We start from the raw sequence: 54,407 nt of genomic DNA, 5'->3' as shown, positions 1-54,407 counted from the left end.
TCCGCTTTCCTGCTGGCGGCGGAACCAATGAGGCTAACCTGCGTTAAGGTCATCTGACGCTGAATTGTCGAACCGAACGGTGGCTGCTGCCAGTCACAGAAGGGCGCCCGCTATGTCGATCGTCGCCCGGCATGATCTTCATTTCCTCGTGCACAGGTTAAGCCGGGGTTTTCCGCTCAGCGACATGGAAGCCAGCGCGATCAGTCACCTGCCGATCATGTTGAAGCACGTGGAGGCCGGTGCCGATATCCTGCGTGAAGGGGATCCTGCGTCCGAGGCCTGCATCGTGCTGGAAGGCCTGGTTTGCCGCTACGAAATCGTAGCGGAAGGCGGAAGACAGATCCAAGCCTACCATATCCCCGGCGACATCCCGGATCTTGCCGGGCTGCATCTCCAGACGCTCGAGCATAATATCTGCGCACTGCGGCCAAGCATTGTGGCGATGGTTTCGCATCGCGCCCTGCATATCCTGATTGCCGAGCATCCGCAGATCGGCGCGCGCCTTTGGCGCGAGACCGCCATCGACGCTGCCGTCGCCCATGCATGGGTCAGCAACATCGGCCGACGCACGGCGCGTGCCCGGATGGCTCACTTTCTGTGCGAGATGCTGGCACGCTACCAAGCGCTGGACCTGGCGAGCGATACGATTCCCTGCATCATCACCCAGCTCGAACTGGGCGACTCACAGGGCATGTCGGTCGTCCATGTGAACCGGGTGCTGAAGAGCCTCAAGAGGGCCGGGCTGATCGAGATGAGGGGCAAGAATATCAGGATCCGGGACCAGGTCGCCCTGCAGTTCGCCGGCGACTTCGATCCCAGCTATCTCCACCTCAGCGAGGCGGTGCACTGAACCGCCGGCTACGCGATGTCGGCTTCGCCCCCGGCCGACCCGCAGCGTCAGGCCCTGACGAGCGCCGCCGACAGCTCGGGCTTGACGTTCAGCGTCTGGAAGACGACGCAATAGCGCTCGGTCAGCTTCAGCAGCGTGTCGAGCTTGTCCTGCGGGGCGTCGGTCTCGACGTCGAAAAACAGGCGGATCGCCTTGAAGCCGACGGGCGCGTCCTTCGCCACGCCGAGCGTGCCGCGGAAATCGAGATCGCCCTCGGCGCGGACCGTGCCCTTCTTCAGCTCGATCTCGAGCGCGGTCGCGACCGCCTTCAGCGTGACGCCGGCGCAGGCGACCAGCGCCTCGAGCAGCATGTCGCCGGAGCAGAGCTCGGCGCCGGAGCCGCCCGTCGCCGGGTGCAGGCCGGCGAGCGCGAGCGCCCGGCCGGTCTCGACCTTGCAGGCGATGTGCTGGTCGTCGAGCTCGCCCCTGGCCCTGAGCGTGACCACCGCCGCATCCGGCGCCTCACGGTACCTGTCCTTGAGCGGGGCCTGCAGAGCGCGCAGCGCGGTGACGTCCATGATCCGGCATCCTTGTGAAGCGACCTGCCGGCTTGTAGCCGCTTCAGGCCGCCGCCTCCACCGCCGGCGCGACATGCCGGCCTTCCCTTTCGAGCGCCCGCCGCAATTCGCGGCGCAGGGCGAGGAAGCCGACGGAGCCCTGCTCGCGCGGGCGGGCCAGCAGATTGGCGAGGCTGAAGGCGACCGGCCCCGGCTGCTGCGGCAGGACGAGGATGCGGTCGGCGAGGCGCAGGGCCGCGTCGATCGAGCCCGTGGCGAAGACGACGGCCGGGCGGCCCCGCCCGCAGAGCTCCGGCAGGAAGGCGTCGAGCTCCGCCCGCGCGGCCTCGCACAGCGCCGCGAAGGGCTCGTCGATCAGGAGCAGGCGCGGCCTCGCCAGCAGGAGGCGCGCGATGGCGAGCCGCAGCAGACCTTCCGGCGAGAGCGCCCCCGGCCGCTGCCGCGCCTGCGTGGCGAGGCCGACGCGGACCAGCACATTGGCGATCAGGCCCTCGCGCTCGAACGGCGAGGCGTTCGGCAGGGCGAAGGCGAGGTTCCCGGCAAGATCGAGCCAGGGGAAGACGCGCGGCCGGGCGCAGAGCAGGCCGAGCTCGGCCGTCGGCACCGTCCCGTCACCGCCCGCCGAGGCGGCCAAGGCATGCAGCGCCGCCGCCCGCGCCTCGGGAGCGCCGAGCAGGGCGACGACCTCGCCGGGCGCCGGGCGCAGCGGAACCGTCTCGAGAGAACAGGGGAGATCGCGACAAGCGGGCGACATGCTGGCTCCTTCCATGGCGAGGCGGAGGGAGCGCCGACGGCCGCGGGCCGTCCCGTCGTTCCCGCGCTTTAGCTGCATTTGTTTCGCGCCCGCAAGCTGAGGCTCAAATCGGCGCGTGTCCTTTGATACGGTACAGCCGTCCGCTTTGTCAAACGCGACCCATCGGTATCCTCCGACCTCGGCGCGTGGAACGGGCAATCGCCGTTTCCGCAGGCCGCGGCAATCATGCTAGGGATCGCCGCCTCCGCCGAAAGCCCGAAGAGCCCCGTTCAGTGCCGCCCGTTCCCGACAAGCCAGCCTCGCGCCTCGCCGATTTGATCGACAATCCCGCGGCCGCGGTCGGCAGGCTGGCCCGGCAGTTCGAGCAGGAGGACCGGGACGGCCTGCGCGGAGCCCTGGTCGACGCCCTGCGCGACACACTCGCGGAGGGGCGCCAGTCGGCCCGCGAGCTGCTGGCGCGCACGCGCAACGGCCTCTCCTGCGCCAAGCGGCTCTCGGACGTGATGGACGCCGTGGTCGCCGGGCTGCACGTCGCCGCGACGCGGCATTTCTACCCGGTCGAGAACCCCTCGGCCGGCGAGCGCATCGCCGTCGTCGCGGTCGGCGGCTATGGCCGCGGCACGCTGGCGCCGGGCTCCGATGTCGACCTGCTGTTCCTGTTCCCCGACAAGCAGACGGCCTGGGGCGAGAGCGTGGTCGAGGCGATGCTCTATCCGCTCTGGGACCTGAAGCTGAAGGTCGGCCATTCCGTGCGCTCGGTCGACGACTGCATCCGCGAGGGCCGGGCCGACATGACGATCCGCACGGCGCTGCTGGAGGCGCGGCTGATCTGCGGCGATGCCGGCCTGTTCGCCGAACTGCAGCGGCGCTACGGCGCCGAGATCGCCGAGGGCACGGCCGCCGCCTTCACCGAGGCCAAGCTCGCCGAGCGCGAGGGCCGCGTCGCCCGCGCCGGCTCGTCGCGCTATCTGGTCGAGCCCAACGTCAAGGACGGCAAGGGCGGCCTGCGCGACCTCAACACGCTGTTCTGGATCGCGAAATACTCCTACCGCGTCGACGATCCGGCCGAGCTGGTCGAGGCCGGGCTGTTCGACGCGCGCGAGTTCGCGATGTTCCAGCGCTCGGAGGAGTTTCTCTGGCGGGTGCGCTGCTGGATGCATTTCATTACCGGCCGGGCCGAGGAGCGGCTCTCCTTCGACCTGCAGCGCCAGGTCGCGGCCGCGATCGGCTATGCCGGGCGCAGCGGCCAGGCGCCGGTCGAGCGCTTCATGAAGGCCTATTTCCTCGTCGCCAAGGATGTCGGCGACCTGACCGCGATCGTCTGCGCCGCGCTGGAGGCGCGCCAGCAGAAGCCGCGCGCCAGCCTGACCAGCCTGATCGGCTCCTTCACCAAGCGCCGGCGCGTGCGCGCGCTCGGCCATCCCGACTTCACCCTGCGGGGCCAGCGCCTCGCCGTCACCGACGACGAGGCGTTCAGGCGCGACCCGGTCAACCTGCTGCGGCTCTACGAGATCGCCAGCCGCGACGACCTCGCCATCCATCCGGACACCAGCCGGCTGGTGACGCAGTCGCTCAGGCTGGTCACCCCGCATCTGCGCGCCGACCGCGAGGCCAACCGCATCTTCCTGGAGATCCTGACGGCGCGGCGCTCGCCGGAGGCGGTGCTGCGGCGGATGAACGAATCCGGGCTGCTCGGCCGCTTCATCCCGGATTTCGGCCGCGTCGTCGCGATGATGCAGTTCAACATGTATCACCACTACACCGTCGACGAGCACCTGATCCGTTCGATCGGCATCCTCGCCGAGATCGATGCCGGCGCGCTCGAGGCCGAGCACCCGCTGGCGAACTCGATCTTCGCGACGATCACCAACCGGCGCGCCCTCTATGTCGCGCTGTTCCTGCACGACATCGCCAAGGGCCGGCCGGAGGACCATTCGGTCGCCGGTGCCCGCATCGCCCGCAAGCTCTGCCCCAGGCTCGGCCTCAGCGAGGCGCAGACCGAGACGGTGGTCTGGCTGATCGAGAACCATCTGGTGATGTCGACCGTCGCCCAGAGCCGCGATCTCGGCGACCCCAAGACGATCGAGAGCTTCGCGGCGATCGTGCAGACGCTGGAGCGCCTCAAGCTGCTGCTGGTGCTGACGGTGGCCGACATCAAGGCGGTCGGTCCCGGCGTCTGGAACGGCTGGAAGGGCCAGCTGCTGCGCACGCTCTATTACGAGACCGAGGTGGTGCTCGCCGGCGGCCATTCCGGGATCGAGCGCAAAGCCAGGGTCGAGCGCAAGCAGGAGGCGCTGGCGGCGCGCCTCGCCGACTGGACGGAGGAGGAGCGCGCCGCCTATCTCGCCCGGCACTATCCGGCCTACTGGCTCAAGGTCGAGCCCGAGCGGCAGGAGCGGCATGCCCGTTTCCTGCGCGAGGCCGAGATCGCCGGCCGCACCACGGCGACGCGGGTCGAGACCGACCAGTTCCGCGGCGTGACCGAGCTCACCGTGCTGGCGCCCGACCATCCGCGCCTGCTCGCCATCGTCACCGGCGCCTGCGCGGCGGCCGGCGGCAACATCGTCGACGCCCAGATCTTCACCACCACCGACGGGCTGGTGCTCGACACGATCTTCGTCTCGCGCGCCTTCGAGCGCGACGACGACGAGCTGCGCCGGGCCGAACGGATCGCGGCGGCGATCGAGCGGGCGCTCAAGGGCGAGATCAAGATCGCCGACCTCGTCGCCCAACGCCGCGCCCCGCCGCCGCGCGGCCAGACCTTCCAGGTCGCGCCCGAGGTCATCATCGACAACGTGCTGTCGTCGCGGCACACGGTGCTGGAGGTCTCGGGCCTCGACCGGCCCGGCCTGCTCTACGACCTCACCACCGCGATCGGCAAGCTCAACCTCAACATCGCCTCGGCCCATATCGCGACCTTCGGCGAGAAGGCGGTCGACGTCTTCTACGTCACCGACCTGACCGGGGCGAAGATCACCTCGACCGGCCGGCAGCTGATGGTCCGCCAGGCGCTGCTCGCCGTGTTCAGCCTGGAGCTCGACAAGCCGCCTTCGAGCAAGGGCAAGGCCATGGCCCGTGCTTGATTTCGACCCGCCGAAGCCCGATATCGGCGGCGAAGCCGGTGTGCCGGAAGGTCACGCCGCCATGCCGCATGATGAGCAACGATTGGGATGATGGAATGACGCAGAACCCTGCGAAGGACGATCCGAAGCCGGAGACCGAGAGCCAGGACGCGGCCGGCGCGAACGCGAACGAGACCGCCTCGCCCGATCCGCTCGCCCTGCTCGAGGCCGAGCGCGACGACCTCAAGGACAAGCTGCTGCGCACCCTGGCCGAGATGGAGAATCTGCGCCGCCGCACCGAACGCGAGATCGCGGATGCGAAAGCCTATGCCGTGACCAGCTTCGCCCGCGACCTGCTCGGCTCGGCGGACAATCTGCGCCGCGCGCTGGAGAGCGTGCCGGAGGCGGCCCGCGCCGCTGCCGACAACGCGCTGCAGGCCGTAGTCGAGGGCGTCGAGCTGACCGAGCGCGAGCTGCTGAAGACGCTGGAACGCCATGGCGTCCGCAAGATCGACCCGCAGGGCGAGAAATTCGACCCGAACCTGCACCAGGCGATGTTCGAGGCGCCCGACGCGGCGATCGCCAAGGGCCTGGTCTCGAAGGTGGTGCAAACCGGCTACAAGATCGGCGAGCGCGTGCTGCGCCCGGCGCTGGTCGGCGTCTCGGCCGGCGCGCCCAGGCCGGCTGCCGACGGCTCCGATGCCCCGGCTGCCGATGCCGGCGACAAGCCGGCGACCTGACAGGTGCTCGAAGCCGCGGGCGTCGTCGTCTTCGCCCTGACCGGGGCGCTGGTCGCCGCCCGCAAGCGCATGGACCCGTTCGGCTTCATCCTGCTCGCCACCGTCACCGGCGTCGGCGGCGGCACCCTGCGCGATCTCCTGCTCGACCGGCGCGTCTTCTGGATCGAGGCGCCGGCCGACGTGATGCTGTGCGCGACCGTCGCCCTCGCCGCCTGGGCGGTCGCCTATGCCCGGCCCGGCATGCTCGACGGCTGGGGCGCCGCGCGCCTGCTGATCTGGGCCGATGCCGCCGGGCTCGCGCTCTTCGCCGTGGTCGGGGCGCAGAAGGGGCTGGCGGCCGGCGTTCCCGCGCTGTCGGCGATCGCCTTCGGCGCGGTGACCGCGACCTTCGGCGGCATCATCCGCGACATCCTCGCCGGCGACCGGCCGATGCTGCTGTGGAGCCGGGACTTCTACGTCACCGCGGCGGCGGCCGGCGCCGCCGCGACGGTCGGTCTGGCGCAGACCGGGCTCGATCCGCGGCTCGTCATGCTGGGCGGCCTCGCCGCCGGCTTCGGCCTGCGCGCCGGCTCGCTCCTGCTCGGCTGGTCGTTCCCGAAACTGCCGGGGGACGAGCGGGGGAATTCACCCTGACGGCTTCGTCACCCTGCGCAGCGTCAAATTGATCCGCCCCGGCTGCGGCAGCAGGCTCGACGAGCCCGCGAGGATGCGGTCGATGCCGTGATAGGCGAGCCGCGCCGGCCCGCCGAAGGCGAGCGCATCGCCCGAGGCCAGCTTCAGCGAGAGCGTCTTGCCGCCACGACTGGTGCCGCCGATGCGGAAGATCGCGGTGTCGCCGAGCGAGAGCGACAGCACCGGCGCGTCGAATTCCGCCTCGTCGCGGTCCTGATGCAGGCCCATCCTAGCCGTCGGCTCGTAGAAATTGACCAGGCAGGCCTCGGGCGGGTGCGAGTAGCCCGCGAGTTCCCGCCAGGCGCGCAGCAGCCGCTCGGGGATCGGCGGCCAGGGTGCGCCGGTCTGCGGATGCAGCGGCTGGTAGCGATAGCCGCGCTCGTCGGAGATCCAGCCGAGCACGCCGCAATTGGTCATTCTGACGGAGAAAGGCTTTCCGGTCTTCGGCATGCGCGGCGTGTAGAAGGGCGCCTGCCGCGCCGCCTCGCGCAGATCGGCGATCAGCGCCGCCTGCTCGGCCGCGTCGAGATAGTCCGGCCAATGCGTCACGCCGGGCGCGACGGCGAGCGCAGCCACCGCAGCACTCAGACTGTGTCGAGGCCGAGCACGTCGGCCATCGAATAGAGCCCGGGCTTGCGGCCGCGGCCCCACAGCGCCGCCCTGACCGCGCCCTGCGCGAACAGGCTGCGATCCTCGGCGACATGGGCGAGCTCGAGCCGCTCGCCCGCGCCGGCAAAGATCACCTTGTGATCGCCGACGACGGTGCCGCCGCGGAGCGCGGCGAAGCCGACCGTGCCGGGCTGCCGCGCCCCGACCTGACCGTCGCGCACCGCGACCCGGCACTCCGCGAGATCGACGCCGCGCCCCTGCGCCGCCGCCTCGCCGAGCAGGACGGCGGTGCCCGAAGGCGCGTCGACCTTCATGCGGTGATGCATCTCGAGGATCTCGATGTCCCAGTCGGTGCCGAGCGTCGCGGCGACCTTGCGCACCAGCGCCGCGAGCAGATTGACGCCGAGGCTCATATTGCCGGAGCGGATGATGGCGGCATGGCGCGAAGCCGCTTCCAGCTTCGCCAGATGCTGCGGCTCCATGCCGGTGGTGCCGGCGACATGGACGATGCGGGCCTGGGCGGCGAGGCCGGCGAAGGCGACGGTCGCGTCGGGCGTGGTGAAGTCGAGCACGCCCTCGGCCTCGACGAAGGCGGCGACCGCGTCGTCGCCGACCAGGACGCCGCTGGCGGGCAGGCCGGCCAGCACCGCCGCATCCTGGCCGAGCGCGGGCGAGCCCGGCCGCTCGATCGCGGCGGAGAGGACGCAGCCCGGCGCGTCATGGATCGCCCTGACCAGCGAGCGGCCCATCCGGCCGGCGGCGCCGACGACGACGAGACGCATGTCGCTCATGGGAAAACGCTCCGAAGCAGCCAGGACAGGCGCCGAACTCCGGCGCTCACATGCCTATAGGCCGCTTCATCGTTCGTCGAAACGAAAAACGGCCGGGCAGAGCCCGGCCGCGCAGATTTCGGGCGTGGTCGCCGGCCTACTCGGCCGGCTGGATCGCCGCGACCTTCCATTCGCCGCCGCGCGGGCGCACGAAGGTCCAGTGCTCGGTCACCTCGCGCGGGATCGTGGCGTGCCCCTCGACGACGCGCCCGCCATTGCGCTCGACCATGGCGGTGAGCAGGCTGAAGCGCATCGCGACCGTGGCATACTCGTAGCCGTCCTCGCGCCAGGATTCGGCGAGGTCACCCTGCAGCAGCTTGACGTCGGCAGCTTTCTCGATGAGGCCCTTGCGGGCGTTCTCGGCGAACTCGTCCTCGAGCGCACCAGAGATCTCCGGCGTCGTGATCTGGCGCAGGCGCGCGACGTTCTCGTTGGAGATCGCGGTCTGCACTTCGGCGAGCAGGCGCTCGAAGGCGCCGTAATCGGCTCCTTGCAGCTCGAACTCGACCGGCTTCGCGGCCGCGGCGGCACCACCGCCAAGACCGGCCATCGCCGGGGCCGCCTGCGGCTGATAGGCCTGACGGCCGAGCGGCGCGCCGACGCCAGCCAGCTGAGGCTCGCTGCGGCGACGGAACAGGCGCAGCGCCAGCCAGATCAGGCCGCCGATCAGCGCGACCTGGAAGAGCAGGCCGAGCAGGCCGGCGAGGCCGCCGAATCCGGCGCCCGAGAGCAGGCCGAACAGGCCGGCACCGAGCAGACCGCCGGCGACGCCCATCATCAGGCTGCGGGCCATGGACGGGCGCGCCGCCTGCGCGGCGGCCGCGCCGGCACCGGCGGCCGGAGCCGCAGCCGACGGGCCGGGTGCCTGCGTCTGGTTGCGCTGGAACGAGGAGCCGGGCGCGGTCGGCGTCGGCGCGACTTGCGACTGGCTGCGCGAGCCGCGGCTGCCGAAGCTGCGGCCGCCCGGGGCGGCCTCGGCGATGATCGGGACCAGCAGCAGAGCGCCGGCGATGAGGGCGATTGCACGTCCGCGACGGGCGAGCGAAATCAGAGACATGGTTCCTCCCGGAGCCCGGATGGCTCACTGGACCCGAAATATGGTCGGGTCGTACAACTTTCGCAAGGAGAGCCCGGCCCGGTCCGCAGGACAGATCCGTCCCCCCGACGTTTGGCCGCCAGCTTTCCTGTGCTATCGTGACAGTCTCGTTACGCCCACGAGGCGACGGGAGCGAGCCATGATCCGACGCCCTCGGAGGCTATCCTGCTCCGGCGCGGCGGCGCTGCTGATCCCGGCGCTGGCCGCGACGCCCCTGACGCTGCCGCATGATCCCGCTCTGGCGCAGGACCGAGCGGTCGCGCTCGACAGGCCTCGCCAGGCGCAGGCACCGGAACCCTATTGCTATTGCTGGAACGACGGCAAGAAGATCGCGGAAGGCAGCATGGCCTGCATCCGCACCACGATGGGCCGCCGCCTCGCCGTCTGCGGCCGCGTCATCAACATGATGTCCTGGGATGTGAGCGAGACGCCCTGCCCGGAGAGCTGAGCGGCCTCGGCTCCAAAGGAAAAGCGCCGCCGGGCCTCTCCGGCGACGCTCTCCAAATGGCTTAAAGGGTCTTTCGACTCGAGACTGACTTCCCCGTCAGAACGCTCCGATCACGATCGCCAGAAGCAGCACGAATGCCGCTCCCATGGCCAACCGGTCGAGACTTAGCGCGAGGTTCATGAGAACCCTCCTTTGTCATTGACCTGACACGAAAGCTAGCAGAATGCGCGGACACTGCAAGTGGCTATGGCGCCGCATGCCGAGCCGGAGCAGAGAAGCATTCTTAATTGGCGGTTAAAGCATTGACCTGCTTTGTGGATAGTTCCGAACAAGACCTTTTCGAGAGGAGCTTTTAGTACAGAAAAGAGAGAGACAAAACTGTCTTGCCACAATCGAACCCGAGTTGTTGCAATGCAATATTGTCCCATGCGGGACCAGCGCCCAGATCTCGCCGAAATCTCGTCACCCCGGCATCAGGATCAGGCGCTCGAGCGCACGGGCCGCGGCGATGACGCGGGCGTCGTCACCGAAGCGTCCGACGAGCTGGAACGAGACCGGCAGACCGCGCGGGCCGCGCATCAGCGGCACGGTCAGGCAGGGCGTGCCGAGCAAGGTCCAGAGCCGGTTGAACTTGGAGTCGCCGGTCGAGGCGAGGGTTTCCGGCGCCTCGCCCGGCGCGGCATAGGTCAGCACGAGGTCGACCTCCGCGAACCAGCGCTCGGCCGCCTGCCGCCCACGCCGGGCGGTGGCCCGCGCCAGGTCGTAGTCACGCGGCGTGGTCGCGCGAGCCTCGTCGAGATAGGCGCGCAGCTTCGGCGGCAGCTCGTCGCGATGACGGGCGTATTCCCAGGCGAGCGCCTGCGTCGCCTCCCAGTTCTGCAGCGGGCCGTGGGCATGGAAGGTGGCGGCGAGCTCGGGCGGCGTCGTCAGATCCAGCACGGCGGCGCCGCCCTTGCGGGCGAGCGCGGCAATGCGCTGCAGCGCCTCCTCGCAGGCAGGCTCGGGGCGGTCGGTGAAGTCCTGGCGGCAGAGGCCGAGCTTCAGCCCGGCCAGCGCGGCCTGGGGCGCGTCGAGATCGGGACGGCCAGTCAGAGCGGCGAGGGCGAAGCCGAGATCGCCGGCGCCGGCCGCCATCAGGCCGAGTGTATCGAGCGACCAGGAGAAGGGCTTCACACCGACCGTCGGCAGCAGCCCATAGGACGGCTTGATCGCGGCGATGCCGCAATAGGCGGCGGGGCGGATCACCGAGCCGCCGGTCTGCGTCCCGATCGCGAGCGGAACGAGGCTGGCGGCGACGGCCGCGGCCGAGCCCGCCGAGGAGCCGCCCGGGCTGGCGGAGGGATCGTGCGGGTTGCGCGTGGGCGCCGGGTCGAGGAAGGCGAATGCCGTGGTCTGCGTCTTGCCCGCGACGGTCGCGCCGGCCGCCTTCAGCGCCATCACGATCGGCGCATCGGCGCGGGGCTGATAGCCGTCATAGATCGGCGAGCCCATGCCGGTCGGCAGGTCGGCGGTGTCGATGATGTCCTTGACCCCGACCGCGACGCCGGCGAGCGGCCCCGTGCCGGGCGCAAGGGTCTCGGGACGGGCCGCAAAGGCCCGCAGATCGCCGTCGCGCTCCGCGATTCGCCGCTCGCTGTCGGCGAGGGCCGCATGGGCCGAGATCTCGCCATTGGCGACGCGGCGGGCGATGTCGCGAACCGAAAGCATGAGCCTGTCCCTTGAATCCGTGGCCGGTCGGCCGAGGCGGCCATGCTGGCACGAGCCCGGCCCCGGAAGGAAGCCACGGGCCTGCCGCAGCAGACGGGGTATGCGTCCGGCGCGGCGCCGCGGACGCGCCGACGGGTGCCGGGCTCAATAGGTGGCGCGGCCGCCCGAGAGGTCGAAGATGCCGCCGGTCGAGAAGGAGCATGCGTCGGAGGACAGCCAGAGCACGAGCCGCGCGACCTCGGCCACCTCGACGAAGCGCCCCATTGGGATGCGCGAGAGGATGTCGGCCCGGCGCTCGGCCGAGATCTCCCTTGCCATGGCGGTCTCGGCCGCGGCCGGCGTCACCGCCGTGACGATGATGCCCTCCCGCGCCGTCTCCTTGGCGACGCTCTTGGTCAGGGCGATCAGCCCCGCCTTCGAGGCGGAATAGGCGGCGGCGAGCGCCATGCCCTCCTTGCCCTGGATCGAGGCGATGTTGACGACGTGCCCGCGCAACGGGTGACCGTCGGGCGAGCGGCGCGGCTCCTGGCGCAGCATCCGGCCGATGACGGCCCGCGTCACCAGATAGGCGCCGAACAGGTTGACCTGCAGGACGCGCTGGAAATTGTCCGGCGTCGTCTCCCAGATCGGCTTCACCTCGCCGAGCACGCCGGCATTGTTGATCAGGATGTCGATGCGGCCATGGGCAGAGACTACGGCCGTGGCGGCCGCCTCGACGGCGTTGACGTCGCGGATGTCGAGCTGGCGCTGGCCCGCCCGCCGGCCGAGCTCGGCGACGGCCTGGGCGAGGCCGCCGGCGTCCTGGTCCCAGAGCTCGACGCTCGCACCGGCCTCGATCAGCACGCGGGCGATGCCGCGGCCCAGGCCTCCGGCTCCGCCCGTGACGATGGCATGGCGGCCGGAGAGGTCGTGACGCGTATTCATCAGCCGGCGCTCCAGGCGGTCTTGGTCCGGGTGATCTGGTGACGATAGAGGCCGAGGGAGAACGGGCCCTCGCCGCCGAGCGCCAGAAGCGCGTCGGGAGCGAGCGCCTCGCGCGCCAGCGCGACGAAATCGGCCTCGTCGCCCCAGCCCTCGACCAGCAGCACCCAGCGCGGCACGGCATTGGCGACGCCGCGCGCCGTCTGCTCGGCCGTGGCGACGCCGCTCGCCTGCGCGTCCGCCGCCAGCAGGTGGACGCCGGCGACGCCGGGCGTCGCGAGCAGGTCGGGGATCAGACCACGCAGCAACGCCGCCTTGTGGGCCGGGGCCCTGTTCTCCTGCACATCGTAGCGCAATGTCGCGATCAGCCCGCCCTGGGCCGGCCCGCTGCTATGGGCGACGCGGCAGATCGCACGCGCGACCGAGCGGAAGTGCCTCACCGCCGAGAGCGTCCACGGCGTCGGCGCGTTGACGCGGGCGGCGTAGTCCTGCCCCTTCAGGACCTCGACGCTCTGCGCCTCGTAGAGGTTGAAGAATTCGAGATCGGCATCGATCGCGACATAGCGGCGCCCGCGCAGGAAGCCGGGGATGCCGACCCGTTCGGGCATGTGCTCCTCGCCGTGCCAGGCATAGAACTCCGCCCTGCCCTCCGGCGCGATGTCGTGCCAGATCGCGACCGCCCCCTCACCTGCCAGGCTCATCGTTCCTCCACCGGCTCGCCGAGCGGGGCGCGTTGACTCGGCCCCGCCCGATCTCTATACGGAAATCAAATCCAAATTGGAAATGATTTCCAATTCTGAGCACAACAGGGCGGGAACAGGTGACGATCGCGGCGGTCGAGCGGGCATTGAAGCTGGTGGAGGCGCTGGCGGGCGAGGCCGACGGCGCCGACCTCACCACGCTCGCCGAGCGGCTCGGCCTGCCGGTCAGCGCGACGCACAGGCTGCTGGCGACCCTCTCCGAGCGCGGCTTCGTCGCGCAGGATCCTCAATCGGGCGCCTATGGGCTGACGCTGAAGCTGTCGCAGCTCGCCTTCCGCAATCTCGACCTGCGCGGCCTGCCCGATGCCGGCCAGATCGTGCTCGACCAGCTCGCCCGCGCCACCTGCGAATATTGCCGGCTCGCCGTCGTTGACGGCGAGAGCCTGACCTGGATCGCCCGCGCCCAGGGCGCCACCGCCGGCCTGCGCTACGAGCCGCCGATGGGAACCGGCATCGTCCTGCACGCGACCGCGACCGGCAAGGCCTGGCTTGCCTCGCTGCCCGAGGCGGAGGCGCTGCGCATCGTCTGTGCGCGCGGCTTCGATGCGGACGGGCGCACCGGCCCGAACGCTCTCGCCGACGTCGACGCGCTGCGCCGGCATCTCGCCGAGACGCGACGCCGCGGCTACGCGCTGGCGATCGAGGAAGGCGAGATCGGCACCATCGCCATGGCGACGACCTTCCGGGCCGGCCCGGATCCCGGCGCGCCGGTCGCCGGCACGCTCAGCGTCGCCGGACCATTGCCCCGCATGCAGGAGGCGCGCCGCGGCGAGATCGCGGCGGCGCTCGCCACGGCCGCGCGGGAGATGTCGGCGATCTGGCCGCTCAGGCGGCGGCAGGCAGCGGCCGTTCCAGCCGTCGGGACGACGGCCGCCCGGCAAACCGCGCCGGCAGAGACAGCGACATGAGCAGCGACGCCGCCACCAGCACGACCGCGACGGGCGCGCGCCAGGCCGCCGGCTGGGCCTCGGCCATCGCCTGGCCGCTGGCGAGCTTCGCCGTGCTGCTGCTCGCCTGGCAGATCCTGGTGCCGATGGCCGGCATCCCGGAATACATCCTGCCGGTGCCGAGCGCCTTCTTCGAGCGGCTCTGGCTCGATCGCGCCGACATCCTCCGGCACACGCTGGTGACCGCGAACGAGATCGTGCTCGGCTTCCTGATGGCGGCGGTGATCTCGATCCCGCTCGGCTACCTCATCGTCTCGGTGAAGCTGCTGGAGAAGGCGATCTATCCGGTGATCGTCTTCTTCCAGCTGGTGCCGAAGATCGCGATCGCGCCGCTCTTCGTCGTCTGGTTCGGCTTCGGCCTGTTCCCGAAGGTGCTGCTGACCTTCCTGCTCTGCTTCTTCCCGACGCTGGTGGCGAGCATGACCGGCTTCCGGGCCCTGGACGAGCGCGTGCTCTATCTGACCCGCTCGATGGGCGCCTCCGCCTGGCAGACCTTCCGCTATGTCCGGGTGCCGGCGGCGCTGACCTACATCTTCTCGGGCCTCAAGGTCTCGGCCGTGTTCGCGGCGACGGGCGCGATCGTGGGCGAATTCGTCGGCGCCAATGCCGGCCTCGGCTACCTGCTGCTGCGCGGCACCAGCTTCCTCGACATGCCGCTGATCTTCGCCTGCCTGGTGGCGCTCTCCGCCGTCGGCATCCTGTTCAGCTACCTCGTCGACTGGCTCGAGGCGCTGCTGATGCCCTGGCAGCGCAAGACCTAGGACATCCGATCGCCATCGAGCCGGAGCCAACCGGCGACACAGGGAGGAGACAATGACGACACGCAGAACCTTGCTCGCCGGCGCGGCTGTGCTCGCGCTCAGCAGCGGGCTGGCCTTCGCCCAGACCGGCAAGCCGATGAAGATCACGCTGAACTTCCTCGCCGCCGCGCCCAATGCCGGCTTCATGATGGCCAAGCAGATGGGCCTCTACGAGAAGGCCGGCATCAACCTCACCATCGAGGAGGGCAAGGGCTCGGGCACCACGGCGCAGATGGTCGCGACGGGGCAGACCGATGTCGGCTTCGCCGACGCGCCCGCCGCGATGCAGCTGCGCACCAAGGGTGCGCCGGTGAAGATCGTCGCGCCCATCCTGCAGACCAACGGCTTCGCCATCATCTCCCTGGAGGGGAGCGGCATCGCCTCGCCCAAGGACCTCGTCGGCAAGAAGGTCGCGGTTCAGCCCGGCACGGCGCAGACGACGCTGCTCGACGCGATCCTGGCCTCGAACCAGATCGACAAGGGCAAGGTCGACATCATCAACATCGACCCCGGCGCCTTCGTCGGGGCGCTGCTGGAGAAGAAGGTCGACGCCATCCTCGGCGGCGCCGACTTCCACTCGGTGCAGATCCGCGAGCGCGGCTTCAAGGTGCGCGACCTGCTCTACCGTGATGTCGGCGTGCCGACGGTCGGGCTCTCGATCATCGCCCGCGACGACAGGATCAAGGCCGATGCCGAGCTCTACAGGACATTCGTCGAGGCGAGCCTGCAGGGCTGGGACGCCGCCCGCAAGAACCCGGAGGCAGCGGCCGACGCCGTGGTCGCGCAGTTCCCCTCGGTGAAGAAGGCGCAGGTGCTGGCGCAGTTCGACGTCGTCAACAAGCTGCTCTGCGCGCCCGGCGCGGCCTCGCTCGGCAAGGTGCCGGATAAGAACTGGACGGTGAGCTTCGACCTGCTGACGCAGTATCTCGGCCTGCCAAAGGACAAGCCGATCACCGACTACTACACGACCGAGCTGCTGCCGGCCTCTGCACCGGCCTGCTCGTGAGCGCGACAGCCGCCATTGCCGCCGCCTCGATCGAGGGACGCGGCATCGTCAAGACCTTCGGCGGCTTCACCGCCGTCGACGGGCTGACGCTCGACATCCGGAGCGGCGAGTTCGTCAGCCTGATCGGGCCGTCCGGCTGCGGCAAGAGCACCTTCATGCTGATGGCGGCCGGGCTGATCCCGACCAGCGGTGGCGAGCTCCTCGTCAACGGCAAACCACTGACCGAGCCGCTCACCGATATCGGCATCGTCTTCCAGGACCATCTGCTGCTGGAGTTCCGGACGGCACTCGAAAACGTCATGCTGCAGGCCGAGATTCGCGGCCTGCCGCTGGCCCCGGCGAAAGAGCGGGCGCTCGAACTCTTCGCCAAGCTCGGCATCAGCCATGCGGTCGACCGCTATCCAAAGCAGTTGTCCGGCGGCATGCGCCAGCGCGTCTCGATCGCGCGGGCGCTGATCCACAACCCGTCGGTGCTGATGATGGACGAGCCCTTCGGCGCGCTCGACGCGATCACGCGCACGCAGATCCGGCACGACCTCGAAATGCTCTGGCTGGAGCAGGCCAAGACCGTCGTCTTCATCACCCATTCGATCGAGGAGGCGATCGGCCTCTCCGACCGGGTGCTGGTGATGTCGCCGACGCCGGGCAGGGTCGTCGACGAGATCAGGATCGAGCTGCCGCGGCCGCGCCCGGCCCATCTCGGCGACTATCCGAGCTTCAACGCCTATGCCGACCGTATCCACGATGCGTTCAGGCGGTTCGGGGTGATCAAGTATTGAGGCGTCATTCTCGGGCGAAGCGCAGCGCAGACCCGAGAATCTCCTGACGAGAAGGCACTTTTCGGCGCCCTCTCCGGCCCGAGATGCCCGGGGCAAGCCCGAGCATGACGTTGTGTCAGGGCCGCTTCGGGATCTCCAGCCCGCGCTGCACGGCCGGCCGGGCCAGGCCGCGCTCCAGCCATTTCGGGACGAGCTTGAGCTTGTCGTACTCGACCAACTCGCCGGCGCCGTAGAAGCCGACGAGATTGCGGACCCAGCCGAGCGTTGCGATGTCGGCGATGGTGTAATCGTCGCCCATCAGCCAGCCCCGGCCGGAAAGCCGCGTCTCCAGGACGCCGAGCAGGCGCTTGCTCTCGTTGGCGTAGCGGTCGCGCGGGCGCTTGTCCTCGTATTCGCGGCCGGCGAATTTATGGAAGAAGCCGAGCTGGCCGAAGATCGGGCCGATCGCCGCCATCTGGAAGAAGACCCATTGCAGGGTCTCGTAGCGGCGGGCCGGATCGACGGGGAGGAACTTGCCGGACTTCTCGGCGAGATAGACCAGAATGGCGCCCGATTCGAACAGACCGAACGGCTTTCCGCCGGGCCCGTCGGGGTCGATGATCGCCGGGATCTTGCCGTTCGGGTTGAGCGAGAGGAATTCCGGCGTCCAGGTCTCGTTCTTGCCGATGTCGATGGTGTGCGGCTCGTAGGGAATGCCGGTCTCCTCCAGCATGATCGAGACCTTCACGCCGTTGGGCGTCGGCAGGGAGTAGAGCTGCAGCCGGTCGGGATGCTCGGCGGGCCAGCGCTGCGTGATCGGAAAGGCGGAAAGATCGGGCATTTTGCGGATATCCTCGGATGGCGGGACGCCGGCGGCGGAGGCCATGACGTTGCGGCGCAGATTGCTGCGCCCGCGGCAAGGGCGCAACCGCCCGGATCTTGCAGCGCCGCCGAACCGCGAACGCATCCGCGAAATGTCGAGGTTAAGATCCGCAGGCGCCGGACCGGGCAGCGTTAACTGCCGCTTAACGCCATCGGCAAACTTCGAGCGGTCGTGGCTTCCCGGACGCAGCCGGTCAACAAACCGTTCATCCAACGCCTCGCATCTGATCGGACATGCGTCGCGTTCATCTCACCATCCTCGCGCTCGGCGCGCTCGGTGTCGGCCTCGCCGGCTGCGGCAAGTTCCAGAAGCCGCAGCGTGCCGCCTGGCGCGACCAGGCCGAAGCCGCCTGCCTGGCCTCGCGCCAGGTGCAGCTCTCCTCCTATGTCAGCCTGCGCGAGAAGCCGATCGACGGGCCCGGCACCTGCGGCATGGAGAAGCCGCTGCGCGTCGCCGCCTTCGGCGGCGGCTCGATCGGGCTGACCAGCAACGCCACCCTCGCCTGCCCCGTGGTCGCGACCACGGACAAATGGCTCGCCGACGTGGTGCAACCGGCGGCGATGAACGTGCTCGGCGCGCAGGTGATCGAGATGCGCGCCGGCTCCTATTCCTGCCGCGCCATGAACAACGGCACGGGCACGAGCCGCACCTCCGAGCATGCCTATGGCAACGCCGTCGACGTGTTCTCCTTCCGCCTGAACGACAACCGGGTCGTCACCGTCAAGGACGGCTGGCGCGGTTCGCCCGAGGAGCAGGCCTTCCTGCGCGAGATCTTCGTCGGCGCCTGCGAGCATTTCTCGACCGTGCTCGGCCCCGGCGCCGACGCCTTCCACTACGACCATTTCCACATCGACCTGGCACGCCATTCCAAGGGCCGGCGCATCTGCAAGCCGGTGATCAAGTACGAGCCGAACTACAACCTGCCGCCGCCGGACCCGGCGAGGCCGGACCGCATGGCGCTGCAACAGCAGGAGCCGGCGACGCGCCAGGGGCTGCCGCCGCCGATGGTGGCGAGCGGATCGGGCGGATTGCTGCGCCAGCCGAGCGCGGGGCTGCGTCCTCCCGGCGCGGTGGACGGCGGCTATTCGGTCGCCCACCGGCAGGGCCAGGGCGGGCTGGAGGCACAGCGGCGCTATATCGAGGAGAGCCCGCAGCAGGCGAGCCCGCGCTATCAGCCGCAGCCGCCGCCGAGCGAGATGCGCGGCCCGCTGCAGCTGCCCGGCTCGGTGCCTCCGACCGAGGAGCTGATCGTCGGCGACGACGAAGGCAACGGCATCCTCGACGGCGCGCAGCCAGGCGAGAGCGAGCCGCCGATCAACCCGCGCAACGACCCGTTCGCGTACCGGCCGCAGGGGCAGCAGACGGGATCGATCCGGCGGTAATGAACGTCATTCTCGGGCGGAGCGCAGCGCAGACCCGAGAATCTCCGGACGGAGAAGGCACCGCCCGGAGCCTCCCCCGGCCTGAGATGCTCGGGTCAAGCCCGAGCATGACGAACACTCCTAGCGCGACACCAGCACCTGCCGGCACTCGGCCGGCAGCGCGTCGAGCGACATGGGCGGCTTGGGCTTCGGCTTGGGGCCGGGCTTCGGCTTGGGCGGATGGAAGATCGCCTGATATTGCCGCTCGACCCAGCCGCTCAGCTCCTCGCCGCAGCCGTCGCCGAAATTGGGCGGCTCCTGGCCGTCGCAGCCCGCGGCGCCCGGCGGGCAGCTCATCCTGACGTGGAAATGATAGTTGTGGCCCCAGATCGGCCTGACCTTGTTCAGCCAGGACCGGTCGGAGCCGGCCTCGCGGCAGAGCGCGACCTTGAGCGCCGGATTGACGAAGATGCGCTCGACCCTGGGCTCGCTGGCGGCCGCCTTGATCAGGCGGGTATGCGCCGGCGTCCAGGCCTTGGGATCGACATCGCGCCAGTCGGCGCGGGCCATGTTGGTCGCGGCCATGTTCTCGCGATCGTCGCTGTCGAGGCGCTTCCGCGGCATCGGCGTCAGCCAGATGTCGGCGTCGAGCCCGATCTGGTGCGAGGCATGGCCGGTCAGCATCGGCCCGCCGCGCGGCTGCGAGATGTCGCCGACGAGCAGGCCGGCCCAGCCGGTGACCTTCGGCACCTCGCGGGCGAAGCGCTCGAGGAAGGCGATCAGCTCGGGATGGCCCCAATTGCGGTTGCGGGCGCGCCGCATCACCTGCCAGGTCTCGCCCTCGACCGGCAACGCCGTCGCCCCGGCGAGGCAGCCGCGGGCATAGGAGCCGATGGCACGCGCCTGCAAGGCGGCGGGCGCGGTCTTCTGGCCGAACAGGGCGCGCGCGGCGTCGGGATAGGCCGCGATGTTGGCGGCGCGCGTCCTGGCCTCGGCCTCGGCGGTGGACTGGGCCCGGGCCGCTCCGGCCGCGACCAGCACCGGCAGGAGAATCAGACGGGCGAAGCGGGACAGGGGCAGCATCGGCGCAGAATCGCAGTCAGCCCACTGGCCGGTCAAGCCCGCGCGACGCGGCGACGCTCTGGACAAGGGCCGCGCGAATCGGCAGCGTCGCGCCGGCCGTACAGGCGGGCGCGAAGCTCCGCACGGCCACGGCCGGAGGAGACATCATGACGACCCGAATCACGCTCGACCGCCGCGCTCTGCTCGGCGGCCTCGGCGCCACGCTGGCCTGGCCGGTCGCAGGCAGCGCCCAGGGCAGCTGGCCGCAGGGGCGCACGCTGAAGCTGGTGGTGCCCTTCCCGCCGGCGGGCGCGACCGACGTGCTCGCCCGGCTCGTCGCCGACCGGCTCGGCCAGAGCTGGGGCACCCATTTCGTCGTGGAGAACCGGGCCGGCGCCGGCGGGAATCTCGGGACCGACGCCGTCGCCAAGGCGGAGCCGAACGGCGACACGCTGCTGATCGTCTCGGTCGGCCTCGCGACCAACCAGTATCTCTATGCCAAGCTGAACTATGATCCGCTGAAGGACCTGGCGCCGATCACCATGGTCGCGATGGTGCCGAACCTGCTGGTGATCGGCAAGCATCTGCCCGTCCAGAACGTCGCCGAGCTCGTCGCCTATGCCAAGGCCAACCCCGGCAAGCTGACCTACGGCTCCTCCGGGGTGGGAACCTCCGTGCACCTCTCCGGCGAGCTCTTCCAGAAACTGTCCGGCACGAAGATGGTGCATGTGCCCTATCGCGGCACGGCCCAGGCGACGCAGGACCTGATCGGCGGCCGCATCGACCTGATCTTCGACAACATCACCCAGGCGCTGCCGCATGTGCGGGCCGGCACGATCCGCGGGCTCGGCATCACCACCGCCAAGCGGTCGCCGACCGCACAGGAATTCGCCCCGATCGCCGAGACCGTTCCGGGCTTCGACGTCTCGTCCTGGTTCGCCCTGTTCGCGCCGGCGAAGACGCCGCAGGCCATCATCGACAAGGTCCAGGCCGACACCAAGGCGGCGATCGCCGATCCGGCCGTGCGCGCCAAGATGGACCTGCTCGCCGCCGAGCCGGTCGGCAACAGCCCGGCCGAGCTCGCGGCCTTCCTGCGGGCGGAGATGAAGCGCTGGGGCGACCTGATCCGCGAGGCCGGCATCCAGGCGGAGTGAGCCCGGCGGGCGGCGCTGCGGGAACTTCCCCGAGCGGCTCGACGTTCTCCGGACGCTGCCCGCCGATCCGCGGCGGAGCGAACGAAGAAGGGCTGCCTGATGTCCACCCTCCTGATTATCATCCTGCTGCTGATCCTGCTGGGCGGCGGCGGGTATTACGGTCATCGCAGCTATGGCGGCGCCGGCCTCGGCGGCGTGGTCGGCCTCGTGCTGGTGATCGTGATCGTGCTGTGGCTGCTCGGGGCTCTCGGCGGCCCGGCCGTGAGGGTCTGACCGCATCGCCGGCGCGCGCCGCTCCGGCGGCGCGCGTTCAGAGTGCCGATCGCCAGACCAGCGTCGCGGCGGCGAGATCCTCGAGCGCGGTGCCGACGGATTTGAACACCGTCACGTCGTCGCGTTCGGCCTCGGTGTCGTATTCGCCGCGGCAAAGCCCGGCCAGCGTGCCGGCGACCTGCCCGGCGGTATAGGCGCCGTTCCTGATAGCCACGGCGACGTCGCCGCCCTCGTGCAGCGCCGCCTCGGTGTCGACGAAGACATGGGCGCGCTGCAGCGCCTCGTCGTCGGCCTCCCGCATCGACAGGTTGAAGGCCCCGACCAGATCGAGATGGGCCGTGCGCTTGAGCCAGCGGCCATGGATCAGCGGCTCGCGCGAGAGCGTGGCGCAGGAGATCAGATCCGCCTGCCGCGCCTCCGCCTCGAGATTCTCGGCGACGCGCGCCGCGATGCCGTCGCGCGCCAGCCCGGCGACGACCTCGGCGGCCGCCTCCGGACGGCGTGCCCAGATCGCGATGTCCTCGAAGGCACGCACGCTGCGATGCGCCTTGACCAGGAAGGGCGCCAGCGCGCCGGCCCCCACCATGAGCATGCGCTCGCTGTCCGGGCGCTCCAGCATGCGCGAGGCGAGCGCCGAAGCCGCGGCGGTGCGCCAGAGCGTCAGCCGGGCGCCGTCGAGCGCCGCGAGCGGCGTGCCGGTGGCGCCGTCCATCAGCAGATAGGTGCCCATCACGCTCGGCAGGCTGCGAGCGGCGTTCCCCGGGAAGACGGTGACCACCTTCGTGCCGAGGAAGGCCGGTTCGGCATCCGCGGTGGTCCAGGCCGGCATCAGCAGGAGGGTCGCCGCCGCATCCGGCCGCTCGACCTCGTGGTGATGGCGCACGGGGGTGACGATCGTGCCGCGGAAGGCCGCGGCCAGCGCGTCGATCAGGGCGGGGAAGTCGAGCAGGCCGTCGATCTCGGCGGCCGGGAAAAAGCGCATGGCAGGGCTTCAGACGCGGTTGGTGAGCGCAGGCAGCGCCGAATCCGGCACGGCGGCGCGCAGGGACTGCGCCTCGCTGCGCAGCTTCTCCGCCTCGCGGCGATTGAGCCTCGCGGCCTTGCGGTGCTTGCCCTGGGCCAGCCAGGAGGCGAAGCCGCCGATCAGGATGCCGACGGCGAGGGCGGCGAGGACGACGGCGAAGAGCGGCAGGTCGAAGGCGAGCGCCGGCGCGTCGCGGCTGATCGGATCGAGCGAGACCCGGACCGCCCCGCGATTCGCCACGGCGAACAGCACCACGAGCAGCGCGACCGGAACGAGCACCAGCGCCTTGAAGAAAGCCTTCATCCCGCTCCTCCGGCCCGATCAGGCCTTGCCGTTCAGCCGCATGCGCAGCTCCTTGCCGGTCTTGAAGACCGGCACGAACTTCTGGTCGACCTTGACGGAATCGCCCGTGCGCGGATTGCGGCCGACCCGGGCGGCGCGCTCCTTGGTCGAAAACGCGCCGAAGCCGCGCAGCTCGACCCGATCGCCGCGCGCCAACGCCTTGACGATCTCGTCGAGGATCGAGCCGACGATATTCTCGATATCGCGCTGATAGAGGTGGGTGTTGCGCTCGGCGATGCGCTGGACGAGTTCTGATTTTATCATGGGGAGAATATAACCGCTTGTAACTTCGTCACTTTTCGACGGCAGGCTGCCAGAGCGCCAAGGGCGCGTCAAGCCGCAGTCCGACCGGCGTCTCGGCTGCGCGCGCGATCAGGACGGCGAGGGTCTCCAAACCGGCCGCGCGCGCCAGCGCCTCGCCCGCGCTCCACAGGCCGTAGGACGAGGATTCGCTGCGCCGCCGCCAGTCGCGCACGGGCAGCGACTTGCCGACCCCCTTCTCGCGCTCGAGCCAGGCGATCGCTTCCGGCTCGCCGCCGATCTCGTCGACCAGCTTGAGGGTGATGGCCTGCCGGCCGGAATGGACACGGCCGTCGGAGACGGCGGCGAGCTCGGTGTCGACGAGCTTGCGCCGGTCGCGGACCAGCCGCTTGAACCAGTCGTAATTGTCGTCGACGACGCGCTTCAGCGCCGCGATCGCCTCCGGCGAAGGCGGCTCGAAGCCGTTCGGCGCGGCCTTGAGCGGGCTCGACTTCACCTCCTCGACCTTGACGCCGATCGTATCCATCAGGCGCGCCAGGTTCGGGAACTGGAAGAGCACGCCGATGGAGCCGACGAGCGAGGTCTGGCGCGCGACGATGCGGTCGCTGCCGAGGGCGACGATGTAGCCGCCCGAGGCCGCGAGCCCGTCGACCACGGCGACGACCGGCTTCTTCGCCGCGAGCCGGCGCAGGGCCTCGTGCACGGCTTCGGACCCGGTGGTGGTGCCGCCGGGGCTGTCGATCCTGAGCAGCACGGCGCTGGCGCGGCTGCCCTCGAGCGACTTGATCAGATCGAGCGTGCGGCGATCCCCCGAGATGAAGCCGGAAATGGTGACGCGGGCGATATGCGCCTGCGCGGTGCTGCCCGGCAGGCGCCCGCTCCAGGCGAGCGCGCCGGCGACCACCAGCGCGACCACGCCGGCCAGAGCAAGCAGCCGCCAGAGCGAGAGCTTGCGGCGCAGGCTGCGACGATCAGCCAGCAGATCGGCATCGGACGACATGTCGGCTGCTCCGGTTGGAGCGGATCCGAGCGAGCGGGCACAACCCGGTCGGCGGTCCGTCTCGCAATTTCTGATAGGGCCAGTGGTGTAGCTCCGCCATGCTGGAGGGGCAAGGCGGCAGTTGTCGCAACCGGAGGTCCGGTCAGGCCGCGGCTCGCGCTCGCTGCCGGTCGAGCGCGAGCAGGGCGAGCCCGCTGGCGACCGAACGGAAGGCGTCGCCGATATGGATGCGCTGCGGGCTGAAGCGCCGGTCGAACAGGGCGCGCACCGCCGGCACATAGGAGGTGCCGCCGGTCATGAACACCGCCTCGATCCGGTCCGCCGCGACCCCGGCGCCGGCCAGCGCCTCGTCGAGAGCGCCCTCGATCGCCGCCACGTCCCCGGCGATCCAGCGCTCGAACAGGGCCCGCGTCACGGTGCGGTCGATGCGCACGCCCATCTGGTCGAAGGTCAGCTGCGCCTCCGCCTGCGACGAGAGCGCGATCTTGGTCGCCGAGACGGCGCGGTAGAGCTCGTAGCCGAGATCGTACTCGATCACCGTCATCAGATCCTCGAGCCGCCCCGGCTCGACAGCGTCGCGGATCAGGGCCTTGAGCTCGGCCATGGTCTCGCGGCTCTTCATCAGCGAGAGCCGGTGCCATTGCGCGAAGGCGGCGTGATAATGCGCCGGGATCGGCAGCCGCTTGCCGAAGGAGAGATAGTCCGAGCCCTTGCCGAGCAGCGGCGAGACGGCGTGCTCGATGATGCGGTAGTCGAACGTGTCGCCGGCGACGCCGACGCCGGCATGGGAAAGCGGCACGGCCTGCAATGTTCCGTTCGCACCGGGTTCGAAGCGCATCACCGAGAAGTCGCTGGTGCCGCCGCCGAAATCGGCGACCAGCATGGTCTGCGGCGTCGTCAGATCGCGTGCGTACCAATAGGCCGCCCCGAGCGGCTCATAGGCGAAGTCGACCTCGGTCATGCCAGCCTGGCCATAGGCCGCCGAGAGGCGCGAGAGCGCCAGCGCCTCGTCCGGCCGATCGCCGGCGAAGACGACCGGTCGGCCGGAGAGCACGCTGCGCTCGCCGAGGCCGGCGAGACCGGCGGACAAATCGGTCAGGAAGACGGCGATCAGGTCCTCCAGCCGGAAGAGCTTGCCGAACAGGCGGGTCTCCTGGAAGGCGCGGCTGGAGAGATGGGTCTTCAGCGACTGCAGGAAGCGGTGCTCGGCCGTCATGCCGAGCGCCATGTCGAGCGCGTCCGGGCCGCTGACATGGGTGACGCGGGCGTTCGGCGGCCGGCCCTCGCGCCAGAACATCAGGGCCGAGCGATAGGCGTCGACCGCGCCCTGCCGGGTCTGGAAGCTGCGGGTCGTCACCGAGCCGTCCGGACGAGCGAGCGCGACCACGCTGTTGGTGGTGCCGAAATCGATGCCGATCGCCGCGTCCTGCATGTCCGTCTCCTGATGCGGTGAACCGCCACCGTCATTCCGGGGCTTCGCGCAGCGAAGAGCCCGGAACCCATGAACGCCGCGCCTGATCGAACGGGCTTCGGCCACAGCGAACCCGGCAAACGCCGCGTTCATGGGTTCCGGGCTCGCGGCTTCGCCGCGCCCCGGGAAGACGCGAGTGGCGAAACAAAAGCCCGCGCGGATCTCTCCGCGCGGGCCGATGGCTGCTCAGGCCGCCTTGCGCGGCCCGAGATCACTTCTTGTCGGTGCTGGCCTTCTTGAGGGCTGCGCCGAGGATGTCGCCGAGCGAGGCGCCGGAGTCGGCGGAGCCGTACTGCGCCATCGCCTCGCGCTCCTCGGCCACTTCCAGGGCCTTGATCGAGACCTGGATCTTGCGGGCCTTCTTGTCGAACAGCACGACGCGGGCATCGACCTTCTCGCCCGGAGCGAAGCGCTCGGGGCGCTGCTCGGCACGATCACGCGCGATCTCGGCGCGCTTGATGAAGGTCGTCATGTCGGTGCCGGCGATCTTGACGTCGAGACCGCCATCCTTGACGTCGATGATCTCGCAGGTCACGACCTGGCCCTTCTTGAACTCGCCGGCATCCACGAAGGGATCGCCGCCGAGCTGCTTCAGGCCGAGCGAGATGCGCTCCTTCTCGACGTCGACGTCGAGGACGACCGCCTGGAGCATGTCGCCCTTCTTGTACTCCTCGATCACCTGCTCGCCCGGACGGTTCCAGTCCAGGTCCGAGAGGTGGATCATGCCGTCGATGTCGCCCTCGAGGCCGAGGAACAGACCGAACTCGGTCTTGTTCTTGACCTCGCCCTCGACCACCGAACCGGCCGGATGCTGCTCGGCGAAGACCTCCCACGGATTGCGGAGGGTCTGCTTCAGACCGAGCGAGATGCGGCGCTTGACCTGATCGACCTCGAGGATCGCGACGTCGACTTCCTGCGAGGTCGAGACGATCTTGCCGGGGTGGACGTTCTTCTTGGTCCAGGACATCTCGGAGACGTGGATCAGGCCTTCGATGCCCGGCTCCACCTCGACGAACGCGCCGTAGTCCGTGATGTTGGTGACGCGGCCCTTCAGGCGGGTGCCGACCGGGTAGCGGGCGGCGATGCCATCCCACGGATCGGCGAGCAGCTGCTTGATGCCGAGCGAGATGCGGTGCGTCTCCTGGTTGATCTTGATGATCTTGACCTTGACCGTCTGGCCGATGGTGACGACCTCGGACGGGTGGTTGACGCGGCGCCAGGCCATGTCGGTGACGTGCAGCAGGCCGTCGATGCCGCCGAGGTCGACGAAGGCGCCGTACTCGGTGATGTTCTTGACGACGCCGTCGATGACCTGGCCCTCTTCGAGCGAAGCGACGAGCTCGGAGCGCGCCTCGGCGCGGGTCTCTTCGAGCACGGTGCGGCGCGAGACGACGATGTTGCCGCGGCGGCGATCCATCTTGAGGATCTCGAAGGGCTGCGGCTGGCCCATCAGCGGGCCGACGTCGCGGATCGGGCGGATGTCGACCTGCGAGCGCGGCAGGAAGGCGACGGCGCCGTCGAGATCGACGGTGTAGCCACCCTTGACCGTGTTGAAGATCATGCCCATGACCTTCTCGCGGGCCTCGAAGGCCTTCTCGAGCTTGACCCAGCTCTCTTCGCGGCGGGCCTTGTCGCGCGAGATCACGGCTTCGCCGAGCGCGTTCTCGATCCGGTCGAGATAGACCTCGACCTCGTCGCCGACCTTGAGCTCCTCATCCCGGCCCGGGCCGGTGAATTCCTTGAGGGCGACGCGACCTTCGGTCTTCAGACCGACGTCGATGATCGCCATGTCCTTCTCGATGGCGACGACCTTGCCCTTGATGACGGTCCCTTCGAGGGCCTCGTTCCGGGTGAAGGATTCCTCGAGCAGGGCGGCGAAATCCTCGCGACCCGCGCTATAGCTTTCGACAGCTGACATATGTGCTCCTGAACGCCGGCCGCGTATCCCGCGGATGTCCGGCATGGCGCCGATTGGGTTGGTGCTGCACGCCGGATCGATCCTCAGCGGTGCTCCGCTTCACGGAGCTTGCCGTCCCATGGACGGCGGCGCCTGGCCGCAGGGGCCGATCCGCATCCGACGTGCCGCTTCCAAACACGAAACGGGAGCCGGCCGGCTGGCCGCCCCCCGGCTGTGATCGATCACGGCCCTTCGGACGGGCCCGATGTAGTCGATCCGGCCGCGCGGGGCAAGCGCCCGCCCGCTTGCCGCACGGTCGGCACCGTGACAGAATCGATCGATGAGGCCGAAACCGGCCACCCGCACCGGCTCGCCCCATCCGTCTGCGAATAGCGTTCTGACATGGCCATCAACCGGTGCCGGCCCGGCATCCCCGCACGGCCGGGGAAGGAGCCTCACGAATGCAGAAATCCCTGTCCAACCTCGCGATCCTCACGGCGGCGCTGTTCTCGACCGTCGCCGCCCAGGCGCAGACCGCGCCGAAAGAGCGCCTGCAGCGCGGCGAATACCTGGCCGCCATCATGGATTGCGGCGGCTGCCACACGCCCGGCCTGCTGCTCGGCAAGCCCGACAGGGCGCGCAGGCTCGCCGGCTCCGAGGTCGGCTTCCACATCCCCGGGCTCGGCATCTTCTACCCGCCGAACCTGACGCCCGACGCGGAAACGGGTCTCGGACGCTGGAGCGAGCAGGACATCGTCAAGGCGGTCCGCACCGGCGTCCGGCCGGACGGGCGCCAGCTCGCGCCGGCCATGCCCTATCAGAGCTACAGCACATTGACCGATGCCGACGCGCTCGCGCTGGCGAGCTATCTCAAGAGCCTGGCTCCGGTGCGCAATCAGGTGCCGATGCTGGCTGGCCCCACGGAGAAGGCGGCAGCCCCCTACCTCACCCTCGCCGTGCCCTGACCCTCGCCGCAGGCCGGGCGCGTATGCGCCCGGCCGGCTTGCGGGCGCCGCGCCGGCTGCCGATCTCTTGCGGCGAAGCCCGGCTGCGAGCCGGCGCGATGCAAGGGAAGCCCCCGCATGTTCCCGCTCTCCATTCTCGACCTCGCCTTCATCGCCGAAGGCGCGACCGCCGCCGACGCGCTCCACAACAGCCGCGATCTCGCCCGCCACGCCGAGAGGCTGGGCTACACCCGCTTCTGGCTGGCGGAGCACCACAACATGACCGGCATCGCCAGCGCCGCGACGGCCGTCGCGATCGGCTATGTCGCCGAGGGGACCAGGACGATCCGCGTCGGCGCCGGCGGCATCATGCTGCCGAACCATTCGCCGCTGGTGATCGCCGAACAGTTCGGCACGCTCGAGACGCTCTATCCCGGCCGCATCGACCTCGGACTCGGCCGCGCGCCCGGAACCGACCAGCGCACCTGGCGGGCGCTGCGGCGCGAGGCCGACTCGGCCGAGCGCTTCCCGCAGGATGTGCTCGAGCTGCAGACGCTGCTCGGGCCGCTGCAGCAGGACCAGGTGGTCCAGGCCGTGCCGGGCACGAACACCAACGTTCCGCTCTGGATCCTCGGCTCCAGCCTGTTCGGCTCGCAGCTCGCCGCCGTGCTCGGGCTGCCCTACGCCTTCGCCTCGCATTTCTCGCCGGATGCGCTGATGGACGCGCTGTCCGTCTATCGCGAGCGCTTCCAGCCCTCGGCCCAGCTCGACAAGCCCTATGCCATGGTCGGCTGCAACGTCGTCGCCGCCGACAGCGACGCCGAGGCGCAGCACCTCTTCACCTCGGTGCAGCAGCGCTTCGCCGACATGCTGCGCGGCCGGCGCGGCCTGCTGCCGAGGCCGATCGACGACATCGAGAGCTACTGGTCCGGCCCGGAGAAGGCGCAGGCGCAGCGCATGCTCGCCTGCTCCTTCGTCGGCTCGCGCGAGAGCGTGCGCGAGCAACTGGCGGCCTTCATCGAGAAGACCGGGGCCGACGAGCTGATCGTCGCCTCGGCGATCTTCGACCATGCCGCCCGCAAGCGCTCCTACGAGATCCTGGCGGAGATCAGGCCGACGCTCGGGCGCGCCGCAGCGGCCGCCTGATCGCGCGGCAGGTCCACCACCGGCGGCCGGCATCGGAAAACAGCGGAAAACCCGCCTGAACGGCGCAAGGACGGGCCGCGGCGGGCAGGGGCAACTTCCCCTGCGTCGCCCTTCATGCGAGGCTGCCGGCGAGATCGGCTGTGCCGAAGGAGAACACCATGGGTTGGGTCGTCCTTGGACTGATCGTCGTCGTCGTGGTCTGGCTGATCATGACCTATAACGGCCTCGTCGCGATGCGCCAGCGCGTCAACCAGGCCTTCGCCGACATCGACGTGCAGCTGAAGCAGCGGCACGACCTGATTCCGAACCTGGTCGAGACCGTGAAGGGTTATGCCAGTCACGAGAAGGAAACCTTCGACGCGGTGATCAAAGCGCGCAACCAGGCCCAAGCCGCGAGCGGCCCGCACGACCAGGCCGTGGCCGAACAGCAGCTCACCGGCGCCGTCGGCCGTCTGCTGGCGCTGGGCGAGGCCTATCCGGACCTGAAGGCGAGCGCGAACTTCCAGCAGCTCCAGCAGGACCTCGGCAATGTCGAGGACAAGCTGGCGGCGGCGCGCCGCTTCTTCAACAACGCGGTCAGCGAGTTCAACGCGGCGATCCAGGCCTTCCCGGCCGTGTTCTTCGCCCCGCAGATGGGCTTCACCCCGCGCGAATTCTTCGATGTCGGCGAGCAGACCCGGGCGCAGATCGAGGTCGCGCCGACCGTGAAGTTCTGACCGCACCGGGCAGCACAGCGGAGCCGCGGCGATGCCGGGGGAAGCCTTCGGGCTCTATACCCATCAGCGCAACAACCGGACCCGGTCGGTCGCCCTGATCATCGGGCTCTTCCTGATGGTGTATCTTACCGTCTGGGGCGTGATGCTGGTCGGCTACGGCTATGTCGGCGTGCCGCGCGGACGCACCGTGATGGGCGTGGTCAACCAGCGCTTCTGGGCCTGGCTGCCCTTCGTCACGCTCGGCACGGCGGCCTGGGTGCTGATCGGCTTCAAGGTCAACGTCGCGCTGATCGAGGCGGTCTCGGGCGCCGAGGGCGTGACCCGGGAGGCGCAGCCCAAGCTCTACCGGATGCTGGAGAATCTGTGCATCTCGCGCGGCATGACGACGCCGAAGCTCGCCATCATCCAGAGCGACGCGCTCAACGCCTTCGCCAGCGGCGTCAACGACAAGCAGTTCACGGTGACGCTGACCACCGGGCTGATCGAGCAGCTCAACGACGCCGAGATCGAGGCGGTGATCGCGCACGAGCTGACGCATATCCGCAATGGCGACGTCCGGCTGATGGTGATCGCCGTCGTGATCGCCGGCATCATCTCCTTCGTCGGCGAGGTGCTGTTCCGCAATCTCGGGCGGGTGCGGATCTCGTCCGACGGCGACAGGAAGGGCAGCGGCGCGGCGATCGTCCTCGGCTTCGCCGTCATCGCGGTCGCCTGGCTCCTCGCCGTCCTGATCCGGCTGTCGCTGTCGCGGGCCCGCGAATATCTCGCCGATGCCGGGGCGGTCGAGCTGACCAAGAATCCGGACGCGATGATCTCGGCCCTGCTCAAGATCTCCGGCCGCGCCGACATGGACAACGTGCCGTCCGGCGTGATGGACATGTGCTTCGAGAACGATCCCGACGATTTCGCCGACCTGTTCTCGACCCACCCTTCCGTGACCAAGCGCGTGCAGGCGCTGGTGCAGACCGCGGGCGGGCGCCTGCCGCCCGAGGCGCCGCCCGGGCCGCCGAAGATCAGCGAGCGCCAGCCCCTGCCCGAGATCGTCGAGACCTCGGCCGCGCACGGGCCGTGGTCGCGGCCGACGCCGCCGGCGGCGGGGAGCTAGCCATCGCGACGAACAGCGTCACGCCGTCTTTCCGGGACAGCCGTCAGGCCTGAGCCCGGAACCCATGACCGCGAGGTCACGAGGATGGGCGCTGCGATGGCGAGGCAGACCCTGCCCCGCCGGTGGTCATGGATTCCGGATCCTTCGCTGCGCGAAGTCCCGGAAAGGGGAAGTGGGTCCGACCGCGCTGCGGCGCCTCAGCGCCCGTCCTTCGCCCAGGCGAGCGCTTCCTCGAGCCGGTCGTCGCCCCAGAACAGTTCGCCGTCCTCGGTGACGAAGGTCGGTGCGCCGAAGATGCCGAGCGACTTGGCGAGCTCGGTCTCGGCCTTGAGCCTTCCCTTGATCTCCTCGCTCCGCGAGGCGGGAAAGGCCGTGCCGGGATCGGCCCCGGCCTCGCGCAGGGCCGCGCTCAGCACCGCCTCCTCGGCGATGTTGCGACCCTCGCAGAATTCGGCGCGAAACAGCGCCCTGGAAAAGGCCGGCAGCCAGCCGGCCTCGCGCCCCGCCAGAGCAAGCCGGGCCGCCACCAGCGAGTTCTGCGGAAAGGTCTCGGGCCGGACGATGACGAGCCCGTTGCGCGCGGCGCGGCGCGCCATGTCGCGCCACATGTAGCGGCCCTTGTTGGGGAAGAGGTTGAAGGGCGAGCTCGCCCAGCCCTGCGCGGCGAAGATCGGCCCGAGAAGGAACGGGCGCCAGCGCACCGCGACCCCGGCGGCTTCGGCCGCCGCTTCGATCCGCAGGGCGCTGAGGCAGGAATAGGTCGACGCGAACTCGTACCAGAAATCGAGAACAGGACGATTCGGCATCAGACCCCCGAGCAGCAGCGACAGCCGTCGCGAACGCACCATCCCGCCCACATCGCGGGCGGCAACTCATCAGCGGACGACGCCGGATCGATCATAAGGTTCCGATTGCGTCGCCCCCAACCCTGCGATAGTGCGCGGTTACGTCCGAAATGCGGCCGGTGACGCCGCATTCTCTACACCAGGCACGGGCCCTCGTGCCGCCACTGCAGGAAGACCAGTCCATGGCCGAGAAGCGCGTCAACAAGGTCGTGCTCGCCTATTCCGGCGGGCTCGACACCTCGATCATCCTGAAGTGGCTGCAGACCACCTACAATTGCGAGGTCGTGACCTTCACCGCCGATCTCGGCCAGGGCGAGGAACTGGAGCCGGCCCGCCAGAAGGCGCTGCTGCTCGGCATCAAGCCGGAGAACATCTTCATCGAAGACCTGCGCGAGGAGTTCGTCCGCGACTACGTCTTCCCGATGTTCCGGGCCAATGCGGCCTATGAGGGCGTCTATCTGCTCGGCACCTCGATCGCCCGGCCGCTGATCGGCAAGAAGCTGATCGAGATCGCCGAGAAGGTCGGCGCCGACGCGGTCTCGCACGGCGCGACCGGCAAGGGCAACGACCAGGTCCGCTTCGAGCTGACCGCCTATGCGCTGAAGCCGGACGTGCAGGTGATCGCGCCCTGGCGGGAATGGGACCTGCGCTCGCGCGAGCAGCTGATCGCCTTCGCCGAGCAGCACCAGATCCCGATCGCCAAGGACAAGCGCGGCGAAGCGCCGTTCTCGACCGACGCCAACCTGCTGCACGTCTCCTCGGAGGGGAAGGTGCTGGAGGACCCGGCACAGGAGGTGCCGGACTATGTCTTCTCGCGCACCGTCTCGCCGGAGGAGGCGCCCGACAAGCCGACCGTGATCGCGATCGACTTCGCCAGGGGCGATGCGGTGGCGATCGACGGCGTCCAGCTCTCGCCGGCCAGGCTGCTCGCCAGGCTCAACGAGCTCGGCCGCGACAACGGCATCGGCCGGCTCGACCTGGTCGAGAACCGCTTCGTCGGCATGAAGAGCCGCGGCATGTACGAGACGCCCGGCGGCACGATCCTCGCCGTCGCGCACCGCGCCATCGAGTCGATCACGCTCGACCGCGGCGCCGCCCATCTCAAGGACCAGCTCATGCCGCAATATGCCGAGCTGATCTATAACGGCTTCTGGTTCTCGCCGGAGCGCGAGATGCTGCAGGCGCTGATCGACAAGAGCCAGGAGTTCGTCGCGGGTACGGTGCGCCTCAAGCTCTATAAGGGCGGCGTCCACGTCATCGGCCGCTCCAGCCCCTATTCGCTCTACGACCAGGATCTCGTCACCTTCGAGGAAGGCGCGGTCGCCTACGACCACCGCGACGCCGCCGGCTTCATCAAGCTCAACGCGCTGCGCCTGCGCACGCTCGGCCAGCGCAAGCGCAAGCTGGGGCTGTGACTGGGTCGGCTCCCAAGCCGTCATTCTCGGGCGGCGCGTAGCGTCGACCCGAGAATCTCTTTCAGGAGATGCTCGGGTCGAGCCCTAGCATGACGCGGATCGCTGTTACCTCGCGATCTTCCCGAAGGCGAAGAACAGGGTCTCGCCGGAGGAATCGTCGACGCCGTCATTGTCGGTGACGACAAAGAGATTGCCGGCCCTGTCGACCGCCATGCCCTCGACCTTTGTCGAGCCCGTAGAGCGTGGCGAGGGCGGCGAGGGCAAGCGGCTTGTGCATGGGAGGTCCTGTCCCGCGTTGGCGTCGAAGCGGTGGATCCTCCGGCTAGTGAGCGCGCACGACGGTTTCGTGACAGGGCCGTCGTCGGCAGAGGCCGCCGCGACCCAAGCCGCAGCGGCCTCGTATGGACAGGGGCAGGATCAGCGCAGCGCCACCTCGGGCCCGCCGGCATCCGCGGCCGACTTCCTCAGGCCGATCACCTCGAGCTCGGTGACCAGCGCGACCGCCGCGGCCTGGGCCAGGACGAAGGCGGTGCCGAGCGTGGTCGGCGTGAACCAGCCGGCGACGAGGATCAGGAGGCTGTCGGCGATCCAGAGAAGATTCACCCCGATCACGGCGTAGACCGCGAGCCGTGGCAGGCGAGCCCGGCCGGCGAAGACTGCCAGCAGCGCGGCGCAAGGCAGCAGCACGAGCCCGGCGCCGCGCAGGAACTCTGCCGGGAAACCGAGCGGCGCCGAGAGAGAGCCCGCACCGAGGCTGAGCAACAGGCCGGTCGCGGCGCAGGCGGCGGCGTCGAGGGCGAGAGCGTTGCGCAGAAGGCGCGAGGACTGGATGAAGGCCATAGCTTGTCTCCGGTTGGCCGCCCCGTCTTCCGGGCGGTGGTTGCTGATGGAGGCATGCTGGCGAAGGCGCGGCGGCGGGTCGATTAAGCGCGAGGTAATTGGACGGAGCCGGCGCCGCAGCTAGCTTGCCGCCATGAACAAGCATCAGCAGCCCACGATCGGGCACCTCATCCGCGACTGGCGCCAGCTGCGCCGGCTGAGCCAGCTCGACCTCGCCCTCGAGGCCGAGATCTCGCAGAAGCATCTCAGCTTCATCGAAAGCGGCCGCTCGGCGCCGAGCCGGGACATGGTGCTGCTCCTCGCCGAGCATCTCGGCGTGCCGCTGCGCGAGCGCAACGCGCTGCTGCTCGCGGCCGGCTATGCCCCGGTCTATCTCGCACGCTCGCTGGAGGATCCAGGCCTGCAGGCGGCGCGCAGCGCGATCGACCAGCTGCTCAAGGGGCACGAGCCCTATCCCGCCATCGCCGTCGACCGGCACTGGACCCTGCTCGCGGCCAATGCGGCGGTCGCACCCCTGCTCGCCCTCGCCGGAGACGCCGACCTGCTGCGCCCGCCGGTCAATGTGCTCAGGCTCAGCCTGCACCCGCGCGGGCTCGCGCCGGCGATCCTCAACCTTGCGGAATGGCGCGGCCATCTGATCGCCAGGCTGCGCCAGCAGATCCGCGCCACCGCCGACCCAATGCTCGCCGAGCTGCTGACCGAATTGCTGAACTATCCCGCGCCGGCAGCGCCGATCACCAAGGGCAGAGCGCAGGAGGACGCCGAGCCGCCGATCGTGGTGCCCCTCAAGCTGCAGCTGGGCGAGACCGTGCTGTCGCTGATCTCGGCGACGACGGTGTTCGGCACCCCGGTCGACGTGACCCTGTCCGAGCTGGCGCTCGAGACGTTCTTCCCGGCCGACGAAGCGACGGCACAGGTCCTGCGGGCGGCGGCCACGAAGTCGTGAGGCGGCGGGAACCACGGCCCGTCCGCGACGTTTCCCTCTCGACCGGGCGCTGCGGCGCCCTCCCCCATCATGAGAAGGAGCCTGCCATGGGCAGCACCGCCGACAAGATCAAGGGCATGGGCAACGAGGCCGCGGGCAACATCAAGCAAGCCGCCGGCAAGGCGATGGACAAGCCCGGGCTCCAGGCCGAAGGCATCGCGCAGGAGCGCAAGGGCGAAGCGCAGCAGGCCGTCGGCAAGGCCAAGGACGCCGTCAAGAAGGTGGTCGACAAGGCCTGACCGCAAGGCCGGAACCCATCGAGGAAGGCGGGCCGCCGCGAGGCGGCCCGCCTTTTCCGTGGCGAGAGCAGTCCCGTCATACCGGGGCTTCGCGCAGCGAGCCCGGAACAGTTCTCAGGCGGAGCCGCCGAGGCCGCCGAGGAAATCCTTGACGCGGCCGAAGAAGCCGGCCGTCTCGGGATGGGTGGAATGCGAGCTCTCGCGCTCGAACTCCATCAGCAACTCGCGCTGGCGGGCGGTGAGCTTCTGCGGCGTCTCGACCAGGACCTGGATGTAGAGATCGCCCATCTCGCGCGAGCGCAGCACGCTCATGCCCTTGCCCTTGAGGCGGAACTGCTTGCCGGTCTGGGTGCCTTCCGGAATCTTCACCCGGGCCTTCTCGCCGTTCAGGGTCGGCACCTCGATCTCGCCGCCGAGCGCCGCCGAGGTCAACCCGATCGGCACGCGGCAGAACAGGTCGGCACCGTCGCGCTGGAAGATGGCGTGCGGCTTGATCGACAGGAAGATGTAGAGATCGCCCGGCGGGCCGCCGCGCAGCCCGGCCTCGCCCTCGCCCGCGAGGCGGATGCGGGTGCCGTCCTCGACGCCGGCCGGGATGTTGACCGAGAGCGTGCGCTCGCGCGTGACGCGGCCGGCGCCCTGGCAGCCGGTGCAGGGGTCGTCGATGACCTCGCCGCGGCCACCGCAGGTCGGGCAGGTGCGCTCGACCGAAAAGAAGCCCTGGCTGGCGCGGACACGGCCATGCCCTCCGCAGGTCGGGCACTGGCGCGACTTCGAACCGGCCTTGGCGCCGGTACCGGAACAGACCTCGCAGGTCACCGAGGTTGGGACGTGGATGGTCTCGTTCTTGCCCGTATAGGCCTCCTCGAGCCCGATCTCGAGGTTATAGCGCAGATCGGCCCCGCGCTCGCGCGAATTGGCTCCGCGCGGGCCGCGACGGCCGTCGCCGAAGAAGGATTCGAAGATGTCGGACATGAAGTCCGACATGTCGGCCGGGCCGCCGCCCCCGCCGCCATTCTCGAAAGCCTGGTGGCCATAGCGGTCATAGGCGGCGCGCTTCTGGCCGTCCGAGAGGATCTGATAGGCCTCGTTGATCTCCTTGAACTTGATCTCGGCCTGCTTGTCGCCCGGATTCTTGTCCGGGTGGTGCTGCATGGCGAGCTTGCGGAACGAGCTTTTCAGCTCGGTTTCCGTCACGGTCCGGGAGACCCCGAGAATCTCGTAATAGTCGCGCTTCGACATTCAACCAGCTGCCCCTGCGCCGCCCCGCGCCTCGAGCGCAGATCAGCGAGTCATCTCCCGCCGACGCCATCGCCGTAACGCAATGGCCGGGTCGAGCCCGGCCATCCCGTCACGCTCGATGACGAGCGCGCGCCTCAGGCGCTCTTCTTCTTGTCGCCCTTGTCGTCGCTGACGTCCTTGAAGTCGGCGTCGATGACGTCGTCCTTCTTGGGCTCCTCGGCAGCGGCGCCCTCGCCGGCAGCGCCTTCAGCCTGGCTGGCGGCATACATCGCCTCGCCGAGCTTCATCGACGCCTGCATCACCTCGTTGGTGCGCGCCGTGATCGCCTCGACATCCTCGCCCGTCAGCGCGGTCTTGAGCGCTTCGAGCGCGGTCTCGATCGCGCCCTTGTCGGCAGCCGAAACCTTGTCGCCATAGTCCTTCAGCGACTTCTCGGTGGAGTGCACGAGGCTCTCGCCCTGGTTCCTCGCCTCGACCAGCTCACGCCGCTTCTTGTCCTCTGCGGCATTCGCCTCGGCGTCCTTGACCATCTTCTGGATCTCGGCCTCGGAGAGGCCGCCGGACGCCTGGATGCGGATCTGCTGCTCCTTGTTGGTGGCCTTGTCCTTCGCCGTCACCGAGACGATGCCGTTGGCGTCGATGTCGAAGGTCACCTCGATCTGCGGCATGCCGCGCGGGGCCGGCGGGATGCCCATCAGGTCGAACTGGCCGAGCAGCTTGTTGTCGGCCGCCATCTCGCGCTCGCCCTGGAAGACCCGGATCGTCACCGCGCCCTGATTGTCCTCGGCAGTGGAGAAGACCTGGCTCTTCTTGGTCGGGATCGTGGTGTTGCGGTCGATCAGGCGCGTGAAGACACCGCCCAGCGTCTCGATGCCGAGCGACAGCGGGGTCACGTCGAGCAGCAGCACGTCCTTGACGTCGCCCTGGAGCACGCCGGCCTGGATCGCGGCGCCGATGGCGACGACCTCGTCGGGGTTGACGCCCTTGTGCGGCTCCTTGCCGAAGAACTGCTTCACAACCTCCTGGACCTTGGGCATGCGGGTCATGCCGCCGACCAGGACGACCTCGTCGATCTGCCCCGCGGAGAGGCCGGCATCCTTGAGCGCCTTGCGGCAGGGCTCGATGGTGCGCTGGATCAGGTCGTCGACCAGGCTCTCGAACTTGGCGCGCGAGAGCTTGATGGCGAGGTGCTTCGGACCGGAGGCGTCCGCCGTGATGTAGGGCAGGTTGATCTCGGTCTGCGAGGCGCTCGACAGCTCGATCTTGGCCTTCTCGGCCGCTTCCTTCAGGCGCTGGAGCGCGAGCTTGTCCTTCTTCAGGTCGATGCCCTGCTCGCGCTTGAACTCGTCCGCCAGGTACTCGACCAGACGCATGTCGAAGTCCTCGCCGCCGAGGAAGGTGTCGCCATTGGTCGACTTCACCTCGAAGACGCCGTCGCCGATCTCCAGGATCGAGACGTCGAAGGTGCCGCCGCCGAGGTCGTAGACCGCGATGGTGCCGGACGATTTCTTGTCGAGGCCGTAGGCGAGCGCGGCCGCGGTCGGCTCGTTGATGATGCGCAGCACCTCGAGACCGGCGATGCGGCCGGCATCCTTGGTGGCCTGGCGCTGGGCGTCGTTGAAATAGGCGGGAACGGTGATGACGGCCTGCGTAACCGGCTGGCCGAGATAGGCCTCCGCAGTCTCCTTCATCTTCGTCAGCGTGAAGGCGGAGATCTGCGAGGGCGAGTAATCCTTGCCGTCGGCCTCGACCCAAGCGTCGCCGGACGGCGCCTTCTTGATCTTGTAGGGGACGAGATCGACGTCCTTCTTGGTCATCGGATCGTCGAAGGTGCGCCCGATCAGGCGCTTGATGGCGAAGAAGGTGCGCTCCGGATTGGTCACCGCCTGGCGCTTCGCCGGCTGGCCGACCAGACGCTCGCCGTCGTCCGTGATGGCGACGATCGAAGGCGTGGTGCGGGCGCCCTCGGAATTCTCGATGACCTTCGGCGTGGTGCCTTCCATCACGGCGACGCAAGAATTCGTCGTGCCGAGGTCGATACCAATGACTTTACCCATGGAGGGGATCCCTTTCGATTTAGCAGATCGCCGGAAGGCCGCGCTTGAGACGCCGTCCTCCGGCCCATGGCCCCGGATCGCCCCCACCTGCCGCGGCGAACGAACCCGGGATATCCACGTCTGGCGACCGAAATGACGGATCGGAGCTTCGGCTCCGGGCCGGTTTCGTTCGCCGGTTCAACTTAAGGCCGGCCGGCCTCGCGTTTCGGCGCTCGCGTCGAATGCTCGCGCCTGGCGCAATCCGGCCCCGATGGTCGGCAAAACCACCGCTTGGCGGCGTATATAGGGAGGGTGACGCCCTGCTTGCAAGGCACGGAGCCGGATTAAGAATCAGCTTTGCGCGGCGTCCGGCGCAGAATTCGCCCGGCCGATCATTCCGGCCGGGTGTTGCCCGCGCGCCCTTGCGCGAAAAGCCCGGCCAATCCATTCAGGAGAGCCGTGCGCCAACAGGAAACAGCCGTGACGACGACACGCCGCCCGACCGCCCTCCGCCTCGCCGCCGGCGCTGCGCTGGCCTGGCTCGGCCTGGCGGGCGCGGCATCGGCGCAGCCCCTGCAATTGCCGGGCGCGCAGCCTTTCAACCAGCCGGGCGCGCAGCAGGCGGCGCCGGCCTCCGCGGCCGGCACAGCGACGCAGCGTCCCCGCACCATGCCGGCAATCAAGATCCCGAGCGAAGAATCCATTCTCGGCAGGACCCTGCGGCGCAATGGCGGCTTCGGCGAAGCGACGCTCGAGAAGAGCGGCAGCGGCTACGGCCTGAGGCTCCGCGCGGAAGGCTTCCAGTCCGGCAACCTCACCGAGCCCTGCGCCATCTCCTTCGGCGACGCACCCGTGCCGGTGACCGCGCAGGGCAAGCCGGCCGGACTGCCGCGCTACAGGCTCGAGGCGCCGGCCTGCCCGATCGTCTTCGACGTGCTCGACGGCGCCCTCCTGGTGATCGCGCCCGAACAGCCCTGCGTGATCGAGGCCGCCGCCTGCCGCATCGAGCCGCGCGGCGTGTGGGGGCCCGATGCCCGCACGCTCCCGGCCCGGGCCAAGGACATCGAGGCCGAGCGCAAGCAGGCGGAGACCGCTGTCCGTGAGGGCTATCGGGCGCTCTCGTCGAAGGCCGAGCTACCGGAACAGCGGGCGGTCGCCCGCGAGCAAGCGGGCTTCTCCTCGGAGCGCGAGCAGATTTGCCGCGAATTCCAGCGCGAGGGCGCGCACGGCTTCTGCGGCGCCCGCATCACCGAGGCCCGCGCCGCATCGATCCGGGCGCGGCTGGGCCTGCCCGAGCCGAAGCCGGAGGCGGCGAAGCCGCGCCCGGCCGCGGCGAAGCGGGCATCGCCGCCCGCGGCGGCGCCCGCTCCGGCGCTTCAGTAGCGCCGGCTCAGGCGCCCTGACCGCCGCTGACCTGCCCGGCTTCCCAGCCGAGGATGGCGCGCTTGCGCGTCAGCCCCCAATGATAGCCGGTCAGCGCGCCGGACTTGCCGATGACGCGGTGACAGGGCACGACGAAGGAGATCGGGTTCTTGCCGACCGCGGCGCCGACCGCGCGCGCCGCCGAGGGCTTGCCGATATGATCGGCGACGTCGCCATAGGTGGTGGCGCAGCCGACGGGGATGCGCAGCAGCGTCTGCCAGACGCGGACCTCGAAATCGGTGCCGATCAGCACGACCCGCAGCGGCGTCTGCGGCGACCAGCTCGCCGGCTCGAAGATGCGCCTCGCATAAGGCGCCGTCGTCTGCGGATCGAAGCGGTAATCGGCATGGGGCCAGCGCCGCATCATGTCGGCCAGCGCCTCGGCCCGGCCGCCGATGACCTTGCCGCCGTCCAGGCTGCTCGAGACCCAGCCGAGGCCGGCGAGGCCGCGCTCGGTCACCACGATCAGCGCCTCGCCGAAAGGCGACTGATGGAAGCCGTAGGACATGCGCAGGCCTTCGCCGCCGGCCTTCCACTCGCCGGGCGACATCGCCTCATGGGTGACGAAGAGGTCGTGCAGACGGCCCGGACCGGAGAGGCCGACCTCCAGGCTGGCGTCGAGGATGCTGGCGGAGGAGGCGAGCAGGCCCTTGGCATTGTCGAGCGTGATCGCCTGCAGGAAGGCCTTCGGCGTCAGCCCGCACCAGCGCCGGAACAGGTGGTGCACGTCGGTCGGGGTCGCGCCGGCCGCATCGGCGATCGCCTCGATCGTCGGCTGCTGGCGCCAGTTATTGGTGATGTAGGCCAGGATGCGGCGCACCGTGTCGTAATCCGATCCGGGCGCGGCGGCCGGGAAATCGGCTTCCGACGGCATGGCCTCGGCGGCGCGCGCGAGCACGGCATTGGAGACGCTGATCGGTTTCATCGCCGTTCGCAGGCTGGCATGGGCGGTCATCGGTCTGTCCTCGCGATCTGATCTCATGCTCGCGACGCTAATGACGCCAGCATGCGTCTCCCACCCGAAAGCTGACAAGCTCGTCGTCGTCGGCGAAGAGGCGTAAAGCTCGCCCATGACCAGTTCCGCCGCCGACGCGATCGTCCCACTCTACCAGCGCCATGCCGCGGCCTATGACAGCCTGCGCGGCCGGTCGCTGATGGAAGCCGCCTGGCTCGATCGCTTCCTTTCGTTGCTGCCGGCCGCCCCTTCCGTCCTCGAGATCGGCTGCGGCATGGGCGAACCGATCGCACGGCACCTGATCGAGCGCGGCTGCCGGGTGACGGGCATCGATTCGTCCCCGCATCTCATCGCACTCTGCCGCGAGCGCTTCCCGCGGCAGGGCTGGCAGGTCGGCGACATGCGCCGGCTCTCGCTCGGCCGGCGCTTCGACGGGCTGATCGCCTGGGACAGCTTCTTCCACCTGAGCCCCGGCGACCAGCGACGGATGTTCCCGCTCTTTCGGGACCATGCGGCGGACGGAGCGGCGCTGCTCTTCACCAGCGGACCGGGCCATGGCGAGGCGATCGGCAGTTTCGAGGGCGAGCCGCTCTATCATGCCAGCCTCGACCCGGCCGAGTATCGGGCCCTCCTCGACGAGAACGGCTTTGCCGTGATCGCGCACATCGCCGAGGACCCGGATTGCGGCGGCCACACGATCTGGCTGGCGCAGCAGCGGCATTGACGGTCCGGTCAGACGAAGCGCAGCAGCTTGTCCCGCGTCAGCCGCTGGTTGTTGCGGTGCCATTCGTCCTCGGTGAAGAAGATCGGCGAGGTCTCGTCCCAACCGCTGCAGCTGTAATCCGACTGCTCGGCGAAGAAGGCGACGAACTCCTCCCGCGAGCGCCACTCAGCGATCGCCGCGCCGGGATGCCAGCCATCATCGATGTCGCAGAGCTTCACGCCCTCCTCCGTGCGGATCAGGCCATGCCCGCAGAAGTCGCGGTGGAATTCGTGGATCAGCCCCTCGCCGACCTTGCAGCTCATCAGACGGTCCCAGACCTGGCCCGCCAGAACCGGGCCGTACAGGGCGCGGTCGAGCCTGTCGCGCAGGATGAGCGCATAGGCCCGAACCGAATCCTCGCCGCCGCTCTGGCTGGTCCGCGCGCCGCGCGGACGGCGATTGGCGCGCAGCGCCGCGACGATCACGACGATGATCACCGCCCACGCGATCAGCGGGATGATCGTCGCTGCCATGCTCAGGCGGGTTCGAGATTCGGGCCGCGCTTCGCTCTGGCGAGCGCCGAGCCGAGCGCTTCCGCGAAGCCTTCGCGCTCCTGCGGCGACAAGGCGGAGGCGACGACGGTACGCCGCCCGCGCGAGACGAGAGCGAGCTCGAGCAGGCCGTAATCCTCGTCCTCCTCGCGCTCGAGCCTGGTCCAGACCGGGTTGGAACGCCAGATCTTCTCGCGACCGTGATGGGAGACCTTGCGCAGCAGCACTTCGAGCGGCGTGACGACGATGCGCTCGAAGGCGCGCGCCGCGTTGAAGTTGACCTTGAAGGCGATGAACAGGGCGAGGACATCGAGACCGAAGAAGCCGGCGACGGGCCAGGCGCCGAGCACCATGAAGGGGATCGAGGCGGCGATGCTGGTCAGGCAGACCAGGGTCATCACCAGGCGAAAGCCGTCCTGGCCGAGCGAGCGGTGCGGCGTGATCGTCGCATCGAAGACCGGCTGCATCGCTGCAGCGGCGGCGCTGTCGCAATCGGGCTTGCCCAAGGTCATTCGTCACTTATAACGCCGCGATGCCCGCGCCGAACAGCCAAAAACGCCGCAGCCCGCCGCCGAAGCGGATCACGCAGCCGCGCAGCGCCGCCGAGATCCGCGAGATCTTCAGCCGGTTCCGGAGCGCGCGGCCCGAGCCGAAGGGCGAGCTCGACTATGTCAACGCCTTCACCCTGCTGGTCGCGGTCGTGCTCTCGGCGCAGGCGACCGACGCCGGAGTCAACAAGGCGACGAAGGCGCTGTTCGCGCTCGCCGATACGCCGCAGAAGATGCTCGCCCTCGGCGAGGACAGGGTGCGCGAGCTGATCAAGACGATCGGGCTCTACCGAAACAAGGCGAAGAACGTCGTCGCGCTCTCGGAGAAGCTGATTGCGGAGTTCGGCGGGCAGGTGCCGACCGAGCGGGCGGCGCTGGAAAGCCTGCCCGGCGTCGGCCGCAAGACCGCGAACGTCGTGCTCAACATCGCCTTCGGCGAAATCACCCACGCGGTCGACACCCATGTCTTCCGCGTCGCCAACCGCCTGCGCATCGCGCCGGGCAAGAATCCGCTGCAGGTCGAGCTCGGGCTGGAGAAGGCGGTGCCGACCGAGTTCGGCCGGCACGCGCATCACTGGCTGATCCTGCACGGACGCTACACCTGCAAGGCGCTGCGCCCGGCCTGCGAGACCTGCATCGTCGCCGATCTCTGCGACTCGCCCGACAAGCGGGCGGTCTGAAAGCAGACCGCGGTTGATGACGGGCTCAAGCCCTCCCCCGCTTGCGGTGGGGAGGGTTGGGTGAGGCCAGTGCCGCTCGGCGCGACGATGAAGAATGGGCTCGACCTGCTTTTCGGCCCCCCCCCCCAGCCCTTCCCCACCGCAAGCGGGGGAAGGGAACGTGCGCCTGCTGGCGATGGCCCAGGCCCGATCACCCGGTCTCAGTTGATCGCCAGCCGGGCCCGCTTGATGATCCCGGCCCAGCGGCGCGATTCCGTCTCCATCATCGCAGCGAATTCCTCGGGCTTGTTGCCGATCGGCTCGGCGCCCTCGTTCTGCAGGCGCTCGCGGATGAGCGGGCTGTTGATCGTCTCGACGGTCGCCTGGCGCAGCTTCGCCGCGACATCCTTCGGCGTCCCCTTCGGCACGACGAAGCCGTACCAGGCCGTCGCCTCGTAATCCGGCCAGCCGCTCTCGGCGACCGACGGCACCTCCGGGAAGAGCTTGGCGCGCGCCTTGCCGGTCACCGCCAGCGCCCTGACCTTGCCGCCCTCGATCAGGCCGAGCACGGAGGGCACGGTGGTGATCATGAAGTCGCCATTGCCGGCGAGCAGGTCGGTCAGCGCCGGCCCGGCGCCACGATAGGGCACGTGCACGGCCTCGAACTGCGCGGTCTGCGCCAGCAGCACGGTCGCCAGATGGCTGGCCGAGCCGTTGCCGGCGGAGCCATAGGTCAGCTTGCCCGGATTCTTCTGGGCGTGGCCGACGAGCTCGGCGAGCGTCTTGTAGGGCGAATTCGGTGCGACCACGACGACGAGCGGTGCGGCCGAGATCAGGGTCAGCGGGTCGAAGGCGGTGAGCGGGTCGATCTTGACGTTCTTGAACAGATGCGGGTTGACCACCATCGGGCCCTGGTTGGCCATCAGCACGGTGTAGCCGTCGGGCGCGGCGGCGGCCGCCTGAGCGGTGGCGAGATTGCCGCCGGCCGAGCCGTTGTTCTCGACCACCAGCGACTGGCCGAGCCGCTCGCCGACGCCCTGGGCGACGAGCCGGGCGATCGCATCCGTGCCGCCGCCGGCGGCATAGGGCACCAGCAGCCGCATCGGCCGCTCGGGGAAGGCGACCTGGGCGAATGCGAGATCAGGCAGGCAGGCGCTGGCCGCGGCGGCCGTCAGCAGGCTGCAGAGATGGCGGCGCGTGATCGTCATGGGTCTGTTCTCCTCCCGTTTCCGCCCTCTCGGCAAGCGCGAGGATCGTGCTTGCGGGGACGATGACATGGCCTTCGAAAATGCGGCGAGCCGTGCGCACCAGGCTGGCGCGGGCGACCTGGCCGGCGTCGTCGAGGACAAGATCGACCTGGATGGCGCCGCTCGGATGCTCGACCGTGACCAGCGATCCGGTCCCCGGCGAGAGCATCTCTCCGGCGACGCTGCCGGCGAGACGGCTCGCGGCGGCGACGCAGAGCGCACCGGTGACCGCATGGCTGCGATGGCAGCGATCCGGCGTGAAATAGCGCGAGGTCAGACCGCCGCCGCGGCGCGCCGGCGAGAGCACGCCGACCTTGGGAATGACGCTGCCGGCGACGTCGCCGAGACCCATGCGGCGGCCGGCCTCGCGGCGGATCCGCTCCAGCCGCCCGAGCAGGGCCACGTCGGCATCGAGCGCGGCCGGCGCCTCGTCGCCGGCCAGGCCGAGATCGGCGGCCCGCAGCAGCAGCATCGGCGTGGCGTAGTCCAGCAGCGTCACCGGGATGCCGTCGATCTCCTCGCGGGCGCGGCCGGTGGGCAGAAGCGCGCCGGTCTTCGACCCGACCGCCTCGAGGAAGTTCAGCTTGATGGGGGCGGCGGTGCCGGCGACGCCGTCGATCGCGGTCGCGCCGTCATAGGCGACGACGCCGCCCGGCGTCTGCACGGCGGCCTCGACCAGCGCGCCGGTATTGCGGTTGTGGATGCGCACCAGCGTCTCGCCGTCGGCGGCCGGCACCAGCCCGGCCTCGATCGCGAAGGGGCCGACGGCGGAGAGCATGTTGCCGCAGTTCGGGCTCAAGTCGACATTGCCGCGCTCGACCGCGACCTGAGCGAAGAGATAGTCGACGTCGGCGCCCGGCCGGCTGGAGCGGCTGACGATCGCGACCTTGCTGGTCAGCGAGTTGCCACCGCCGAGCCCGTCGAGCTGGAGCGGATGCGGCGAGCCCAGCGCGGCGAGCAGGACCCGGTCGCGGTTCGCCGGCTCGGCCGGCAGATCCTGCGCGAGGAAGACCGGGCCGCGCGAGGTGCCGCCGCGCATCAGCACGCAGGGAATGCGCAGGGCCTGAGCATGCGAAAGCTGGAAGGGAGCGGACAAGGGCGTCACCCGGCATTGGCGATGGCCAGTCATCCCAGATCGAATAATCGCTGTGAAATGCAGAGATCGGCGCTATTAATGCTCCATGAGCATCAATTTCGAAGCACTCGACCTGCGCGCCTTCATCTCGGTGGTCGAGCTCGGCGGGTTCCACCGCGCCGCCGAGGCGCTCAACATGTCCCAGCCGGCGCTGAGCCGGCGCATCCAGCGGCTGGAAAGCGCGGTCGGGGCGGCGCTGCTGGAACGGACCACGCGCCGGGTCGCCCTCACCATGGTCGGGCGCGAGATGCTGCCGCTGGTCCGGCGCATGCTCGACGAGTTCGACAGCTCGATCTTCGCCATGCGCGATCTCGGCAGCCGCCGCGCCGGACAGATCGCGCTCGCCTGCGTGCCGACGGCCGCCTTCTACTTCCTGCCCTCGGTGATCGCGCGCTTCCAGACGCAGTATCCGAACATCCGTTTCCGCATCCTCGACCTTTCGGCCAATGACGGGCTGGAGGCGGTGGCGCGCGGCGAGGTCGAGTTCGGAATCAACCTGATCGGCGGCTCCGATGCCGAGCTCACCTTCGAGCCGCTGATCGACGATCCCTTCGTGCTCGCCTGCCGGCACGATCACGCGCTGGCGCAGAGATCGGAGCTCGGCTGGAGCGATCTGGAGGGCCATCCGCTGGTCACCGTCAGCCGCAGCAGCGGCAACCGCGCCATCCTCGACGCGGCGCTGGTCAAGGTCGGCGTCAGGCTCGACTGGTCGTTCGAGGTGACGCACCTCTCGACCTCGCTCGGCCTGGTCGAGGCCGGGCTCGGCATCTCGGTGCTGCCGAAACTGGCGACACCCGGCCCCGACCACCCGATCATCGTGACGCGGCCGATCCGCGCTCCCGAGGTCTCGCGCACCATCGGCGTGGTCAGGCGCCGCGGCGTCAAGCTGGCGCCGGCGGCCGAGCGCTTCCTCGCGATGCTGCTCGGAACCTGGCGCGGGCCGGCGTCAGGCTGATCCACCTTTCCAGGGCGCCGCGGAGCAGCGAGCCCGGAATCCATGAACACCAATGCCTGTTGAGAAGAGGCTGCCAGTGCAGCTCCCCAGGGAGGGCGACCTGTGTTCACGGGTTCCGGGCTCAGGCCTCCGGCCTGCCCCGGAAAGACGGCGGCGATTGCGTGCCTATGCTCAGCCGAAGACCCAGAGGCCGGCCAGGCCGGCCGAGCCGACGATGATCCGCCACCAGGCGAACGGCGCGAAGCCGCGCCTCGAGACGAAATCGAGGAAGCTGCGCACCACGATCAGGGCCGCGACGAAGGCGGTGACGAAGCCGACGGCGATGAGCGCGACGTCGCTGCCGGTCAGTTCCTTGTAGTTCTTCAGCAGATCATAGGCGAAGGCGCCGGCCATGGTCGGCATGGCGAGGAAGAAGGAGAACTCGGCCGCGGCCCGCTTGTCGGCGCCGAGCAGCATGGCGCCGACAATGGTCGAGCCCGAGCGCGAGACGCCCGGCACCATGGCGAAGCACTGGATGAAGCCGATCTTGAGATACATCGGCAGCGGAAACCTGGTGGCGTCGTGGTGCTTCACCTCCAGCTCCAGCTCGTCGACGACGAGCAGGACGAGCCCGCCGGCGATCAGCGTGGTGCAGACCAGGAACGGGTTGAACAGCACGCCCTTGATGAAGCCGTGCGCCAGCGCGCCGATCACCGCCGCCGGCAGGAAGGCGATGAGCACGCCGATGACGAAGCGCCGGGCGGAGGGGTCGCTGCGCAGGCGCAGCGCGATGTCGAGCAGGCGGCGGAAATAGACCAGGAGGATCGCCAGGATGGCGCCGAGCTGGACGAGGATCTCGAAGGCCTTGCCCTTGGATTCGAAGCCGAGGAAATGGCCGAGCAACAGCAGATGTCCCGTCGAGGAGACCGGCAGGAATTCGGTCAGCCCCTCGACCACGCCGAGCACGGCGGCGACGATCAGATCATGCATGCGAGGGTCCTTCCGAGCCTGCGGGTGCGGCGCAACAAAATGCGGACGCGCGCGTTAAAGCTATCGCCCGCGGTCTTTGCAAATTGGTTACCAGACCGGCAAGGATTTCCGTGCAATCCGCCGCTTCCCCCGGTCCCGGGTTGTGAGGCTTAGCCGGCAGGCCTATACGGGGGCGCTCTATTGCGCTGCATCAGGCGCCTGCCTTCCGCCGAACCTCCCTCGTTCCAGCAGTTCGATGGCCACGCTTCATCATTATCCGCTTTGCCCGCATTCGCGCTTCGTCCGGCTCGCGCTCGGCGAGTTCGGCCTCGACGCCACGCTGGTCGAGGAGCGCGTCTGGGAACGTCGACGGGAGTTCCTCGAGCTCAACCCGGCCGGAACGACGCCGGTGCTGCGCGAGGACAGCGGCCTCGTCGTGCCGGGGCCGGGGCCGATCGCCGAATATCTCGACGAAACGCGTGGGCTGGCCCTGGCCGAGCGCCGCCTGCTGCCGGAAGGCCCGGGCGGGCGGATCGAGGTGCGCCGGCTGCTCGACTGGTTCAACATCAAGTTCAACGAGGAGATCACCGCCCCGCTCGTGCTGGAGAAGGTGATGAAGCGCTTCATGAGCCGCGACGAGGGCGGCGGCCCGCCGGAGATGAGCGCGATCCGCGCGGCGCGCGGCAATGTGCGCTACCATCTGCGCTACATCGCCTGGCTGACCGCCAAACGGAACTGGCTCGCCGGCGACAATCTGAGCTATGCCGATCTCGCCGCCGCGGCGCATCTGTCCTGCGTCGACTATCTCGGCGACGTGCCCTGGGACGAGGACGAGGCTGCCCGCGCATGGTATGCGAGGATCAAGTCCAGACCGAGCTTCCGGCCGCTGCTGAGCGACCGGATCCCCGGGATGGCGCCCTCGGCCCATTACGACGACCTGGACTTCTGAGCGGCGCGAAGCTCAAGGCCGCGATCGCCGCCCGCGCACAGGCCGAGGGCTTCTCGGCGATGCGCGTCGCCCCGGTCGATGCGATACCGGAGGCGCCGGCGCGCCTGGCCGGCTGGCTCGACGCCGGCCATCACGGCGATATGACCTGGCTGACGCAGCGCACGGCGGAGCGCGCCGATCCGGCGGCCCTGTGGCCGGCGGCGCGCTCGGTCGTCATGCTCGGCATGAGCTATGCCGGAGAAGGCGACCCGCTCGCCGTGCTCGCCCAGCGCGACCGCGGCGCGATCTCGCTCTATGCCCGCCGGCGCGACTATCACGAGGTGATCAAGGGCAAGCTCAAGAGCGTCGCCTCGGTGCTGGCGGCGCGCGGCGGCGCCGAGGTCAAGGTCTTCATCGACACCGCCCCGGTGATGGAGAAGCCGCTGGCGCAGGCTGCCGGGCTCGGCTGGCAGGGCAAGCAGACGGTGCTGATCTCGCGCCGGCACGGCGCCTGGCTTTTCCTGGGCGCGATCTACACCTCGGCCGAGCTGCCGCCGGACGAGCCCGAGCGCGATCATTGCGGCTCGTGCACGCGCTGCCTCGACATCTGCCCGACCAGGGCCTTCCCGGCGCCCTACCAGCTCGATTCACGCCGCTGCATCGCCTATCTCACGATCGAGCATCCGGGCCATATCGACGCCGAATTCCGCGAAGGCATCGGCAACCGCATCTTCGGCTGCGACGACTGCCTCGCGGTCTGCCCCTGGAACAAGTTCGCCGAAGCCGCGCAGGAGACGCGCCTGGCGCTGAAGAACGAGCTCGAGGCGCTGCCGCTGGCGGAGCTCGCCACGCTCGACGATGCCGCTTTCCGCGCGCTCTTCGCCGGCACGCCGGTGAAGCGCAGCGGCCGCGACCGCTTCGTCCGCAACGTGCTGATCGCGATCGGCAACAGCGGCGATCCGGCGCTGGCGGCGAGCGCCGAGGCGCTGCTCGACGACGCCTCGCCGCTGGTCAGGGCGATGGCGGCCTGGGCGCTCGGGCGGCTCGTTCCGGCCCGCGCCGCCGAGCTCGCGCCGGCGAGGCTGGCGCAGGAGAGCGATCCCGACGTCAGGGCCGAATGGGCCCGCCTCGATCCGAACGAACTGGAACCGGCATGAAGCTCGTCATCTTCGGTCTCGGCTATTCGGCCGGGTTCTTCGCGCGCACCGCCCTGGCAAGGGGCTGGGAGGTCACTGGCACGGTGCGTTCGGCGCAGAAGGCCGGCGAGCTCAGCAGGCAGGGGCTGCACACGCTGGTCTTCGGCGGCTTCGCGGTGTCGACGGCGCTCGCCAGGGCGCTCGCCGAGGCGGACGCCGTGCTGGTCTCGGCGCAACCCGACGAGACCGGCGATCCGGTGCTCGGCGCGCTCGCCGACAAGCTCGCGGCGGCCGAGACGCTGCGCTGGATCGGCTATCTCTCGACCATCGGCGTCTATGGCGACCATGGCGGCGCCTGGATCGACGAGAGCGCCGTATGCCGCCCGACCAGCCGGCGCTCCCGACAAAGGCTGGAGATCGAACGCGACTGGCTCGCCTTCGGCGCGCGCAGCGGCAAGCCGGTCCAGATCTTCCGCCTGGCCGGGATCTACGGCCCCGGCCGCAACCCGATCACCAAGCTGAGGGCCGGCACCGCCAGCCGCCTGGTCAAGCCCGGCCAGGTCTTCAACCGCATCCATGTCGACGACATCGCCGGCGTGCTGATGGCGTCGATCGAGCGGCCACGCGCGGGCGCGATCTACAACGTCACCGATGACGAGCCGGCGCCGCCGCAGGACGTGGTCGGCTTCGCCGCCGAGGCCGCCGGGCTCGCGCCCCCGCCGGAGCTGCCGTTCGATCCGGCCAGGCTCTCGCCGATGGCGGCGAGCTTCTACGGCGAGAACAAGCGGGTCTCGAACGCGCTGGTGAAGCGCGAACTCGGCTATGCCTTCCGTTACCCGGATTACCGGCAGGCGCTGCGCGACCTCGCGGCGGCGGGGGAGTGATCAGGCGGCGTAGCGCCCGGCCTCGCCGTCGAGATAATCGAGATAGCGCCGGTCGATCGCGGCGACCGGCAGGATCACCAGCACGTCGGTGGTGCCGAACTGCCTGTCGATCACGGCGCCGGAGCCGAAGCGGGCACCGAGGCGCAGATAGCCCTTCACCAGCGGCGGCAGGCATTTCAGCGCGAGCTTGGCGTCGACCATGCCGGCCGGCAGGCGATCCATCGCGACATGGCGCTCGGGCTGCGCCACGACCCGCCAGGCGTCCTGGGCGGTGGCGTGATGGTGGATGAAGCTGAGCGGCAGGGCCAGCATGTCGGGATCGACGCCGTCGAAGCTGGCGCAGCCGAACATCGCGTCGATGCGATGATGCCGGCAATAGGCCCAGATGCCGTGCCAGAGCAGCTCGACCGTCTTCTTGGTGCGGTAGGGCTTCAGCACGCAGGAGCGGCCGAGCTCGAGGAAGCGCATGTCGGGATGGCGCGCCAGCAGGGGGGCGATGTCGAATTCGGATTGGGTGTAGAAGCCGCCGAGCCTGGCCACGGCCTGCTCGCGCATCAGCCTGTAGGTGCCGACCACCTTGGGCTTGATGCCGCCGAACCGGCCACGCGCGGCATGATCGATGACGAGCAGATGGTCGCAGACGGAATCGAACCGGTCGGCATCGCGGCGGAACATGCGCGAGACCACGTCGGGCTTCGCCGACATCTCCTGATAGAAGACGCGATAGCGCAGGCGCTGCGCCCGCCAGATCTCGCGCGGGCCGCGCGCCAGCCTGACTTCGAGCGCGCCGGAGCGGCCGAGCGTGCCGGACAGGGCGTCGGGGCCGGGAAAGGCGAAGCCGCCGAGCTGCTTGCCGGCAGCCAAGAGGTTCGACGGCGAGAAGCGCTGCAACAGGGCCGCGCCGGCCGGCCTGTGCTTTGCCGGCTGACGAGAACCCTGAAAAAGATCGCGCGTCATTGACGGTCTGTCCTTCTGCGGACCCGGTTCGCTCGAGAATCCCTGCGCCGATCGTCTTACGGGATCGCGACAAAACTACGTCAGTGCGATGACGAAGCCAACCGTGCGGGGAGCGGAGCCCGTCTCAGGCCGAGCGTGCCCGCACCATTCGCCCTTGCGAGAGCCGGTCGATCCAGCCGCGCAGCTGCTCGCGTGCGAGCGGCTTAGCCAGGCAATCGTCGACGCCGGAGGCGAGCGCCTCGCGCCGATCCTCCGCGGCGGTGTTGGCGGTGACGGCGACGATCGGCAATCGGGCCGCGCCGAGCGCCGCCTCGGCGGCGCGAACCCGGCGCGTCAGCGCCAGCCCGTCCAGAACCGGCATGCGGATATCGATCAGGGCGAGATCGAACTCGCGCCCCTTTCCGGAATGCATGTCGTCGATCAGCCGGATCGCTTCTCCGCCATCGCGGGCCCAGGCGGCCGTGCAGCCCAGCCGCTCCAGCGTGCGGGTCAGCAGGAGCGCGTTGATCTCGTTGTCCTCGGCGACGAGGACATGGAGCCCGGAGGCCGGGCCGGGCACCGCGGCGCCGGCCTCCCTCGCGGTTCCGGCATGCGGCGCCTCCCCGGCCGGGCCGAGCCGGGCGTAGAGCGAACGGGCGCGGACCGGCTTGACGAGGAAGCCGGTGAAGCCGGCGGCGAAGGGCGAGCCGAAGCTGCGGCGCTCGGCCGGCGCCAGCATGATCAGGATCTCGGCGACACCGGCGCGCCTGGCCGCGGCCGCGACCGCTTCGACCTCGCCATCCGGGAGGTTGCGGTCGACCAGCACGGCCGAGAGCGCCCGCTCATCCGCCAGACGGGCCAGGGCCTGCGCATGATCGCCGGCGTGGAGGACCTGCGCGCCCCGCCGCGCGAGGCAGGCCGCGAGATGCGCGGCGCTGAACGGCGCCGCGGAGGCGATCAGGATACGCCGGCCCTGCCATTCGGGCTCAGGGGCGGGAGCGCTCGTCTCGGTTGCCACCCGAAGCGGCAGGCTCAGCCGGAACGAGGCCCCACCATCGCCGCGGTTGCGCGCTTCGATCTCGCCCCCCATGGCGCGGGCGAGCCGGCGGGCGATCGCGAGGCCGAGGCCGGTGCCGGATTGCGGATGCTGGCCGCCCGTTTCCCCTTGCTCGAACTCCTCGAAGATCGTGGCGAGGCGCTCCGGCGCGATGCCGGGGCCGGTGTCGGCGATGGTGACGAGGAAGGTGCCGTCGCCCGCTTCGGCCTCGATGCCGATGCCGCCCTGCTGGGTGAACTTCACGGCATTGCCGACGAGATTGAGCAGGATCTGGCGCAGCCGCTCGGGGTCGCCGACGAGCTGCGCCGGCAGATCGGGGGCGAGCAGAGTGGAGATCTCGACGCCCTTGACCTGGGCACGCGGCGCCATCAGCTCGGTGACGTCCTCGATCAGGAGGGCGGGATCGAAAGGCGCCTCGGCCAGCTCGAGCTTGCCGGCCTCGACCTTGGCGAAATCGAGAATGTCGTCGACGAGGCCGAGCAGCGCCTCGCCCGAACTGCGCAGCGCCCGCACATAGGTGCTCTGCTCGGGATCGAGCCTGGTGTCGCCGAGCAGGTCGGCCATGCCGAGGATGCCGTTCAGCGGTGTCCGGAACTCGTGGCTGACGGTCGCGAGGAAGCGCGACTTGGCGGCGCTCGCCTCCTCCGCGCGGCTGCGAGCCTCCTCCAGCGCCTTCTCGCCGGCGATGCGGCTGGTGATGTCCCGTCCGACGCGCTGAAGCACGGCTTGGCCGGCGGCGACCGGAACGACCGTCTCGACCCAGGACAGCCAGCGCTCGCCGCCCCCGGTCTCGATGCATTCGTCGAAGACCCTGGCGCCGCCCGGCAGCGCCTGCGCCGGGCGCGCGACGCGCACGCGCGGCTGGGCGCTGCTGCCCACGACCTCCGCCTCGCTCCCGCCGAGCAGGGCGGCATAGGCGGCGTTGGCGTAGACGATCCGGCCCTCGCTGCGGCGCACGATCAGGTCGCCCTGCGCCTCGATCAGGCTGCGATAGCGCTCCTCGCTGTCGGCGAGCTCCCAGAGGCGGTCGCTCAGCTTCTCGACGTCGCGCGTCAGCGCCCGCGCCTGCCGGATCGCGCGCTGGCGCTCGCGCAGCAGCCGAACCGCGACGAGAGCGCTGGCGATGGCCCCGGCCACGGCGATGCCGGCCAGCAGGACCAAGGGAGACGGCAGCTCGATCATGCCGCCGGTCTAGCATTCGCCCTCTTGAGAAAGCGTTCGCCCCGTCCGCGAGGATGCGGGATGGTTCGAATGGTTTCGTTAACCTTTCATCAGGCCGCCTGCGCCGCCTGATCGATCCGCGAGCGGTAGGACAGCGCCTCGGCGAGATGGATGCGCCCGACCCGATCCTCGCCGTCGAGATCGGCGAGCGTGCGGGCGACCTTGAGCACGCGATGATAGCCGCGCGCCGTCAGCCGCATCGCCTCGGCGGCGCTGCGCAGGAGGGCGAGCCCGGCCGCATCCGGCCGCGCCACCTCGTCGAGCAGCGCGGCCGGGCAGCGGGCATTGGTGGCGCCGCCCATGAGGCCGAGCGCGGCATAGCGCGCCGACTGGCGGGCGCGGGCGGCGGCGACGCGGGCCGCG

General features: G+C 69.8%; 54 protein-coding genes and 1 pseudogene. 26 read left to right on the top strand and 29 right to left on the bottom strand.

Annotated elements, in window-relative coordinates:
• The first annotated feature begins 112 nt into the window (after positions 1-112).
• Complete coding sequence (locus CS1GBM4_RS08655; RefSeq protein WP_186418304.1) at positions 113-850, top strand: Crp/Fnr family transcriptional regulator; 738 nt, start codon at positions 113-115, stop codon at positions 848-850.
• A gap of 47 nt (positions 851-897) precedes the next feature.
• Here the strand turns inward: CS1GBM4_RS08655 and CS1GBM4_RS08650 are convergent, their stop codons facing one another.
• Positions 898-1,407, bottom strand: a complete 510-nt coding sequence (locus CS1GBM4_RS08650) for an OsmC family protein (RefSeq protein WP_186418303.1) — start codon at positions 1,405-1,407, stop codon at positions 898-900.
• A gap of 43 nt (positions 1,408-1,450) precedes the next feature.
• The gene (locus CS1GBM4_RS08645; protein WP_186418302.1) at positions 1,451-2,161 is read right to left on the bottom strand and encodes a hypothetical protein; all 711 of its coding nucleotides are present in this window, start codon (positions 2,159-2,161) and stop codon (positions 1,451-1,453) included.
• A 347-nt stretch (positions 2,162-2,508) separates the two neighbouring features.
• On the opposite strand from CS1GBM4_RS08645, the gene CS1GBM4_RS08640 reads away from it, so the two are divergent.
• The 3 genes from CS1GBM4_RS08640 to CS1GBM4_RS08630 all read left to right on the top strand — a co-directional run bounded on the left by CS1GBM4_RS08640 (position 2,509) and on the right by CS1GBM4_RS08630 (position 6,596).
• Positions 2,509-5,244 (top strand): [protein-PII] uridylyltransferase, encoded by a 2,736-nt coding sequence (locus tag CS1GBM4_RS08640; protein WP_244607139.1) that lies wholly within the window; start codon positions 2,509-2,511, stop codon positions 5,242-5,244.
• 95 nt (positions 5,245-5,339) lie between these two features.
• Positions 5,340-5,963: a nucleotide exchange factor GrpE gene (grpE, locus tag CS1GBM4_RS08635; protein WP_186418301.1), complete on the top strand. Its 624-nt coding sequence runs from the start codon at positions 5,340-5,342 to the stop codon at positions 5,961-5,963.
• A 3-nt stretch (positions 5,964-5,966) separates the two neighbouring features.
• The gene (locus CS1GBM4_RS08630) at positions 5,967-6,596 is read left to right on the top strand and encodes a trimeric intracellular cation channel family protein (protein WP_210201555.1); all 630 of its coding nucleotides are present in this window, start codon (positions 5,967-5,969) and stop codon (positions 6,594-6,596) included.
• Here CS1GBM4_RS08630 and CS1GBM4_RS08625 read toward each other — a convergent pair.
• The 3 genes from CS1GBM4_RS08625 to CS1GBM4_RS08615 all read right to left on the bottom strand — a co-directional run bounded on the left by CS1GBM4_RS08625 (position 6,588) and on the right by CS1GBM4_RS08615 (position 9,131).
• Positions 6,588-7,211: an alpha-ketoglutarate-dependent dioxygenase AlkB gene (locus CS1GBM4_RS08625; RefSeq protein ID WP_244607133.1), complete on the bottom strand. Its 624-nt coding sequence runs from the start codon at positions 7,209-7,211 to the stop codon at positions 6,588-6,590. The two genes, CS1GBM4_RS08630 and CS1GBM4_RS08625, sit on opposite strands and share 9 nt — an antisense overlap.
• A gap of 8 nt (positions 7,212-7,219) precedes the next feature.
• A complete protein-coding gene (dapB, locus tag CS1GBM4_RS08620; protein WP_186418349.1) occupies positions 7,220-8,026 on the bottom strand; it encodes a 4-hydroxy-tetrahydrodipicolinate reductase in 807 nt (268 codons plus the stop codon).
• 145 nt (positions 8,027-8,171) lie between these two features.
• Entirely contained in the window at positions 8,172-9,131 is a 960-nt protein-coding gene (locus CS1GBM4_RS08615; RefSeq protein ID WP_186418300.1) for a TIM44-like domain-containing protein, read from the bottom strand.
• Between the two features lie 178 nt (positions 9,132-9,309).
• Between CS1GBM4_RS08615 and CS1GBM4_RS08610 the strand changes: the two genes are divergently transcribed.
• Positions 9,310-9,618, top strand: coding sequence for a hypothetical protein (locus CS1GBM4_RS08610; protein ID WP_186418299.1), 309 nt, complete (start codon positions 9,310-9,312; stop codon positions 9,616-9,618).
• Positions 9,619-10,080: 462 nt separating this feature from the next.
• Here CS1GBM4_RS08610 and CS1GBM4_RS08605 read toward each other — a convergent pair whose 3' ends face one another.
• The 3 genes from CS1GBM4_RS08605 to CS1GBM4_RS08595 form a co-directional block, all read right to left on the bottom strand.
• Positions 10,081-11,325, bottom strand: coding sequence for an amidase (locus CS1GBM4_RS08605; RefSeq protein ID WP_186418298.1), 1,245 nt, complete (start codon positions 11,323-11,325; stop codon positions 10,081-10,083).
• A 144-nt stretch (positions 11,326-11,469) separates the two neighbouring features.
• Complete coding sequence (locus tag CS1GBM4_RS08600) at positions 11,470-12,249, bottom strand: SDR family NAD(P)-dependent oxidoreductase (protein WP_186418297.1); 780 nt, start codon at positions 12,247-12,249, stop codon at positions 11,470-11,472.
• On the bottom strand, positions 12,249-12,947 hold the full coding sequence (locus CS1GBM4_RS08595; protein ID WP_186418296.1) for a hypothetical protein: 699 nt from the start codon (positions 12,945-12,947) through the stop codon (positions 12,249-12,251). Before CS1GBM4_RS08595 ends, CS1GBM4_RS08600 begins: the two co-directional genes overlap by 1 nt.
• 119 nt (positions 12,948-13,066) lie before the next feature.
• Here CS1GBM4_RS08595 and CS1GBM4_RS08590 point away from each other — a divergent pair, with 119 nt between their 5' ends.
• Genes CS1GBM4_RS08590 through CS1GBM4_RS08575 form a run of 4 tightly spaced genes read left to right on the top strand, consistent with a single transcriptional unit; the run spans position 13,067 to position 16,539 of the window.
• The gene (locus tag CS1GBM4_RS08590) at positions 13,067-13,915 is read left to right on the top strand and encodes an IclR family transcriptional regulator (RefSeq protein WP_186418295.1); all 849 of its coding nucleotides are present in this window, start codon (positions 13,067-13,069) and stop codon (positions 13,913-13,915) included.
• Positions 13,912-14,715, top strand: a complete 804-nt coding sequence (locus CS1GBM4_RS08585) for an ABC transporter permease (protein WP_186418294.1) — start codon at positions 13,912-13,914, stop codon at positions 14,713-14,715. Before CS1GBM4_RS08590 ends, CS1GBM4_RS08585 begins: the two co-directional genes overlap by 4 nt.
• 52 nt (positions 14,716-14,767) lie before the next feature.
• Positions 14,768-15,760, top strand: coding sequence for an ABC transporter substrate-binding protein (locus CS1GBM4_RS08580; protein WP_186418293.1), 993 nt, complete (start codon positions 14,768-14,770; stop codon positions 15,758-15,760).
• Positions 15,757-16,539, top strand: coding sequence for an ABC transporter ATP-binding protein (locus CS1GBM4_RS08575; RefSeq protein WP_244607132.1), 783 nt, complete (start codon positions 15,757-15,759; stop codon positions 16,537-16,539). Before CS1GBM4_RS08580 ends, CS1GBM4_RS08575 begins: the two co-directional genes overlap by 4 nt.
• Positions 16,540-16,654: 115 nt before the next feature.
• Here CS1GBM4_RS08575 and CS1GBM4_RS08570 read toward each other — a convergent pair whose 3' ends face one another.
• Positions 16,655-17,359, bottom strand: coding sequence for a glutathione S-transferase N-terminal domain-containing protein (locus CS1GBM4_RS08570; protein WP_186418292.1), 705 nt, complete (start codon positions 17,357-17,359; stop codon positions 16,655-16,657).
• A 275-nt stretch (positions 17,360-17,634) separates the two neighbouring features.
• On the opposite strand from CS1GBM4_RS08570, the gene CS1GBM4_RS08565 reads away from it, so the two are divergent.
• The gene (locus tag CS1GBM4_RS08565) at positions 17,635-18,783 is read left to right on the top strand and encodes an extensin family protein (RefSeq protein ID WP_186418291.1); all 1,149 of its coding nucleotides are present in this window, start codon (positions 17,635-17,637) and stop codon (positions 18,781-18,783) included.
• A 120-nt stretch (positions 18,784-18,903) separates the two neighbouring features.
• Here the strand turns inward: CS1GBM4_RS08565 and mepA are convergent, their stop codons facing one another.
• Complete coding sequence (gene mepA / locus CS1GBM4_RS08560; protein WP_186418290.1) at positions 18,904-19,845, bottom strand: penicillin-insensitive murein endopeptidase; 942 nt, start codon at positions 19,843-19,845, stop codon at positions 18,904-18,906.
• A 146-nt stretch (positions 19,846-19,991) separates the two neighbouring features.
• On the opposite strand from mepA, the gene CS1GBM4_RS08555 reads away from it, so the two are divergent.
• A complete protein-coding gene (locus tag CS1GBM4_RS08555) occupies positions 19,992-20,978 on the top strand; it encodes a tripartite tricarboxylate transporter substrate binding protein (protein ID WP_186418289.1) in 987 nt (328 codons plus the stop codon).
• Between the two features lie 99 nt (positions 20,979-21,077).
• Entirely contained in the window at positions 21,078-21,251 is a 174-nt protein-coding gene (locus tag CS1GBM4_RS08550) for a DUF3309 family protein (RefSeq protein WP_186418288.1), read from the top strand.
• A gap of 37 nt (positions 21,252-21,288) precedes the next feature.
• Here the strand turns inward: CS1GBM4_RS08550 and CS1GBM4_RS08545 are convergent, their stop codons facing one another.
• The 6 genes from CS1GBM4_RS08545 to rpsA form a co-directional block, all read right to left on the bottom strand.
• Entirely contained in the window at positions 21,289-22,233 is a 945-nt protein-coding gene (locus CS1GBM4_RS08545) for an ornithine cyclodeaminase family protein (RefSeq protein ID WP_186418287.1), read from the bottom strand.
• Positions 22,234-22,242: 9 nt separating this feature from the next.
• Positions 22,243-22,578, bottom strand: a complete 336-nt coding sequence (locus tag CS1GBM4_RS08540; RefSeq protein ID WP_186418286.1) for a LapA family protein — start codon at positions 22,576-22,578, stop codon at positions 22,243-22,245.
• Between the two features lie 18 nt (positions 22,579-22,596).
• A complete protein-coding gene (ihfB, locus tag CS1GBM4_RS08535) occupies positions 22,597-22,881 on the bottom strand; it encodes an integration host factor subunit beta (protein ID WP_186418285.1) in 285 nt (94 codons plus the stop codon).
• Positions 22,882-22,909: 28 nt separating this feature from the next.
• Complete coding sequence (gene sppA / locus CS1GBM4_RS08530) at positions 22,910-23,878, bottom strand: signal peptide peptidase SppA (RefSeq protein WP_186418284.1); 969 nt, start codon at positions 23,876-23,878, stop codon at positions 22,910-22,912.
• 142 nt (positions 23,879-24,020) lie between these two features.
• Complete coding sequence (locus CS1GBM4_RS08525; protein ID WP_186418283.1) at positions 24,021-25,310, bottom strand: Hsp70 family protein; 1,290 nt, start codon at positions 25,308-25,310, stop codon at positions 24,021-24,023.
• Positions 25,311-25,560: 250 nt separating this feature from the next.
• A complete protein-coding gene (gene rpsA, locus CS1GBM4_RS08520; RefSeq protein WP_186418282.1) occupies positions 25,561-27,267 on the bottom strand; it encodes a 30S ribosomal protein S1 in 1,707 nt (568 codons plus the stop codon).
• 440 nt (positions 27,268-27,707) lie between these two features.
• Here rpsA and CS1GBM4_RS08515 point away from each other — a divergent pair, with 440 nt between their 5' ends.
• From CS1GBM4_RS08515 to CS1GBM4_RS08500, 4 genes are all read left to right on the top strand, one after another.
• Positions 27,708-28,211: a c-type cytochrome gene (locus CS1GBM4_RS08515; RefSeq protein ID WP_186418281.1), complete on the top strand. Its 504-nt coding sequence runs from the start codon at positions 27,708-27,710 to the stop codon at positions 28,209-28,211.
• Between the two features lie 117 nt (positions 28,212-28,328).
• Positions 28,329-29,336, top strand: coding sequence for an LLM class flavin-dependent oxidoreductase (locus CS1GBM4_RS08510; RefSeq protein WP_186418280.1), 1,008 nt, complete (start codon positions 28,329-28,331; stop codon positions 29,334-29,336).
• Between the two features lie 158 nt (positions 29,337-29,494).
• Positions 29,495-30,052, top strand: a complete 558-nt coding sequence (locus CS1GBM4_RS08505) for a LemA family protein (RefSeq protein WP_186418279.1) — start codon at positions 29,495-29,497, stop codon at positions 30,050-30,052.
• 31 nt (positions 30,053-30,083) lie between these two features.
• Positions 30,084-31,157 carry a M48 family metallopeptidase gene (locus tag CS1GBM4_RS08500; RefSeq protein WP_186418278.1) on the top strand — a complete coding sequence of 358 codons (1,074 nt, stop codon included), beginning with the start codon at positions 30,084-30,086 and terminating at the stop codon, positions 31,155-31,157.
• Positions 31,158-31,354: 197 nt separating this feature from the next.
• Here CS1GBM4_RS08500 and CS1GBM4_RS08495 read toward each other — a convergent pair whose 3' ends face one another.
• Positions 31,355-31,963, bottom strand: coding sequence for a 2-hydroxychromene-2-carboxylate isomerase (locus tag CS1GBM4_RS08495; RefSeq protein ID WP_186418277.1), 609 nt, complete (start codon positions 31,961-31,963; stop codon positions 31,355-31,357).
• A 221-nt stretch (positions 31,964-32,184) separates the two neighbouring features.
• Between CS1GBM4_RS08495 and CS1GBM4_RS08490 the strand changes: the two genes are divergently transcribed.
• On the top strand, positions 32,185-33,417 hold the full coding sequence (locus CS1GBM4_RS08490; protein WP_186418276.1) for an argininosuccinate synthase: 1,233 nt from the start codon (positions 32,185-32,187) through the stop codon (positions 33,415-33,417).
• Between the two features lie 417 nt (positions 33,418-33,834).
• Here the strand turns inward: CS1GBM4_RS08490 and CS1GBM4_RS08485 are convergent, their stop codons facing one another.
• On the bottom strand, positions 33,835-34,257 hold the full coding sequence (locus CS1GBM4_RS08485; protein WP_186418275.1) for a hypothetical protein: 423 nt from the start codon (positions 34,255-34,257) through the stop codon (positions 33,835-33,837).
• Between the two features lie 133 nt (positions 34,258-34,390).
• On the opposite strand from CS1GBM4_RS08485, the gene CS1GBM4_RS08480 reads away from it, so the two are divergent.
• Both CS1GBM4_RS08480 and CS1GBM4_RS08475 read left to right on the top strand, forming a co-directional pair.
• Positions 34,391-35,203, top strand: coding sequence for a helix-turn-helix transcriptional regulator (locus tag CS1GBM4_RS08480; protein WP_186418274.1), 813 nt, complete (start codon positions 34,391-34,393; stop codon positions 35,201-35,203).
• Between the two features lie 86 nt (positions 35,204-35,289).
• Positions 35,290-35,481 (top strand): CsbD family protein, encoded by a 192-nt coding sequence (locus CS1GBM4_RS08475; RefSeq protein ID WP_186418273.1) that lies wholly within the window; start codon positions 35,290-35,292, stop codon positions 35,479-35,481.
• 114 nt (positions 35,482-35,595) lie between these two features.
• Here the strand turns inward: CS1GBM4_RS08475 and dnaJ are convergent, their stop codons facing one another.
• Positions 35,596-36,723: a molecular chaperone DnaJ gene (gene dnaJ / locus CS1GBM4_RS08470; RefSeq protein ID WP_186418272.1), complete on the bottom strand. Its 1,128-nt coding sequence runs from the start codon at positions 36,721-36,723 to the stop codon at positions 35,596-35,598.
• A 134-nt stretch (positions 36,724-36,857) separates the two neighbouring features.
• Entirely contained in the window at positions 36,858-38,780 is a 1,923-nt protein-coding gene (gene dnaK / locus CS1GBM4_RS08465) for a molecular chaperone DnaK (protein ID WP_186418271.1), read from the bottom strand.
• Between the two features lie 459 nt (positions 38,781-39,239).
• On the opposite strand from dnaK, the gene CS1GBM4_RS08460 reads away from it, so the two are divergent.
• Positions 39,240-40,142, top strand: coding sequence for a hypothetical protein (locus tag CS1GBM4_RS08460; protein WP_186418270.1), 903 nt, complete (start codon positions 39,240-39,242; stop codon positions 40,140-40,142).
• Positions 40,143-40,149: 7 nt separating this feature from the next.
• Here CS1GBM4_RS08460 and CS1GBM4_RS08455 read toward each other — a convergent pair whose 3' ends face one another.
• The gene (locus CS1GBM4_RS08455; protein ID WP_186418347.1) at positions 40,150-41,055 is read right to left on the bottom strand and encodes a methylated-DNA--[protein]-cysteine S-methyltransferase; all 906 of its coding nucleotides are present in this window, start codon (positions 41,053-41,055) and stop codon (positions 40,150-40,152) included.
• A gap of 196 nt (positions 41,056-41,251) precedes the next feature.
• Between CS1GBM4_RS08455 and CS1GBM4_RS08450 the strand changes: the two genes are divergently transcribed.
• On the top strand, positions 41,252-41,860 hold the full coding sequence (locus CS1GBM4_RS08450) for a class I SAM-dependent methyltransferase (RefSeq protein WP_186418269.1): 609 nt from the start codon (positions 41,252-41,254) through the stop codon (positions 41,858-41,860).
• An 8-nt stretch (positions 41,861-41,868) separates the two neighbouring features.
• Here the strand turns inward: CS1GBM4_RS08450 and CS1GBM4_RS08445 are convergent, their stop codons facing one another.
• Together CS1GBM4_RS08445 and CS1GBM4_RS08440 are read right to left on the bottom strand one after the other, a co-directional pair.
• Positions 41,869-42,372: a hypothetical protein gene (locus CS1GBM4_RS08445; protein WP_186418268.1), complete on the bottom strand. Its 504-nt coding sequence runs from the start codon at positions 42,370-42,372 to the stop codon at positions 41,869-41,871.
• Between the two features lie 2 nt (positions 42,373-42,374).
• On the bottom strand, positions 42,375-42,902 hold the full coding sequence (locus tag CS1GBM4_RS08440) for a DUF2244 domain-containing protein (RefSeq protein WP_186418267.1): 528 nt from the start codon (positions 42,900-42,902) through the stop codon (positions 42,375-42,377).
• Between the two features lie 20 nt (positions 42,903-42,922).
• Between CS1GBM4_RS08440 and nth the strand changes: the two genes are divergently transcribed.
• Complete coding sequence (nth, locus tag CS1GBM4_RS08435) at positions 42,923-43,618, top strand: endonuclease III (protein ID WP_186418266.1); 696 nt, start codon at positions 42,923-42,925, stop codon at positions 43,616-43,618.
• A gap of 200 nt (positions 43,619-43,818) precedes the next feature.
• Here nth and CS1GBM4_RS08430 read toward each other — a convergent pair whose 3' ends face one another.
• The gene (locus CS1GBM4_RS08430) at positions 43,819-44,805 is read right to left on the bottom strand and encodes a tripartite tricarboxylate transporter substrate binding protein (RefSeq protein ID WP_186418265.1); all 987 of its coding nucleotides are present in this window, start codon (positions 44,803-44,805) and stop codon (positions 43,819-43,821) included.
• Positions 44,738-45,940: a 4-oxalomesaconate tautomerase gene (locus CS1GBM4_RS08425; protein WP_280177693.1), complete on the bottom strand. Its 1,203-nt coding sequence runs from the start codon at positions 45,938-45,940 to the stop codon at positions 44,738-44,740. Before CS1GBM4_RS08425 ends, CS1GBM4_RS08430 begins: the two co-directional genes overlap by 68 nt.
• Before the next feature lie 85 nt (positions 45,941-46,025).
• On the opposite strand from CS1GBM4_RS08425, the gene CS1GBM4_RS08420 reads away from it, so the two are divergent.
• Positions 46,026-46,934 carry a LysR family transcriptional regulator gene (locus tag CS1GBM4_RS08420; protein WP_186418263.1) on the top strand — a complete coding sequence of 303 codons (909 nt, stop codon included), beginning with the start codon at positions 46,026-46,028 and terminating at the stop codon, positions 46,932-46,934.
• Between the two features lie 171 nt (positions 46,935-47,105).
• On the opposite strand, the gene CS1GBM4_RS08415 is transcribed toward CS1GBM4_RS08420, so the two are convergent.
• Positions 47,106-47,903, bottom strand: a complete 798-nt coding sequence (locus CS1GBM4_RS08415) for an undecaprenyl-diphosphate phosphatase (protein ID WP_186418262.1) — start codon at positions 47,901-47,903, stop codon at positions 47,106-47,108.
• Between the two features lie 235 nt (positions 47,904-48,138).
• Here CS1GBM4_RS08415 and CS1GBM4_RS08410 point away from each other — a divergent pair, with 235 nt between their 5' ends.
• The 3 genes from CS1GBM4_RS08410 to CS1GBM4_RS08400 are packed head-to-tail and all read left to right on the top strand — an operon-like array spanning position 48,139 to position 50,830.
• Positions 48,139-48,831, top strand: a complete 693-nt coding sequence (locus CS1GBM4_RS08410) for a glutathione S-transferase family protein (protein ID WP_186418261.1) — start codon at positions 48,139-48,141, stop codon at positions 48,829-48,831.
• Positions 48,729-49,967: a tRNA epoxyqueuosine(34) reductase QueG gene (queG, locus tag CS1GBM4_RS08405; protein WP_186418260.1), complete on the top strand. Its 1,239-nt coding sequence runs from the start codon at positions 48,729-48,731 to the stop codon at positions 49,965-49,967. The genes CS1GBM4_RS08410 and queG overlap by 103 nt, the downstream gene beginning before the upstream one ends.
• A complete protein-coding gene (locus tag CS1GBM4_RS08400; RefSeq protein ID WP_186418259.1) occupies positions 49,964-50,830 on the top strand; it encodes an SDR family oxidoreductase in 867 nt (288 codons plus the stop codon). The genes queG and CS1GBM4_RS08400 overlap by 4 nt, the downstream gene beginning before the upstream one ends.
• Here CS1GBM4_RS08400 and CS1GBM4_RS08395 read toward each other — a convergent pair whose 3' ends face one another.
• From CS1GBM4_RS08395 to CS1GBM4_RS08385, 3 genes and pseudogenes are all read right to left on the bottom strand, one after another.
• Positions 50,831-51,721 (bottom strand): GNAT family N-acyltransferase, encoded by an 891-nt coding sequence (locus CS1GBM4_RS08395; RefSeq protein ID WP_244607130.1) that lies wholly within the window; start codon positions 51,719-51,721, stop codon positions 50,831-50,833.
• A gap of 190 nt (positions 51,722-51,911) precedes the next feature.
• Positions 51,912-54,005: a response regulator gene (locus tag CS1GBM4_RS08390; protein ID WP_186418257.1), complete on the bottom strand. Its 2,094-nt coding sequence runs from the start codon at positions 54,003-54,005 to the stop codon at positions 51,912-51,914.
• Positions 54,006-54,094: 89 nt separating this feature from the next.
• Positions 54,095-54,407: pseudogene (locus tag CS1GBM4_RS08385) on the bottom strand (ATP-binding protein); the annotation flags it as partial.

It is taken from the genome of Allobosea sp. CS1GBMeth4, from assembly GCF_900185715.1.
GTDB lineage: Bacteria > Pseudomonadota > Alphaproteobacteria > Rhizobiales > Beijerinckiaceae > Allobosea.
The sequence above is the reverse complement of the archived record's forward strand: the minus strand, read 5'-3'. Positions and strand labels throughout refer to the sequence as shown.

Excerpts from the sequence above, each read along its gene's own strand:
- CS1GBM4_RS08655 (WP_186418304.1), top strand. The coding sequence starts at position 113 with ATGTCGATCGTCGCCCGGCATGATCTTCATTTCCTCGTGCACAGGTTA.
- CS1GBM4_RS08650 (WP_186418303.1), bottom strand. The coding sequence starts at position 1,407 with ATGGACGTCACCGCGCTGCGCGCTCTGCAGGCCCCGCTCAAGGACAGG.
- CS1GBM4_RS08645 (WP_186418302.1), bottom strand. The coding sequence starts at position 2,161 with ATGTCGCCCGCTTGTCGCGATCTCCCCTGTTCTCTCGAGACGGTTCCG.
- grpE (WP_186418301.1), top strand. The coding sequence starts at position 5,340 with ATGACGCAGAACCCTGCGAAGGACGATCCGAAGCCGGAGACCGAGAGC.
- dapB (WP_186418349.1), bottom strand. The coding sequence starts at position 8,026 with ATGCGTCTCGTCGTCGTCGGCGCCGCCGGCCGGATGGGCCGCTCGCTG.
- CS1GBM4_RS08615 (WP_186418300.1), bottom strand. The coding sequence starts at position 9,131 with ATGTCTCTGATTTCGCTCGCCCGTCGCGGACGTGCAATCGCCCTCATC.
- CS1GBM4_RS08610 (WP_186418299.1), top strand. The coding sequence starts at position 9,310 with ATGATCCGACGCCCTCGGAGGCTATCCTGCTCCGGCGCGGCGGCGCTG.
- CS1GBM4_RS08605 (WP_186418298.1), bottom strand. The coding sequence starts at position 11,325 with ATGCTTTCGGTTCGCGACATCGCCCGCCGCGTCGCCAATGGCGAGATC.
- CS1GBM4_RS08600 (WP_186418297.1), bottom strand. The coding sequence starts at position 12,249 with ATGAATACGCGTCACGACCTCTCCGGCCGCCATGCCATCGTCACGGGC.
- CS1GBM4_RS08595 (WP_186418296.1), bottom strand. The coding sequence starts at position 12,947 with ATGAGCCTGGCAGGTGAGGGGGCGGTCGCGATCTGGCACGACATCGCG.
- CS1GBM4_RS08585 (WP_186418294.1), top strand. The coding sequence starts at position 13,912 with ATGAGCAGCGACGCCGCCACCAGCACGACCGCGACGGGCGCGCGCCAG.
- CS1GBM4_RS08580 (WP_186418293.1), top strand. The coding sequence starts at position 14,768 with ATGACGACACGCAGAACCTTGCTCGCCGGCGCGGCTGTGCTCGCGCTC.
- CS1GBM4_RS08570 (WP_186418292.1), bottom strand. The coding sequence starts at position 17,359 with ATGCCCGATCTTTCCGCCTTTCCGATCACGCAGCGCTGGCCCGCCGAG.
- CS1GBM4_RS08565 (WP_186418291.1), top strand. The coding sequence starts at position 17,635 with ATGCGTCGCGTTCATCTCACCATCCTCGCGCTCGGCGCGCTCGGTGTC.
- mepA (WP_186418290.1), bottom strand. The coding sequence starts at position 19,845 with ATGCTGCCCCTGTCCCGCTTCGCCCGTCTGATTCTCCTGCCGGTGCTG.
- CS1GBM4_RS08555 (WP_186418289.1), top strand. The coding sequence starts at position 19,992 with ATGACGACCCGAATCACGCTCGACCGCCGCGCTCTGCTCGGCGGCCTC.
- CS1GBM4_RS08550 (WP_186418288.1), top strand. The coding sequence starts at position 21,078 with ATGTCCACCCTCCTGATTATCATCCTGCTGCTGATCCTGCTGGGCGGC.
- CS1GBM4_RS08545 (WP_186418287.1), bottom strand. The coding sequence starts at position 22,233 with ATGCGCTTTTTCCCGGCCGCCGAGATCGACGGCCTGCTCGACTTCCCC.
- CS1GBM4_RS08540 (WP_186418286.1), bottom strand. The coding sequence starts at position 22,578 with ATGAAGGCTTTCTTCAAGGCGCTGGTGCTCGTTCCGGTCGCGCTGCTC.
- ihfB (WP_186418285.1), bottom strand. The coding sequence starts at position 22,881 with ATGATAAAATCAGAACTCGTCCAGCGCATCGCCGAGCGCAACACCCAC.
- sppA (WP_186418284.1), bottom strand. The coding sequence starts at position 23,878 with ATGTCGTCCGATGCCGATCTGCTGGCTGATCGTCGCAGCCTGCGCCGC.
- CS1GBM4_RS08525 (WP_186418283.1), bottom strand. The coding sequence starts at position 25,310 with ATGCAGGACGCGGCGATCGGCATCGATTTCGGCACCACCAACAGCGTG.
- rpsA (WP_186418282.1), bottom strand. The coding sequence starts at position 27,267 with ATGTCAGCTGTCGAAAGCTATAGCGCGGGTCGCGAGGATTTCGCCGCC.
- CS1GBM4_RS08515 (WP_186418281.1), top strand. The coding sequence starts at position 27,708 with ATGCAGAAATCCCTGTCCAACCTCGCGATCCTCACGGCGGCGCTGTTC.
- CS1GBM4_RS08510 (WP_186418280.1), top strand. The coding sequence starts at position 28,329 with ATGTTCCCGCTCTCCATTCTCGACCTCGCCTTCATCGCCGAAGGCGCG.
- CS1GBM4_RS08505 (WP_186418279.1), top strand. The coding sequence starts at position 29,495 with ATGGGTTGGGTCGTCCTTGGACTGATCGTCGTCGTCGTGGTCTGGCTG.
- CS1GBM4_RS08500 (WP_186418278.1), top strand. The coding sequence starts at position 30,084 with ATGCCGGGGGAAGCCTTCGGGCTCTATACCCATCAGCGCAACAACCGG.
- CS1GBM4_RS08495 (WP_186418277.1), bottom strand. The coding sequence starts at position 31,963 with ATGCCGAATCGTCCTGTTCTCGATTTCTGGTACGAGTTCGCGTCGACC.
- CS1GBM4_RS08490 (WP_186418276.1), top strand. The coding sequence starts at position 32,185 with ATGGCCGAGAAGCGCGTCAACAAGGTCGTGCTCGCCTATTCCGGCGGG.
- CS1GBM4_RS08485 (WP_186418275.1), bottom strand. The coding sequence starts at position 34,257 with ATGGCCTTCATCCAGTCCTCGCGCCTTCTGCGCAACGCTCTCGCCCTC.
- CS1GBM4_RS08480 (WP_186418274.1), top strand. The coding sequence starts at position 34,391 with ATGAACAAGCATCAGCAGCCCACGATCGGGCACCTCATCCGCGACTGG.
- CS1GBM4_RS08475 (WP_186418273.1), top strand. The coding sequence starts at position 35,290 with ATGGGCAGCACCGCCGACAAGATCAAGGGCATGGGCAACGAGGCCGCG.
- dnaJ (WP_186418272.1), bottom strand. The coding sequence starts at position 36,723 with ATGTCGAAGCGCGACTATTACGAGATTCTCGGGGTCTCCCGGACCGTG.
- dnaK (WP_186418271.1), bottom strand. The coding sequence starts at position 38,780 with ATGGGTAAAGTCATTGGTATCGACCTCGGCACGACGAATTCTTGCGTC.
- CS1GBM4_RS08455 (WP_186418347.1), bottom strand. The coding sequence starts at position 41,055 with ATGCCGTCGGAAGCCGATTTCCCGGCCGCCGCGCCCGGATCGGATTAC.
- CS1GBM4_RS08450 (WP_186418269.1), top strand. The coding sequence starts at position 41,252 with ATGACCAGTTCCGCCGCCGACGCGATCGTCCCACTCTACCAGCGCCAT.
- CS1GBM4_RS08445 (WP_186418268.1), bottom strand. The coding sequence starts at position 42,372 with ATGGCAGCGACGATCATCCCGCTGATCGCGTGGGCGGTGATCATCGTC.
- CS1GBM4_RS08440 (WP_186418267.1), bottom strand. The coding sequence starts at position 42,902 with ATGACCTTGGGCAAGCCCGATTGCGACAGCGCCGCCGCTGCAGCGATG.
- nth (WP_186418266.1), top strand. The coding sequence starts at position 42,923 with ATGCCCGCGCCGAACAGCCAAAAACGCCGCAGCCCGCCGCCGAAGCGG.
- CS1GBM4_RS08430 (WP_186418265.1), bottom strand. The coding sequence starts at position 44,805 with ATGACGATCACGCGCCGCCATCTCTGCAGCCTGCTGACGGCCGCCGCG.
- CS1GBM4_RS08420 (WP_186418263.1), top strand. The coding sequence starts at position 46,026 with ATGAGCATCAATTTCGAAGCACTCGACCTGCGCGCCTTCATCTCGGTG.
- CS1GBM4_RS08415 (WP_186418262.1), bottom strand. The coding sequence starts at position 47,903 with ATGCATGATCTGATCGTCGCCGCCGTGCTCGGCGTGGTCGAGGGGCTG.
- CS1GBM4_RS08410 (WP_186418261.1), top strand. The coding sequence starts at position 48,139 with ATGGCCACGCTTCATCATTATCCGCTTTGCCCGCATTCGCGCTTCGTC.
- queG (WP_186418260.1), top strand. The coding sequence starts at position 48,729 with ATGGTATGCGAGGATCAAGTCCAGACCGAGCTTCCGGCCGCTGCTGAG.
- CS1GBM4_RS08400 (WP_186418259.1), top strand. The coding sequence starts at position 49,964 with ATGAAGCTCGTCATCTTCGGTCTCGGCTATTCGGCCGGGTTCTTCGCG.
- CS1GBM4_RS08390 (WP_186418257.1), bottom strand. The coding sequence starts at position 54,005 with ATGATCGAGCTGCCGTCTCCCTTGGTCCTGCTGGCCGGCATCGCCGTG.